This window comes from Sphingomonas astragali, from assembly GCF_051400615.1.
In the GTDB taxonomy this organism is placed as follows: Bacteria; Pseudomonadota; Alphaproteobacteria; order Sphingomonadales; family Sphingomonadaceae; genus Sphingomonas.
Map to the genome: position 1 here is coordinate 396,065 of NZ_JBLFFH010000002.1, position 55,866 is coordinate 451,930.

Sequence of the window (55,866 nt, forward strand, 5' to 3'; positions counted from 1 at the left end):
GATCCGGGCGGACGTGCGGATCGTCGCGGCGACCAATCGCGATCTTGCCGCGCTGGTGGCGGCAGGAGGATTCCGCGAGGATCTCTACTACCGGCTCAACGTGGTGCCGGTGACGCTGCCGGCCTTGCGCGAGCGGCGACAGGACATCGCGCTGCTCGCCCGCCACTTCCTCGATCGCGCCGCCGAGGACGGGCTGCCGCGCAAGCAGATCGGGCCGGACGGGATCGCCGCGCTGGAGGCGCACGACTGGCCGGGCAATGTGCGCGAGCTCGAGAACCTGATGCGCCGCCTCGCGGCGCTGAGCCGCGACGAGTGGATCGGCGCGGCGGAGATCGCCGCGATGCTGAACAGCGGACCGGTTGCCGGCGCCGCCATCGATCCGCAGATCGAGGCGGCGGTACGCGGGCGGCTGGCGGCGATCGCGCGCGAGGAACCGGCGCGGCTCGACGACGGCACGCTCTACGACCGCATCATCGCCGAGGTCGAGCGGCCGCTGATCGCGGCGATGCTGGAGCGGCACGGCGGCAACCAGCTCCGCGCGGCGCGGGCGCTCGGGATCAACCGGAACACGTTGCGCAAGCGGCTCACGGACCTGGGGCTGGCGGGCGACGTGCGATCAGGCGGATCGGACACGCGGTAATCATCACGATTCTGTGTTTTGCAGGCAACAGTGATGGTGTAGACGTGCAACGATGACTGCCGCTGAGCCGATTGCCGAAGCGTCCGCCGCCCCGCGGCGCTTCACGATCACGCCGGCAATCGAGCTCATGGTGTTCGGCGTCGCGGTGGCGGTGGCGATCGTGAGCTGGCTGGTGATCAGCGGCGACAGCGAGACGCCGCGCCTCCTGAGCCCGCCGCTGGTGGCGCTGCTGCTCGTCGCCAACCTCGTCCCCGGCGTCGCGCTGCTGGTACTGATCGGCCGGCGCATCGCCCGCAGCCGCGCGGCGCGTCTGCCGCTGGCGGGGGAGGGACGGCTGCACGTACGGCTGGTCGCGCTGTTCTCGGTGCTGGCCAGCGTGCCGATGATCCTGGTGACGATCTTCGCCTCGTTCCTGTTCCAGTTCGGCGTCGAATTCTGGTTCTCCGACCGCGCGCGCGGGATGCTGGAGAATGTCCAGAGCCTCGCCCAGCAATCCTATCAGGAGATGCTGCGCTACGTGGACAACGAGAACCTGGCGATGGCGAAGGATCTCTCGTCCTTCCTGCTCGTCGACAAATTGCCGATCGACAGCAGGGAGTTCCAGGGCAATTTCGCCACCCAGGTGCTTTATCGCAATCTTTCCGAGGCGGTCATCTTCTCGATCACGCCCAACGGGCAGCTGGACGCGCTGGCGCTGGTCAACCCCTATGACCGGCCGCTCGAGAAGGACATCGACGCTTCGGTCATCGCACAGCTCAAGGCCGGAAAGCCGAGCGTCGTGGGGACGAGCAGCGAGCGGACTCAATCGGTTACGCAGATTCCGGGAACCGACCTTTACGTCTATGCCGCACGCGTCTCGGGCGCGCAGGAGATGGCCGCCCGCATGAACCGCGCGAAGGCGGTGCTTGGCGACTATCAGGCGCTCCTCGCGCGATCGCGAAGCCTCCAGCTCCAGTTCAATGCCGCATTGCTGGCCATCTCCCTCCTCATCGTCGGCATCGCCGTGTTCGTGGCGCTGGCGGTCGCGGACCGGCTCGTCCGGCCGGTCGGTGAGCTGGTCGATGCGGCGCAGCGGGTGGCGGGCGGCGACCTTGCCGCGCGCGTGCCCGAACCCAAGTCGCGCGACGAGATCGGCGTGCTCGCCAACGCCTTCAACCGCATGACCGGGCGCCTCCAGGAGCAGACCGGCGCGCTGGTCGAGGCCAATGCCGAGGCGGAGAGCCGCCGCGCGCTGATCGAGGCGGTGCTGGCGGGCGTCACCGCCGGCGTGATCGCGATCGGCGAGGATCGCTCGATCCGCCTGTTCAACAGCTCGGCGCTGGAGCTGCTGCGGCCCGGCGCGATCCCGCTCGGCCGTCCGCTGGCCGAGGTCGCTCCCGATCTCGATGCCCTGCTCGACGGCGAGGCGCGCGAGGGGATCGTCCAGCTCACCGCCGGCGGGGAGGCGCGTACGCTCGCGGTCAAGATCACCCGCGACGAGGACGGGCACGTCCTCACCTTCGACGACATCACCCAGCAGCTCATCGACCAGCGCCGCGCCGCCTGGTCCGACGTCGCGCGCCGCATCGCGCATGAGATCAAGAACCCGCTGACCCCGATCCAGCTCGCCGCCGAGCGGCTGCAGCGGCGCTACGGCAAGGTGGCGGGGGAGGGCGATTCGACCTTCGCGCGCCTGACCGACACCATCGTCCGCCAGGTCAGCGACCTCAGGCGCATGGTCGACGAGTTCTCGTCCTTCGCGCGGATGCCGAAGCCGGTGTTCCGGCGCGAGTCGCTGCTCGATCTCGCCCGCCAGGCGGTGTTCCTGCACGAGGTGGCGCATCCCGCGATCCGCTTCGGCCTCGCCTACGACGATCCGCCGCCGAGCCTGGTGTGCGACCGGCGCCAGATCGGCCAGGCGCTCACCAACATCGTCAAGAACGCGGTCGAGGCGGTCGAGGCGCGCGAGGGCGACGACCTGTCGCAGGGGGAGGTATCGGTCAAAATCGCGAACGAGGGCGAGCGCTGCATCGCCATCCGCGTCACCGACAACGGCGTCGGTCTGCCCGCCGAACGCGATCGCATCGTCGAGCCTTACATGACCACGCGCAGCCGCGGCACCGGCCTTGGCCTCGCCATCGTCAAGAAGATCGTCGAGGAGCATTTCGGCACCATGACCTTCGCCGACCGGACAGAGGGCAGCGGGACCGTGGTCACGCTCACCTTCGACGCCGTGATGCTTTCCAGCCTCGCCGACGCGCAAGCCGAGGACGCCGATCCTTCCGATCCCAGCCCTGCAACCCTGACACGCCATCGGACCAACGCATGACCCTCGACATCCTCGTCGTCGACGACGAACTCGATATCCGCGAACTCGTTTCGGGCGTGCTCGAGGACGAAGGCTATGAGACGCGCACCGCCGCCGACAGCGACACGGCGCTGGAGGAGATCGCGGCCCGCCGGCCGAGCCTGGTGCTGCTCGACGTGTGGCTGCAGGGTTCGCGGCTCGACGGGCTCGAGCTGCTCGACGAGATCAAGCGGCGCGATCCCTCGATCCCGGTGCTGGTGATCTCCGGCCATGGCAATCTCGACACCGCGGTGGCGGCGATCCGGCGCGGCGCCAGCGACTTCATCGAGAAGCCGTTCGAGGCCGAGCGGCTGCTCCTCCTCGTCGAACGAGCGACGGAGACCGAGCGGCTGAAGCGTGAGGTGGCGAGCCTGCGCGCGACGGTGGGGCGCGAGACCGATCTCACCGGCAGCTCGACCGCGATCAACGCGGTGCGCGCGACGTTGAAGCGTGTCGCCTCGACCGGCAGCCGGGTGCTGATCATGGGCGGCGCGGGGGTCGGCAAGGAGGTGGCGGCGCGGCTGCTCCACGGCTGGAGCACGCGCGCCAACGGACCGTTCGTGGTGGTGAGCGCGGCGCGCATGACGCCCGAACGCGTCGAGGAGGAGCTGTTCGGCATCGAGGAGGCCGGCGACCTCGTGCGGCCCGGGCTGCTCGAGCAGGCGCATGGCGGCACGCTGTTCCTCGACGAGATCGCCGACATGCCGATCGCGACCCAGGCGCGGATCCTGCGCGTGCTGACCGACCAGAGCTTCACCCGTGTCCGCGGCACCCGCATCGTCAAGGTCGACGTGCGCGTGGTCTCCGCCACCTCGCGCGACCTGACCGTCGAGATTGCGGAGGGCCGGTTCCGCGAGGACCTCTACTATCGCCTCAACGTGGTGCCGGTGACGATCCCGACGCTGGCCGAGCGGCGCGAGGACATTCCGGCGCTGGTCGAGCATTTCGTCGCCCATTACGCGAACGAGCGCCGCGTGCCGACACCCGAGATCGCGGCCGACGCGATAGTGGCGCTGCAAAGCTACGAATGGCCGGGCAACGTCCGTCAGCTCCGCAACGTCGTCGAGCGCACGGTGATCCTGGCGCCGGGCAACCGCATCGGCCGCATCGACCTCGACCTGCTGCCGCCGGAGGTGCTGGGCGGCACGCCGGGCGGGGACGGGGGCATGACCGCGACTGTGATCATGGGGGCGCCGCTGCGCGAGGCCCGGGAGAGCTTCGAGCGCGAATATCTGCGCGTCCAGATCCGGCGCTTCTCGGGCAACATCTCGCGGACCGCGAGCTTCATCGGGATGGAGCGGTCGGCGCTGCACCGCAAGCTCAAGCTGCTTGGGATCACCGAGACGCGGGAGGAGTAGAAGCTGCAGGAGAGTTGTCGAGCGGCGGAGAATGAACTATATTCGGTCCGAATTAGGACCAGTGAGTAGTCATGCGATATTCCGCACAGATCAAGCCGATAAGCTATCTGAAAGCCAACGCTGCGGAGGTTCTGCTGAACCTGACCGAGAAGCGTGAGCCTATGGTCATCACCCAGAATGGCGAAGCCAAAGCGGTCATCCAAGACGTCGCATCCTTCGAACAGACGCAGGAGACGCTCGCGCTCCTGAAGCTGCTCGCGATAGGCAATCAGGACATTGAAGCGGGCAAGACCAAGCCGGCCCGCGCTGTTGTCGAGCGCTTGAGATCGAAGCCGCCCGCTCGCTGATGACCGAGGAGCGGTTTGAGGTCGAACTGACTCGAGGCGCGGAGGACGATCTCAAGGAGATCTATGGCTATCTGGTCGAGAACCGTTCGGTCGATGAAGCCGATGCGCTCCTCGAAGCATTCCTCGACAAGATCCTGACCCTGGAACGGTTTCCGTTGCGGGGTGCCATCCCCAAGGAATTGGACGCGCTCGGCATTCGCGAATTCCGGCAGGTTCTGCTCGAGCCTTATCGGCTGATCTACCGCGTCATTGCCGGCAGGGTCTTTATTCTTGTCATAGCGGACGGCCGCCGCGACATGCAGGCGCTACTGGAACGACGTCTTCTGGGCCGGTGACAAGCATCGAATCCTCCTACCCATTGCCGGTTGAGGACACAGGCCCTAGATTGCGTCCCAACAACAATCGCGGAAAAGCCGCCAAGACCAAGGAGCCAATCGTGGCCGACAAGCAGACCTCCCTCCAGGATCTCTTCCTCAACGCGCTTCGCAAATCGAAGACCCCGGTGACGATGTTCCTCGTCAAGGGCGTCAAGCTCCAGGGCATCGTCACCTGGTTCGACAATTTCTCGGTGCTGCTGCGCCGCGACGGACAGTCGCAGCTCATCTACAAGCACGCGATCTCGACGATCATGCCGTCGGGGCCGCTGGACGTCGCCAGCATCGTCGAAGCGGTGGGAGAAAATCAGCACAAGCAACCGCTTCTGCAGGAGATTTTCCTGAACGCAGTCCGCCGCCAGCAGGAAAATGTCACCATGTTCCTGGTCAACGGCGTGATGCTGCAGGGCTCGATCGCGGCGTTCGACCTGTTCTGTATGCTGCTCCAGCGCGAAGGCTTGTCGCAGCTCGTCTACAAGCACGCGGTGTCGACCATCCAGCCCGCCAATCCGCTCAACCTCGCCGACGAGCAGGCGAGCGACGCCGAATAGCGGCGTGTCGACCGGCTTCGATCGTGACGCGCAGGATTATGCGCGCGGCGCGCGCGCCGTGGTCGTGCTGCCCGATCAGGGCAGCGCGAGCCGCGACGCCGACGCGCGGCTGGAGGAGACCGCGGGCCTGGCGCTTGCGATCGGGATCGAAGTGCGCGCGAAGATCGCCTTCCGCGTGCGCGCGCCCAAGCCGGCGACGCTGATCGGCAGCGGGCAGGTCGACCAGCTCGCCGAGATGGTGGCGGCCGACGAGCTCGGCCTCGCCGTGTTCGACGCCGCGCTGACGCCGGTGCAGCAGCGCAACCTCGAGACCGCGCTCGGCTGCAAGGTGATCGACCGGACCGGGCTGATCCTCGAGATTTTCGGGGAGCGGGCGCGGACGGCCGAGGGCCGGCTCCAGGTCGAGCTGGCGCACCTCGACTATCAGGCGGGTCGGCTGGTGCGGAGCTGGACCCACCTCGAGCGCCAGCGCGGCGGCTTCGGCTTCCTCGGCGGCCCGGGCGAGACGCAGATCGAGGCCGACCGGCGGCTGATCCGCGACCGCATGGCGCGGCTCAGGCGCGAGCTCGACCAGGTGAGCCGCACGCGCGGGCTGCACCGCGAGCGGCGCCAGCGCGCGCCATGGCCGGTGATCGCGCTGGTCGGCTATACCAACGCCGGAAAATCGACGCTTTTCAATCGCCTGACCGGCGCCGACGTCATGGCGGAAAACCTGCTGTTCGCGACGCTCGACCCGACGCTGCGGCAAATTTCCTTGCCTGGGATCGACAAGGCGATCCTGTCCGACACGGTGGGGTTCGTCTCCGAGCTGCCGACCCAGCTCGTCGCGGCGTTCAAGGCGACGCTGGAGGAAGTGGTCTCCGCCGACCTCCTGATCCATGTCCGCGACATCGCGCATCCCGACAGCGAGGCGCAGCGTGCCGATGTCGAGAAGGTGCTGGGCGAGATCGGCGTCGCCGAGGCGACCCCCAGGATCGAGGCGTGGAACAAGCTCGACCTGCTTTCGTCCGAACGCCGGGCGGAGATCGCGGCCGAGGCGGCGCGGCGCGACGAGGTGGTGGCGGTGTCGGCGCTGAGCGGGGAAGGGGTCGACGCGCTGCTCGCCACCGTCGCCGAGCATCTGACCCGCGGGCATCGGCGCTACACGATCGCGCTCGACGCGAGCGACGGGGCGGGGGCGGCGTGGCTCCACCAGCACGGTGACGTGCTGGAGCATGAGATCGAGGGCGATCGGGCGGTGTACGAGGTGCGGATGGCGCCGCGCGATTACGAGCGTTTCTCTCTGCGGCACGGGTAAAATCCGGCGGGACAAGGGGAATCCGTACTCCTGCGAAGGCAGGAGCCCAGGATTACGGTCGCCTCGCTTGCCGCCAGGGCTCCTGCCTTCGCAGGAGCACCGATAGCGCTCTAGGATGTTTCCGGTTGAGAATGACGATCTAATCCGTGCCGGACAGACTCTAACGCACAGAAAACAGCGCCGCGCCGTGCGGCGGCACCGTCGTCTCGATGTGGCTGGTGACCGCCCCGAGCTCCTTGCCTGTCCACAGGTCGTGGAGCCGACCGCCATCGAGGCCGATCCGCCGCAGGGGGACGGTCATCCGTGCCGCCTCCGGCCCGTCGGACAGGTTGAACATCGCGACATAGGCCGTCCGGCGGTCGGGCGAGCGCGCGGTCCACAGGCACTGGTGATCGGCGAAGTACCAGGGCCGGTTCCCAATGCTGTGCTGGTTGACCGCGATCACCTCGCGGTTGGTCAGCAGGCTCAGGGTCCAGTCGTCGAGATGGCGCAGGTCGCCGCCCATGATGAGCGGCGAGCGGGCGATCGACCACAGCGTCATCAGCGTCCGCTGCTCGTCACGCGTGAACCTGGTGTCGCGCTCGCCCATCGCGAGCCGGCCGAGCGGCAGCATGTCGGCATCGGGCCAGGAGCCGGGGCCGCAATAGGGGCTCCAGTTCTCGAGCCGGGTGAACTGGGCCTTCAGCATCGGCCATTCGTCCCAGAAATCGTCGCTGATCCGCCACATCTGCGCGTGACGACGGACGTGCGGGCCGCGCACCACCGGCGTCTCGCCGGGCGAGAGGCTGAGGATGATCGGCCGGCCGCAGGCGAGGATCGCCTTGTGCGCCGCCTCGATCTCCGGCGCGTGCGCGTCATAGGGGCGGCTCATGTCGTCCATCTTGACGAAATCCACGCCCCAGCGCGCGAACAACGCGAAGACGCTGTCGTAATAGGCCTGGGCGCCCGGCCTGGTCATGTCGACGCCGAACATGTCGGGATTCCACGGGCAGACGCTGGAGCGGTCGGCGATGTCGCGGGCGCGGACACCTCCGCCGCCCAGCACCGGCAGGTTGCGCTCGACCGCGAGCCGCGGAATGCCGCGCATCAGGTGGACGCCGAACTTGAGGCCCAGCGCGTGGATCTTCGCCGCGAGAGGGGCGAAGCCGGCGCCGTTCGCGGTAGAGGGGAAGCGGTTCGGTGCCGGCACCAGCCGTCCATAGGCATCGAGCGCGGGAACGGGATTGTCATTGTAGCGGTAGCCCGTGGCGCCGGGTTCGTACCACTGGATATCGATCGTGAAGACGTCATAGCCGTGCGGCTTCAGCTTCGCCGCCATGATCGCGGCATTCTCCAGCGCCTGCGCCTCGGTGATGGTGGTGGCAAAGCTGTTCCAGCTGTTCCAGCCCATCGGCGGCGTCGGTGCCAGGGACGCCTTCGGCGATCTTGCCGCCGATCCGGCGCCCACGGCGGCCATGGCAAGCCCCGCGGGAGCAAGCAGCGCCGCACGGCGCGACAAACCGAAATCCGTCATTCATTCCCCCCTGATGCCGCCGCACCCGCTCAGCCGGCCTGTTTCACCTTCTGCCACAGCGCTTCCTGGCGATCGAGGCCGAGCGTCGGAAACGCCGCACCGGCCTCCGCCTCCATGGCGCGGAAGCGGCGCTCGAACTTGGCGTTGGCATAGCGAAGCGCGGCCTCGGGATCGATACCGAGCTTGCGCGCCCAGTTGACCACGGCGAACAGGAGGTCGCCGATCTCCTCCGCCTGGTCCTCGGGTGCGGTGGCTTCCACTTCGGCGAGCTCCTCGTCGATCTTGGCGCGGGCGCCGGCCGGGTCGGGCCAGTCGAAGCCGGTGCGGGCGGCGCGCTTCTGGAGCTTCTCGGCGCGGGCGAGGGCGGGGAGGCCGATCGCGATGCCGGCGAGCGCGCTCGCGTCGGGCTTGGCGGCGCGTTCCTCGGCCTTGATCGCTTCCCAGAGGTGATGGCCGCCCTCGGCCAAATCGCCGAAGATGTGAGGATGGCGGCGCTCCATCTTGTCGCTGATCGCCGTCACGACGTCCTGGAGGTCGAACAGACCGGCTTCCTCGGCGATGCGGCTGTGGAAGACGACCTGGAGCAGAAGATCGCCGAGCTCGTCCTTGAGGTCGGCCATGTCGGCGCGCGCGATCGCGTCGGCGACCTCATAGGCTTCCTCGATCGTATAGGGCGCGATCGTCGCGAAGGTCTGCGCCACGTCCCATTCGCAGCCATGCTCCGGGTCGCGCAGCCGCGCCATGATCGCCACCAGCCGCTCGATCATGCCCGTTTCCTCGAATTCGCCTATGGATCGCTCGTGCTCGGCGGGCTTTAGACCGCCGGAGAATGGTGTCCAGTCCATAAGGCCGGCGTTGGCAGGGACGTCATGGGATCAACTTCGCGCCGGCACGGTCCAGAAATAGATGGTGCGGCCGTCCACCTCCTGCGTCTTCTCGGGCTCCCAATCGCCCATGCGGAAGGCGTGGCTGACGATGCGGGTGCCGGGCTTGAGCTCGGCAAGCAGGCGGGGGCGGAGCTTCTCGTTCAGCGAATCGAGCAGATAGAGCGTCACCACCGTCGCCTCGCTGAAATCGGTGGTGAAGAGATCGGCCTGGCGAAAGCTCACTTCGTCGGTGACGCCGGCGGCTTTCGCGTTGGCATTGGCTTCGGCGATGCGTTGAGGATCGATATCGATGCCGACCGCCTTCACGTTGAACTTCCTCGCAGCAGCAATCGGAATACGGCCATCGCCCGAGCCGAGATCGTAGAGGACGTCGCCGTCTCTGACGCCGGCCATCGTCAGCATCGCGTCGACCACCTCAGGCGGGGTGGGGACGAAGACGACGTCGGGCAAGCGCGAGGTGGGCGCGGTCTGCCCGGACCGATCGGCGAGCGTGGTTCCGGCATAAATGGCGCTGCCGCCGACCAGCAGCGCCACGATCGGGATGACTATGGCTTTCATGGAAGATTCTCCATTGCGGGTTGAGGAACGGGACGCAGGAAGGCGAGCAGCACCGCGCCGGCGGCGAGCACGCCGACGCCGAGCAGCGCGCCCGCGCCGGTATGCGCGAGGCTCGCGTAGAACAGCCACGCACAGGTCAGGCAGAAGATCGCGGGTAGGACCGGATAGAGCGGCACGCGGAATGGCCGCTCGGCATCCGGCTCGCGGGCGCGCAGCACGAACAGCGCACACCCGACGAGCAGCAGGAACAGCCAGAAGACCGGGGCGGTATATTCGAGCGCGAGGGTGAAACCGTCGCGCGCAAAGGCGCCGCCTGCCACCAGCAACAGTGCGATCGCGCTCTGGGCGAGCAGTGCATTGGCGGGGGTCTCGCGCCCGGTGCTCCAGTGGCCGAGCCAGCCAAGGGCCGGGAAGCTGCGGCCGAGCGCACAGGCGGTTCGCGCGCCCGTGATCGCAGTGGCGTTCGCCGAGGTGAGCGCGGAGATCGCGACGATCAGGCTGACGAGGACGGCACCGGCATCGCCCAATCCGAGACGGAGGACGTCCGCGGCGACCGCATCCGACGCTGCCATGCCGTCGAGGCCAAGGGCGCGGAGATAAGCGGCATTGACGACGAGATAGAGGAGGGTGACGATGCCGAGCCCCAGCACCATCAGATGCCCCAGGCGGCGCGGCGGACCCTGGACTTCGGCGGAGACGTAGACGGCCTCGTTCCAGCCGCCGTAGGTGAGCAGCACGAAGACCATCATCAGGCCGATCGTGCCGCCGGAACCGGCAGCGGGCGGCGGTGGGCCGCGCGCCTCGGGCACGAGCATCAATCCCGCAATGACGACGAGGACGAGGCCCGACACCTCCAGGACGGTCAGCCAGAGCTGGACCTGCGCACCGGCCTGGACGCCCGCGAGGTTGACCGCCGTCACCAGAAGCACCGCGAGCACGGCATAGATCGCGGAGGACCACGGACCGAGATCGAGGATCTCGGTCATATAGTCGCCGAACACATAGGCGAGCAGCGCAATCGATCCGGTCTGGATCACCGACAGTCGCGCCCAGGCATAGAGGAAGGCGATGCGCGAGCCGAAGGCGCGGCCGAGATAGTGATAGTCGCCGCCGACATGGGGAAAGGCGGCGGCGAATTCGGCGTAGCAGAGCGCGCCGACGATCGAGAGCACTCCGCCCGCGATCCACGCAAGCATCATCACGGCCTCGGTCCCGGCGGCGCCGGCAACGAGCGACGGGGTGCGGAAGATGCCGGCGCCGACGACGATGCCGATGGTCAGGGCAAGGACATGGCGGCCGCGCAGCAGCCGGCGCGGCATGGCGAAGGCCGCAGCCCGGTCCTGAAAGGCGGTCGGGTCGTCGCGCATGAGCTCCTGACCGGGCGCGTCACGGCTTGGAGCGCGGCGCCACTGAGGCGAGAACCGCAGAAATGGGATCAGGTTCCGGAAGACCCGACGTCGGAAGCGCGACGCAGAGGCTTCGAACCGAGATCGATCGTTATCGAAATCCGCCCGGCAGAGGGGCCATCAGGCGCCAAGCAGACGATGTCCGCAGCGCGAACGTTAGATCGATAATATACATTATGTAAATCATGAGCCAGTTTCGATGCAGGGCGCTACTAGCGTCCGTTCCTGTCACGTTTCGGCTCGAGTACCAGCGTTCGCCCCTCCACGCGCCAAGATCCGAGCCGCGACAGGAAGTTCATGCCGAGCACGTCGGTGCTGCCGAACGCCGGCGATACCACGACGCCGAGATCGTGCGTTTCGAGGCCGCCGACGCTGACCCGCTCCGCGCGGCCGCGCTCGGCGGTGACGCTGCCGTTGGCGGTGTTGATCACCACGGGAAATCCGCCGCCGCCGACCTTGATCCCGGCGTTGCGCGCGGTTTCCTCCGACAAGGCCGTGATCGTGGCACCGCTGTCGACCAACATCCGCTTGGTATGATCGTTGAGCGTCACCCGCGCCCAGAAATGGCCGTCTTCGCTCATGGTGATGCGCACCGTGTCGCCGACCACTTCCTGATCGCCGAGCCCGAGCCGTTCGGCGGCGGCGGTCACCACCGTCTCGATCTGCTGGCGATACATCAGCGCGATCGCGATGAGCCCGATGATTGCACCCCAGGCGATCAGCGAGCGGACGATCGTGCCCAGCGAGGCGCGCTGCGCCATCAGTGCGCTCACCGCCAGCACCAGCGCGCCCAACGCCCAGATGTAATTGGCCGAATCGAGGCTCACAGCACGATCTCCAAGCCATCGTAGCCCGGCTCGACGCCCAGCGGCAGCTCGGCGGCCAGTGTCGCATAATCCATCGAATGGTCCATATGCGTCAGCACGGTACGCCTGGCCCCGAGCTCGGCCGCCCAGCCGACCGCCTGGTCGAGCGTCGGATGCGTGGGATGCGGGGCGCGGCGAAGCGCATCGACGACCCACAGGTCTAGGTTCTTGTAAAGACTTCGCATATCGGCAGTTAAGATATTGAAATCCGTTGCATAGCCTGTCGTCGACCGACCATCGGTGAACCGCAGGCCGGCCGAGACGATGTTGCCGTGCGGCTGATCGACGACGGTGATCTCGATGTCACCGATCCGGAGATTGTCCGGCAGCAGCTGGAGGTCGATCGTCGCGGGATAGCCATGTCGGCCGGCGACGACATAGGCGAAACGCTCCTGCAGCACCGCCGCCGTCGCGGCGCGCGCGTAGCCGGGCACCGGACTGCCGCGCACGTGGAAGATCTGGCGGACGTCGTCGATGCCGTGGGTGTGATCGGCGTGGTCGTGCGTCCAGATGACCGCGTCGACCGTGCTCACTTGTGCGGCCAGCAGCTGCTCACGCAGGTCGGGACCCGTGTCGATGAGGATGCGTGTGGTCGCGGTCTCGATCAGGATCGAGACGCGGGTGCGGCGGTTCCTGCGATCGGCGGGGTCGCAAGCGCCCCAGTCGTTGCCGATCCTCGGCACGCCGGACGAGGTGCCGCAGCCGAGGATGCGGACCTTCACGCGGCCGCCGTCTTTACGAACAGCTTGTGGAAGTTTGCGCGCGTAACCTCTGCCAGTTCCTCGGGATTTTCGCCGCGGAGGTCGGCGAGGAAGCGGCAGGTGTCGGCGACGAACGCCGGCTCGCCGGTCTTGCCCCGATGCGGCACGGGCGCGAGGAAGGGCGCATCGGTTTCGATCAGCAGCCGTTCGCGCGGCAGCCAGGCGGCGGTTTCCTGGAGGTCGCGGGCGTTCTTGAAGGTCACGATGCCCGAGATCGAGATGTAGAAGCCGAGGTCGAGCGCCTTGCGCGCGAAATCGCCGCTCGCCGTGAAGCAATGGATCACGCCGGGGAAGGCCCCCTTCCCCAGCTCGTCGGCCAGGATCGCGGCGGTGTCCACCTCGGCGTCGCGGGTGTGGACGACGATCGGCAGCCGCGTCTCGCGGCAGGCGGCAAGATGCGCGCGGAAGCTCGCCTGCTGCCGTTTGCGGTCGCTGTGGTCGTAGTAATAGTCGAGGCCGCTCTCGCCGATGCCGACCACGCGCGGATGGCGCGCGCGCTCGACCAGCTTGGCGGTGTCGACGTGGGCGTGCCGGTCGGCCTCGTGCGGGTGGATGCCGACGGTCGCCCATACGTCCGGCTCGCGCTCGGCGGTGGCGAGGACCGCGTCCCACTCGCTCTCGCGCGTCGCGATGTTGAGCATCGCGACCACCCCGGCGTCGCGGGCGCGCACGAGCACTTCGGGCTGCTGCTCGGCCAGTCCCTTGTAATTGAGGTGGCAATGGCTGTCGGCGAGCCTCATGCCGCCCCGCCGAGCTCGAGCCGCGGGAACACGCCGCTCGGCGGCGGTAGCGGCGTCCTCGCCGCGATCGGGCGCGCCAGCGCGGCGAAATCGCGCGCGTCCGCCCCTTGTCCCAGTAGATTCAGCAGCTTGTCGGCGCTTCCCGGGATCGCCCAGCGTGTCATCAGCGCGATGCGGCGGATCGCCTCGGCGGCATAGTAGAGGATGGTGTCGGCGCGCGCGGGATCGGTCTTGCGCACGCTCCACGGCGCCTGGTCGGCGAAATACTGGTTGGCGTCGCGCGCCGCCGCCCAGATCGCGTCGAGCGCGGCGTGGATGGCGAGATCGGCCATCGCGTCGTGCATCCCGCGCTCCGCCGCGGCGACGCTCTCGATCAGCGCCTCCTCGGCCGCGGTCGGCTCGCCCGGTTGCGGCACCTGCCCATCGCAGTTCTTGGCGATGATCGACAGGCAGCGCTGGGCGAGATTGCCGAGATTGTTGGCGAGATCGGCGTTGCAGCGGGTGACGATCGCCTCCTCCGAATAGCTGCCGTCCTGGCCGAAGCTGACCTCGCGCAGCAGGAAATAGCGCAAGGGGTCGACGCCGAAGCGGTCGGCGAGTTCCATCGGGTCGGTGACGTTGCCGAGCGACTTCGACATCTTCTCGCCGCGATTGAGCAGGAAGCCATGGCCGAACACCCGGCGCGGCAGCGGCAGCTTCGCGGACATCAGGAAGGCCGGCCAGTAAACGGCATGGAATCGCACGATATCCTTGCCGATCAGGTGCAGATCGGCCGGCCAGTATCTGGCGAGCGGATCGGCCGCGTTCGGATAGCCGATCCCGGTGAGGTAATTGGTGAGCGCGTCGACCCAGACGTACATGACGTGGCCGGGACTGCCCGGCACCGGCACGCCCCAGTCGAAGCTGGTGCGTGAGACCGACAGGTCCGAGAGCCCGCCTGAGACGAAGGCGACCATCTCGTTGCGGCGCGCCTCCGGTTGGACGAAATCCTTATTGTCTTCGTAGAGGCTTAGAAGTTGTTCCTGATATTTGCTGAGACGGAAGAACCAGGTTTCCTCGGCAGTCCATTCGACCGGCGTACCCTGGGGCGAGAGCTTCTGGCCGCCCTCCCCTCCGACCAGCTCATTCTCGTCGTAGAATGCCTCGTCGCGGACCGAGTACCAGCCCTCGTAGCGGTCGAGATAGAGGTCGCCGGCGGCCTCCATCGCGCGCCAGATCGCCTGGCTGGCGGCATGATGATCGGGCTCGACGGTGCGAATGAAGCGATCGTACGAGACATCCAGACGATCGCACATCGCCTTGAAATAAGCCGACATCTCGTCCGCAAGAGCGCGGGTCTCGATGCCGCGGGCGCGGGCCGTCTGGACCATCTTGAGGCCGTGCTCGTCGGTGCCGGTCTGGAAGCGCACGTCGCGGCCCGCCTGGCGGTGATAGCGGGCGATCGCGTCGGCGGCGATCGCCTCATAGGCATGGCCGATGTGCGGGCGGCCGTTGGGATAGCTGATGGCGGTGGTGATGTAATAGGGGTCGGCCATGCCGGGCATCTAGTGCAGCCCGCGGCCGGGGGGAAGAAGCAGCCGATGTGAAACAAGGTGTCGCCGATGTTGACACTCGGCGTGCCCGCATTTTCTCTATTCCAGGCGCAGAATGTCCAAAGGGGCTAGCGAGGAGCCAGTCTCGCGACGAGGCCGCCCATCTCGAAGCTCGTCGTCGCGGCGTCGAGCGATTGGGCGAGCGAGATGCGGGCGAGCTCGGTCGCGGCGGCATAGGCGTCGAGGGCGTCCTTGAGCGCCGGGCCGGCGAGAGTGCGGGCGCGCTCGGCGATGAAGGCGGGGACGCGTTCGAGGAAGGCTTCGTAGCGCGGCTGGGCCGACTTGAGGCCGAGCGTGCGGGCGAGGCGGACGCGGCGCGCGTTGGAAGGGTCCCCGTCCGCGGCGATCGCGGCGAGCTCCTTCTCCAGCCCGCCGAGGTCGAGCCCGGCGAAATGCAGCGCGCGGCCAGGGGAGCCCTGCCCTGCCCTGACCAGCGCCGTGATCTCGGCCGCGCTCGCCTCGGGAAGCTCGGCGCGGAGCACTCCCGCGACCTCTTCGTCGCTCAGCGGATCGAAGCGGAGCAGGCGGCAGCGCGAGCGGATCGTCGGGAGCAGGCGGCCCGGGGCGTGGCTGACGAGCAGGAAGATCGTGCCGGCGGGCGGCTCCTCGAGGTTCTTGAGCAGCGCGTTGGAGGCGCCGGGGCGCTCGAGGTCGTCGATCGCGTCGATCAGGATGACGCGGCGGCCGCTGAGCGCCGGCTTGGTCGCCAGCATCGGCTGGAGCGCGCGGACCTGCGCGATCGGGATCGAGCGGGCGATGTCCTGGTCGGGCTTGTCGGGGTCCTTGGGAAGGCGCGTCATCTCGCGATAGTCGGGATGCGCGCCCGCGGCGATCAGGGTGGCGGTGCGATTGTCCGCCGGCACGTCGAGGCCGGGCGGGAGCGTGCCCGGGGCAGCGGCCTCGGCAAGGAGGCGCGCGGCGGCAGCGCGGGCGAAGCGAGCCTTCCCCACCCCTTCCGGGCCGGCGATCAGCCAGGCGTGGTGGAGCTGGCCGCCGGCGAGCGAGGCGAGGAAGGCATCGATCGCGGCCTGGTTGCCGACGAAGGGGGTCACGGGTGCATCCGCCCACACCCCTCATGCCGGACTTGTTCCGGCATCCACGAAGCCGCTTGCTCCTCGGCTCGAGGCGCGGTGGACTCCGGCACAAGGCCGGGGTGACGGTGGAGTTGGGGTGAGCGCGGGAGCATCACGCCGGCAATAGGTCTGTCAGCTCTGCCAGCAGGCACGCGGTCACCGCCTCCGCATCGCCCGATGCGTCGACCAGCCGCACCCGTTCCGGCTCGCGCTCGGCGATGCGGCGGAAGCCGGCGGCGACGGCGGCATGGAAATCCGGCCCGCGCGACTGGAAGCGGTCGAGCGCGCCGGCGTCGCGGATCGCGGCGCGCGAAGCTCCCTCGTCCTGGCCGAGCTCCAGCACCAGCGTTCGGTCGGGCAACAATCCCTTCGAGCCGAAGCCGTGCAGCGCGAGGATCGCGGCGTCGTCGATGCCCTGTGCGCCCTGATAGGCACGGGTCGAATCGACGAAACGGTCGGAGATCACCCAGACGCCGGCCTCGATCGCCGGACGGATTGTCTTCTCGACATGATCGGCGCGCGCCGCCGCGAACAGCAAAGTCTCGCTGTGCGCGCTCCACCGCGCGACCTCGCCGCCGAGCAGTAGGGTACGCACCGCCTCGGCGCCCTCGCTGCCGCCGGGCTCGCGCGTCACCAGCACCTCGAGGCCGCGACGGCGGAGCGCGGCGGCGAGCCGTGCGGCCTGGGTCGACTTGCCGGCGCCCTCCCCGCCTTCGAGGCTGATGAAGCGCCCGGCGGTCACGCCCCGAACAGCGACTTGAGCCCGGCCCAGACGCGGCCGAAGAAGCCCGCTTCGCCGACGTCGCTCGCGGCGACCAGCGGGAGGGTCTGCAGGCCGCCATCGGGCGTCTGGACGACGAGGTCGGCGATGTGCTGGCCGGCCTTGATCGGCGCCTTGACCGGGCCGTTGTAGACGACCTTGGCGCTGACATTGGGCGAGGTGCCCGCGGGCACGGTGATGGCGAGGTTGCGCGGGGCGACGAGGCCGACCTCGCCCGCGTCGCCGAGCTGGACCTCGGCGGTCGACACCTGCCTACCCTTGGCGACGAGCGGCTTCGACGTCCAGGCGCGGAAGCCCCAGTTCATGAACTTGACCGATTCGTCGATGCGTCCGTTCGAGCTGGTGAGCCCGGCCAGCACCAGGATCAGGCGTCGCCCGTTCTGCTCGGCCGATCCGGTGAAGCCGTAGCCGGCCTCCTCGGTATGGCCGGTCTTGAGGCCGTCGGCGCCCTGGACGCGGCCCAGCAGCGGATCGCGGTTGGCCTGGGTGATGTCGGCGCCGCCGCCCATCGTCTTGCCCCAGGTGAAGCTCGGCAGCGAATAGAACCTCTTGTAGAGCTGGGGATGCTCCTCGATCGTCGCCTGGGCGACCCTGGCGAGGTCGCGCGCGGTCACATAGGTGACGCCGCCGTCGGGCCAGCCGTTCGAGGTGCCGAAGTGGCTGTTCCTGAGGCCGAGCCGGCGCGCGCGCTGGTTCATCAGGTTGACGAAGGCTTCCTCCGTGCCCGAGATCCCCTCGGCCAGCACCACGCAGGCGTCGTTGCCGGACAGGGTGACGATGCCCTTCAGCAGATTCTCGACGCTGACCTTCTCACCGGGTGAGAGAAACATGGTCGAACCAGCTGCCGGGCCATGCCATTTCTGCCAGGTTTCGGGCCGAACCTCCATGATCTGATCGAGCTTCAGATCGCCCTTCTTGATGAGATCGAAGGCGACCAGCACGGTCATCATCTTCGCCATCGATGCTGGCGGCATCCGGCGGTCGGCATCCTTCACGTAGAGTTCGGCGCCCGACGAGAGATCGATCATGTAGGCGACCGGCGCGGTCGTCTGGAACGGCGGCGCCGCGGCCACGGTCGGATAAGCGATCGCGACCGCGAGAACGGGAGCGATGGCGGCGGCGAGATAGTTGCGGGTCATGGCACTCACTAACATGCGGGGGTGGATCAATTCATGCGGACGATGCGCGCGTCGGGATAGCCCTGCCGCACGGCGGCGGCGCGACCGCGGCCGGCGGATGCGGCATCGGGGAACGGGCCGAGCCGGACGCGGAACAGCGCGCCGGCCGGCTCGACGGTGCCGCCGATGCTGCTCGCCAACGCGTTGGCACGGGCGCGGCTGGAGAGCGCGGCGACCTGGACATAATAGCCGGCGACGTGGCGCGGCGCGGGTGTGGAGGCCCTGGCCGGGACTTTCTTTGGAGGTGGTGCGGGCCTTGGCGATGGTGTGGGCGGGCTCGGCGAAGCAGCGGGCGGCACGGACGCGGTGGCGATGGGCGCCGTCGCACCCGACGGCGGACCGAGCCGCTTGCGCAGCGGGACCAGCAGCGCCTTCGGGGCATCGCTGCGGCCCGATGCGGCCTTGCCCGCGCTCAGCAGCGCCATGTCCTGCGGCGGCGGCGTCACGCGCCGCACGCGCACCGGCGCCCGCTCCCCGGCGATGCCGAGCGCCGACGCCGCACCGGGCGACAGCAGCGCGAGCCGGCCGGGGGAGCCGTTGCCGGTCACCACCGCGAGGATGGTCCTGCCGCTGTCGAGCGCCGTCACCTCAACATAGCTGCCGGACGGCAATGTCGAGCTCGCGATCGAGACACCGCCAAGCTCGGCGAGGCCGGCATAACCGACCTCGTCGTATCGGACTTCGCCGGGCTTAGCCTGCGACGAGCCGCGCGGGCCGTCGCCGGGCGGCTCCTGGAAGGCTGCCGCGTCCTGTGGCTGCACCTGGGCGGCCGCCTGGCCCGTCGCGAGAAGGAGAAGGCCGGCGCCGATCGCCATCAAGCCCCTCCCCTTCAGGGGAGGGGTTGGGAGCGCGGCAATGCCGCGGGCCGGCTCCCCTGCGGGCAGGTCCCACCCCAACCCCTCCCCTGAAGGGGAGGGGCTAAAGTGTTGCCCATCTATCCTAGCGCATGATCTCATCGGCGAGCAGCCCTACCGAAAGCGCATAGAAATTCGAGCAATTATAATCGAGGATCACGCGATAATTGCCGGTGAGGAGATAGGCGGTGCGCCCCGGCCCGTCGGGCTCGAGCAAGGTCGCCAGCACGTTATCCGCCGGCCATCCCCTCCCCTGCGGCACCAGGCCGAGCGCGCGCCATTCGCGCATCGTCTTCCAGCGGCTGTGGCGCTCGTGGACCCGCGGGCAGCGCGGACTGACCGTCGAGGTGCCGAGTGCGGCGCGGTTGAGGCTCCCCGGCACCGTCACCGCGAAGCCCCAGGGCTGGCCGGGACGCCAGCCGGCATTCACGAAATAATTGGCGATCGAGGCGAGCGTATCCGCCTCGCTGCTCCAGATGTCGGTGCGGCCGTCGCCGTCGCCGTCGCGGGCGAGGCGGAGATAGACCGACGGCAGGAACTGCGGGCCGCCGAACGCGCCGGCCCAGCTGCCGATCAGGCGCGAGCGCGGCACGCCGCGGTCGATCATCTTGAGCGCGGCGATGAACTCCTCGGTGAAGAGCTGGCGGCGGCGGCCCTCATAGGCGAGCGTCGCCAGGCTGCGCGGCAGGTCGAAGCCGCCCATCACCCGGCCGTAGTTGGTCTCGTGGCCCCAGATCGCGACCATGATCTGCTCGGGGACGCCGGTCTCCGCCTCGATGCGGGCGAGCCGGCTGCGCGAGCGCCGGTAGGCGGCGCGGCCGGCGGTGATGCGCGCGGCATCGACGTGCTGCGCCTTGTAGGGGGCGAAGGGCGGGATCGGCGCGTTGGGCGCAGCCTCGGGCTGGCCGCGGTCGAGCTGGATCACGCGCGGGTTGTAGGTCAGCGTCGGCGCCACCGAATCGAAGGTCGCCGGCGAGACACCCTCGGCGATCGCCCTCGACCGGATCGATCGTAGGAAGTCCTGGAGCCCGGCGCTATCGTCCTGCGCGCTGGCCGTTCCTCCGGCGAGCGCGGCACAGGCGAGCGCGATGGTGAGACCCAGATGACGCAGACGCACGCTAACCCCCGACATGCGGCATGTGTGCCACAGCCGGCGGGGCGCGCGAAACCCCCAATCTCCCGCGACTTGCACAAATGGCCGCAGGGCCGGTAAGCGGGCGCACCGCTTGCGCGGAGAAGTGGCCGGGTGGCAGCCCCGCATCGGGCGAGGAAGAGTGGCCGAGTGGTTTAAGGCACTGGTCTTGAAAACCAGCGACGGCGCAAGCCGTCCGTGGGTTCGAATCCCACCTCTTCCGCCATTCGCCGCCGTTGCCGTCGCTTCCTAATTTTAAGCCGCCCCCGCTACGCCGCTCAATCCCGGAATGACGACTTGTGAGACTTGGGCGCCGGTCAGCTTTCGTTCGCCGTACCCAGACCAGCACTCTCCGGCGAGCCCATCACTCGGGCCATTGACGATGCAGTATAACATATCATAGGCGCGCCCTTGAATGAGGGTGGAGCAACAAATTCATGCGTCTGACTAATAGTCGAAGCGCAGCCGCGCTGCTGGCAACAGCGGCGATGGCGCTTGGAGCTCCGGTGCCTGCTTTGGGTCAAGAAGTCTCCAGCGAGCCAAGAGAGCGCGAACGGGAAAAGCGCGAACGGGAACGTTCCGCTGACATCATCGTCACCGGCCGCTCGCTCGAGACCGAAGAGACTGTCTTGCCGGTGCAGGTGCTTGCCGGCGACGAGTTGGCGCATCGCCGCCAGGGCGGTCTGGGCGAAACGCTCGCCGGGCTGCCGGGCGTCCACCTCGACAATTTCGGTGGCGGCGCCTCGCGCCCGGTGATCCGCGGGCAGACGCTGCCGCGCATCGAAGTGCTGACCGATGGCGCCAATCTCTTCGACGTGTCGTCGATCTCGCCCGATCACGCCATCACTACCGATCCGCTGCTGCTCGATGCGATCGAGATCCAGCGCGGGCCGGCCGCTATCCGCTTTGGTGGGAACGCGACCAACGGCGCGATCAACCTGATCGACAGTAAGGTGCCCAAGGCGGTGCCGATCAGCAGGCTGACCGGCGCGACCGAGGTGCGCTACGGGACCGGCGACGAGGAGAAGACGGTCGTCGGCCGCGTCACCGCTGGCATCGGCCAGTTCGCAATCCATGCCGAGGGCGCGCGCCGCAAGGCCGAGGACTATGACGTTCCCAATGTCTATGGCTCGGACAAGCTGCGCGATTCCTTCGCCGAGAGCACGAGCTATTCCGTCGGCGCGTCGTGGATTACGTCCAAGGGCTATTTCGGCGCCGCCTATACGCGGATGGAAAGCGACTATGGGCTACCCGGCCATAGCCATCTGAACGGCGTCTGCCACACGCACGGCCTGGATCTGCATTGCGAGGCCCATGGTGGGTTCGACGACCCGTTCGGGGGTTCGGACGATCATACCGCCTATATCAAGCTGCGCAGCGACCGTGTCGACGTGCGTGCCGACTACGACGACCTGCTGCCGGGCTTCTCCCGCACGCGTCTGCGCCTTTCCTACACGGACTATGCGCATGACGAGGTCGACGGCGATCTGCTCTTCACCCGCTATACCAACGAAGTCTGGGACGGACGCCTGGAACTGACCCACAGGCCGGTGCTCGGCTTCACCGGCACGCTGGGCATCCAATATACCGACGCCACGTTCAGCGGCATCAACGTCGAAGACCTGCACGTGCCGTTCCCCGATAACGCCTATGGGACAGTCCCGCCTTATTATCACCTGACGGAGAACATCGGCGTGTTCCTGAGCGAGCGCCGCTCGTTCGGAGCGCTTGATGTCGAGATCGCCGCCCGCAAGGACTGGCGCACGATCCGGGTCGCGCGACCCACATTCTTATTCACCCTGACGCCCGAGATGGAGGCGATCTACGACGAGATCTTCGGGGATTATTACGGGCCCAACTGGAAGCAGGCGATCGAAGACGAAACGATCGAATCTTTCCTGAGCAGAAATCCTCCCGCCAGACATGATCCGTTCTCGGCGTCGATCGGTGCGACCTGGAACATCGGCGATGGCTTTGCCGCGGCGCTGTCGCTCGGTCATACCGAGCGCGCGCCAAGCGTCCGCGAACTCTATGCGCGTGGCAACAATCTCGCGACCAACAGCTACGAACTGGGCCTCGCCGTCGGCAATCCGGTTCTCGAGGAAGAGGGCGTTTCGGCCGAGGATGTTCTGGAGACCACCGATTCTATCAATCTGACCTTCCGCAAGACCGGCGGCCCGCTCGAATTCGAAGTCGGCCTGTTTTATCAGGATATCGGCGACTATGTGTTCGCGCGCTTGATCGAGACCGAGACCGAGACAGGCATCCCGCATAATTTCCTGATCTACACGGCGGCGGATGCGCGCTTCGCCGGCATCGACGGGCAGATCAGCTATCGGTTCACGCCAGCGTCGCGCATGACGGTATTCGGCGACTATGTCGATGCCAAGCTGAAGTCCGAGAATGATAACCTGCCCCGCATCCCACCGGGCCGGCTTGGCGCACGTTATGAACACAGCGCCGGTCCGCTGTCGGGTGATGTCGAATATTACCACACCCTCGCCCAGACCCAGTTCGCGTCCTACGAAACGCGCACGCCGGGCTACGAGATGGTCAATGCGACACTAAGCTACCGGTTCGATCTGGGTCAGGCCAAGGCCGTCGAATTCTATGTGCGCGGCACCAACCTGCTCAACGAACTGGCGTATGCCCATACGTCGTTCGTGAAGGACCAGTCACCGCTGCGCGGCCGCAGCGTAGCGATCGGCATGCGCCATACATTCTGACATTTTGTGGCGGCGAGCACCTGCTCGCCCGCCCCTTCGTCCACATCGCTCTCGAAATCCTGCGACATTGCCAAAATCGCTATGGCAGGCTCCGCGGCATCTCGCTCCTGCATGAGGACGGCATCCGAGCGGTGCTCCAATCGAAGCAGGCCGCTGCGATACTGGGCCTGTGCCTGATATTCTCAATGGCGGTGGTCGGTTTCAGCAGCCGGAAGCGGCCCTTCGGTTTCCGGAGTTTCCGCAATTTCGCGATCAGGGACGCGGTGGCCATCATCGCCTGCCTGCTCCTCGTGTGGGGCTTCAGCACGTTGGCCCGCGCGGGAACACTGGGCCCGATGGGAGCCTCGGAATGGATCGCCGTGGGGGTAGGCTCCTCCTCATCGTCGCTGTCCTCGGCATCCTCGCCACGACGAGTGCTCACACGCGCGCCGACCTCATCGACGACGATGTGGCTGCCGAAGACCTGCGCGAACGCGGCCGGTTGCTTCTTTACAGCTTCGTCTGGATGATTGCCTGCGGGCTGTTGTTGATCGTGCTGGGCCTTGCCGCTTCTACCTGATCCTCATGCTCGGTGGCGGCTGGGCGATGCTGGCCCATCTCGGCTTCGTGGCCGCGCCTGCACCGCTCGACTGGCTGACGATGATCTTCATGCAAATGTTTGTGGCGACCTTTATCGCGGCGGGGCGGAGGCAACTGCTCACGCGCTGAATGCGAGTGCTTACGGCAGCTATCGGCCAGAGGAGCCGCCGTCCATCGGCGTTCATGCGCACTGCAAGAACCGATTGCGATGTAAAATCAGTCGAGCTAGCTTATAACCGATTGCATAACACAATCAGAATCGCGCGCGTGCCGCGTGAGGAAAGGAAGCGGGATGGCTAAGCTCGTGTTTGGGATGAACCAGTCCCTGGACGGCTACGTCGACCATATGGCGTTTGCGCCAAGCCCTACGCTCTTCCGCCATTTCATCGAGGAGGCTCAGGAGCAGGCAGGCAGCGTGTACGGTCGCCGAATGTATGAGGTCATGCGTTATTGGGACGACGAGCATCCTGAGTGGGATGCAGAGGAACGCGCCTTCGCGGCGGCGTGGCGAAAGCAGCCGAAATGGGTCGTCTCGCGCTCGTTGAAGTCGGTCGGTCCTAACGCCACGCTTGTTGAGGATGATCTGGAGGGCGCAATCCGGGAGCTGAAGACCGCGCGCGCCGGGGAGATCGAAGTTGCCGGCCCAGCCTTGGCGCGAAGCCTCACCGAACTCGGCCTGATCGATGAGTACCGCATTTACCTGCACCCGGTTGTGCTCGGCCACGGCAAGCCGTACTTCGCAGGGCCCCGGCCGCCGCTCCGCCTTATGGCCAATGATCGGATTGGCGAGGACGTGATCAGGTTGACCTACGTCCCTGCCTGATCCGGTGTTTCGCCGGACGGAAATCGCCGCCGAAGTCCGGTTTGGTTATCGTGACGCTACAGCGCGGGAGTGACACTGCAGGAGCAGCGCTCATCTTCATCGGGCGCGGTCTGCCGTTCTGCTTCGCTCATCGCTCGATCACCCGATCGACCAGACCCGCGATGCCGCCGTTCACGCCGAGGTCGCTCGACGCGACGCCGCCTGCATCGCCGACCAGGCGCAGCGTCAGCCTGGTGTCGAGCGGGCCGCCGCCGCGGGCCTCGCGTGGGGGCGGGTCGAGGCGGAGGGCGCGCACGCTCGCACGCTCGATCGGCACGAAGGATCGCTCGAAGCGCTCACGCCGAACGGCGGAGCGAAGCGTCTGGGGACGTTTCGCCAAGTCCGGCATGTCGGCAGCGGCGACGGGGATGAAAGCCCTGCGCGTCGCGGCAGGACGTAACGCGGACGCGACCCTTGCCGGCGCTCGGGCGGTGAGATTGGGTACGGCGACCGTCCGGTTCTTCAGCGCAACGCCCTCGCCCTGCGGTGAAACCGGCGCCGCGAGCATGACCGCGATGATCCCTGACAGAGCGCAAACCAGCATCCACCGTTCCCTCTGGTGAACGGTATAATGCTGACGCAAGTCATTCGATCCCGCAAGTCCTTAAACGGCCGCGAGTTTTTGTCGCCGCCGCGAACCGGCCCCGGCTCGCGGCGGTATGGTCGGAAGCTTACTTCTTGCCGAGGCTGAGGCCGCCGAAGCGCTTGTTGAAGCGCGCGACCTGGCCGCCCGCGTCGAGCAGCTGCTTGTTGCCGCCCGTCCACGCCGGGTGCGCGAGCGGGTCGATGTCGAGCTGCATCGTGTCGCCTTCCTTGCCCCAGGTGGAGCGAGTCTCGAACACGGTGCCGTCGGTCATCTGCACCTTGATCATGTGGTAATCGGGGTGGGTATCTTTTTTCATGGTATTCAAGGCTCCTGTCGGCGGCTGGTTTCCGACCAGCCAAAAAGGAAGGCGCGCCCCTACAGTGACGCGCGCCCAATGGCAAGTTTCGTCAACAAGCCGCCATCCCGGCGAAAGCCGGGACCTCGGGCGGAGGCGCGACTCGCATGGAGATCCCGGCTTCCGCCGGGATGACGGATTGAGCGGGTGCGTCCCCGCCCCTCCCCGTCAGGCGCTCGGCGGATCGGCGATCATCGCGGTGAAGTTGGCCTGCGCCGCCACCTGGCTATCGATCAGCGCGCGGCCAGCGAACTTGCAGACGGTGGCGCGCTTCTGGACGAACTCGACCTCGAGGCGGAGCAGCACGCCGGGTTCGACTGGCTTCCTGAACTTCGCCTCGTCGATCGCCATGAAATAGACGAGCTTGCCCGAGCCGGCGAGACCGAGCGATTCGACCGCGAGTACCCCGGCGGCCTGCGCCAACGCCTCGACGATCAGCACGCCGGGCATGATCGGGCGGCCGGGAAAATGGCCCTGGAAGAAGCCCTCGTTGATTGTCACCGCCTTGATCGCGGCGATCGACCGGTCGGGGATCAGCTCCTCGACACGGTCGACCAGCAGCATCGGATAGCGGTGCGGCAACGCCGCCATCACCCGCGCGATGTCGAGCGGCCCGATGGAGGCGGTGCCGGCTGGAGCCGCTTCGCTCACCGGCCCTGCGGCTGCGGACGCGCCGGGGTCGTCGAAGCCGCCGGAGCCGCCGCGGCCGGGGCTCCCGCCGCCGCCTGCTGCTGGCCGGGCTGCCAGTTGGCCGGCGGGGTGATGCTGACCGACGGGACGAGGCGGTCGAGCTCGGCGGTGACGTCGGCGGTGATGTCGGTCGCCGGCTGGGCGAACAGCGCCGCGTCCGGGCGGAGCAGGAGCTGCACGTTCTTGCGGGTGGTCGCGGCGGTCACCGCGGGGGCGAGCTGCGCCTGGATCTGCTCGAGCGCATAGGCCTGGGCGCGTTGCGCCGGGGCGGTCAGGCGGGCGAGCTCCTGGTTGCCGGCGGTCTCCCTGGTCTGGATCGTCTGAGCCTGGGTCCGCAGCGTCGCCTGGGCGGCGTTCGCCTTACGATCCGCCTCGAACTTGGCGTAGAGCGGCTGCAGCTCGGCCTGGATCGCCTTGCGGCGGGCCTCGGCCTGGTCGATCTGCGCCTTGTAGGTGGTCTGGATCTGCTGCTGCGCAGCGGTCCACGCCCTGCTGCGCGCGACCGCAGCCTCCGGATTGGCGACCGCGATGCCAGCGACCTGGGCGGCGGCCGGCGCGACCAGCGCGACGGTGCCGGGAATCGCCGCCGCGGCGGCGAGCAGAATCATCTTGAACGTCTTCATCAGAACTGAGTCCCTACGTTGAAAGTGATGAGCTTGGGATCGTCGCCCTTCTGGGTAAGAAGGGCCCTGGCGATGTCGATACGCAACGGACCGAACGGCGAATTCCAGTTGACGCCGAAGCCGACCGATAGGCGCGGCTTCGCCGAATTGCCGAGGTATTCCTCGTAGAAAGGTTGGATCGTCGAGGTGAGGACCGTGTTCGCGCTGTCGCCCACGCACGGGCCGCCCGCCGTCGCCGACGAGCCGACGGCGCAGGTGGTGACGGTGCTCGTGCCGGGGATGGTGTAGAGCTGCCGGCCTTCCGAATCCCTGATGTAGTCGACGAGGGGCAGCAGCGTCGGCGAGCCGTCCTCGTTGTAGAGCAGGTTGCCGCTCGCGTCGCGCGCCTGCGGGAAGGAGGCGGTCGGCAGCGGCCGCTTGAGGCCGAACAGCGCGCCCGCCTGGAGATAGATCGACGGCCTGAGGCCCATCTCGCGCGCGCCGGCGCCGAGCGGGATCTCGAGCTCCGCACGGGCGAGATAATAGGCGCGGCCGCCGAGGGCGTCGTCGGTGATCTGGTCGCGGTCGGTGATCAACGCCTGATCGCCGGTCGCCGCCGAGCCGCTGTACTGATAGCGCAGCACCCGCGGGCCGACGCCGCGGATGTCGAAGCCGCGGAACTGCGGCTCGCCCAGGTAGAAGCGGTCGGTGATGCGGACGCTGTCGACTCCCGGACCCTTGTCGCCCTCCAGGCTGTGGATGTAGCCGCCCTCGCCCACGACCGAGAAGATGAAGCCGCGGCCGACGCTCCAGAACTTGGAGCCTTCGGCGCGGCCGCGGACGTAGCGCACGTCGCCGCCGAGGCCGGCGAAGTCGGCGCTCAGCGAGATGCGCTGGCCGGCGGTCGGTCGCAGGCGGCTGTTGAGGCTGTCGTAGGAGATCGACAGGCCGACCATCGACGTCATGCGGTTGCCGATCGCCTCGCAGAGATAGCGGCCGGCCTTGAGCGGATCGCAGACGCCGTTGGTGTAGAAGGTATCCCTGTCGAGGCCGACGTCGTCCTGGCTCAGCGTATAGCGGCCCGACAGCGTCCAATACTCGGTAAGCGGCACGCCGGTCGCGATCTGGAAGCCCGTCGAGACGTTCGAATAGGTCGTCTGACGATCGTCGCCGATGTAGTTGAAGGCATTGTAGTCGCGGCGGAAGATCGTGCCGCCGAGCGCAATGTTCTTGTCGAACAGATAGGGCTCGGTGAAGCCGAGCTCGACCGACTTCGAATAGCTCGAATAATTGACCGAGGCGCGAAGGTCCTGCCCCTTGCCGCGGAAGTTGCGCTGGCGGATCGAGGCCTGGAGGATGAAGCGTTCGAGGCTGGAGAAGCCCGCCGACAGGGTAAGCTCGCCGGTCGCCTTCTCCTCGACGTTGGCGCCGAGCACGATACGGTCGGGCGATGAGCCCGGCTGCTGCGTGATCTCGAACTTGTCCTGGAAATAGCCGAGCGAGTTGATGCGGTCGGTCGAGCGCTTGACCAGGAAGGTGTTGAAGGCGTCGCCCTCGGCGAGACGCATCTCGCGGCGGATCACCTTGTCCTGGGTTTGGGTGTTGCCGGTGATGTCGATCTTCTCGACATAGGTGCGGTTGGCTTCCTTGATGTGGAAGTTGAGGGTCATCGTCAGCGCTTCGCGGTCGCGCTGGAACTCGGGATCGACCTCGGCGAAGGCGTAGCCGAACGCGCCGGCCGTCTCGCTCAGCGAGTCGACGGTGTCCTCGACCTTCTTGGCATTGTACCAGTCGCCCTTCTTGAGCCCGAGCGACGCCGCCATGCGCTTGTCGTCGAAATCGCGGATGTCGCTGTCGACGGTGACGTCGCCGAACTTGTAGCGCGGCCCTTCCTCGACCACGTAGGTGATGATGAAGTCGCGCTTGTCGGGCGTCAGCTCGGCGACCGCGGAGATCACGCGGAAGTCGGCATAGCCCTCGGTCAGGTAGAATTGGCGGAGCTTCTGTTGGTCATAGGCCAGGCGGTCCTGGTCGTACGACGTGTTCGACGAGAAGATGGTGAGGAGGCGCGCCTCCTTGGTCGCCATCTGCTTGCGGAGCTCGCCGTCCGAGAATTTCTCGTTGCCGATGATGTTGATCTGGCGGACCTTGGACTTGGGGCCCTCGTGGATCTCGAAGATCACGTCGACGCGGTTCTGGTCGAGGCTGACCTGCTTGGGCTCGACGGAGGCGCCGAAGCGGCCCTGGCGGCGATAGAGCTCGATGATGCGCGCGACGTCGGCGCGGACCGCGGTGCGCGTGAAGATCTGGCGCGGCTTGAGCTTCAACTCCTTCTCGATCTTGTCGTTCTTGAGCCGCTTGTTGCCCTCGAGCACCACACGGTTGATGATCGGGTTCTCGCGGATGCGGATGACGATGTCGCCGGTGACGGCGCCGTCGATCTGGACATCGGCCAATAAGTCCGAGGCGAGCAGGTCCTTGATCGCCTGGTCGAGCGTCTCGTTGGTGTAAGGCTGGCCGACGCGCAGGCGGGTGTAGCTCAACACCGTCTCCGGCTCGACGCGCTGCGAACCTTCGACTCGCAGCGAGCGGATCACATGCTGCGGCGCAGGCGCCGGCGCGACGGTCGTGACGACCGGCGGCGGCGGGGTCTGCTGGGCGGGCTGCTGCTGTTGCGCGGCAGCCTGGGCATGGGCGGCAAGCGGCACGCCGGCCAGCATCGTGCCGGCGAGCAGCGCAACGGCACGCATGGAAGTCGTCGAAGCCAAGTTCGGTGTCACCTAATCCCACCCCAGAAGGAAATCTCTGCCCGCAGGCGCCGCGCCCCCGCGCGGCCCCTGCCCTAAGCGCCCCGGCCGATCAACCCGCCAATCCATGAACCAAGTCGTTGAAAGTGACCAGCAGCATCAGTGCAAGGATCATCGCCAGCCCGCCGCGAAAGGCCCATTCCTGGACCTGCGGCCCGACCGGCCGCCGCCTCACCGCCTCGACTGCATAGAGAAGCAGATGCCCCCCGTCGAGCACCGGAACTGGCAAGAGATTGATGAATCCCAGATTAATCGAGATGAGTGCGACCAGCCCGACGAACGGCTCCCAGCCGAGCGAGAGCTGCTGTCCGGCGACCTGGGCGATCTTAACCGGTCCGCCGAGCTCGGCCACCGAGCGGCGGCCGGTGATGATCTGACCGAGCGTATCGACCATCATCCGCACGATCTCGACGGTGCGCTCCACGCCCACCCGAGGCGCATCGAGCAGCGATACGGGCACCCGCACCGGCGGGCCGGAGAGGACGCCGAGCATCCCGATGCGATAATCCGTGCCGAAACGGTCGGTCTCGTGACGGACGGCGAAGGTCACCGGCAGCACGAGCGTCTCGCCCTGGCGGTCGACCGTCAGGACCGCGCCTTCGCCGGGACGGAGCGACACGTAGCGGGCGAGCTCGTCGAACCGCTCGATCGACCGACCGTCGACGGCGGTGATGCGGTCACCCGCCCGGAGGCCCGCGGCCGCCGCGGCGCTGCGCGCGGTCACTTCCTGCACCACCGGCGGCGTGCGGCTGTCGCCATAGGCATAGGCGAAGCCGGCGAGGATCAGGATCGCGACCAGGAAATTGGTGATCGGTCCCGCCGCCACCACGATCGCGCGCTGCCACACCGGCTTGGCCTGGAAGGTGCGCGCGCGCTCGGCGGGCGGGAGCTGGAGCCATTCGGCCGAGGGCTGGCCGGCCGGGTTCATGTCGCCGGCGAACTTGACGTAGCCGCCGAGCGGCAGCCATGCGAACTTCCAGCGGGTGCCGCGCCGGTCGGTCACTCCGAAAATCTCGCGCCCGAAGCCAATCGAGAAGACCTCCGCCTTCACCCCGAACAGGCGGCCGGCGAGATAATGCCCGAGCTCGTGCACGAACACGAGCGGACCCAGCACCAGCAGGAATGCGGCGATGGTCAGGAGAAAGCCGGGGGTCTCGGTCAAGCTACGAATATCCTCTACACGCCAATCTTTACACGGCCACCGGCTATTCTGCGCGCCTCTGCGTCGACGTTCAACACGGCATCGAGGCTGTCCGGCGCACCCGGATCGTAGCGACCGAGGGTATCCTCGACGATTGCGGCAATTTCGAGGAAGCCGATGCGGCGGTCAAGGAAGGCGGCGACGGCGACCTCGTTGGCGGCGTTGAGGATCGCCGGGCGGGCGCCGCCGGCTTCCAGCGCGGCGCGGGCGAGCCTCAGCGCGGGGAAACGCACCGGGTCCGGCGGCGCAAAATCGAGCCGGCCGATCGCGACGAGGTCGAGCGGCGCCATCGGGGTCGCCATCCGCTCGGGCCAGGCGAGCGTGTGCGCGATCGGCACGCGCATGTCCGAGGGGCCGAGCTGGGCGAGCAGCGAGCCGTCGCGATATTCGACCAGCGAATGGACCACCGACTGGCGGTGGACGATGATCTCGAGACGGTCGGAGGGCATGGCGAACAGATGATGCGCCTCGATCAGCTCGAGGCCTTTGTTCATCATCGTCGCCGAATCGACCGAGATCTTGGCACCCATCGACCAGTTGGGATGCGCGACCGCCTGTTCGGGCGTGATCGCGCGCATCGCCGTCAGGTCCCAGTCGCGGAACGGGCCGCCGCTCGCGGTGAGGATGATCCGGCGCACCGCGTCGCGGTTGCCGGGCTCCAGGCACTGGAAGATCGCATTGTGCTCCGAATCGACCGGGAGCAAAGTGGTGCCGCCGGCCGCGGCGGCGGCGGTCATCACCTCGCCGGCGGAGACCAGCGCCTCCTTGTTGGCGAGCGCGACCGCGCCCCCCGCTCTGATCGCGGTCATCACGGGCCTCAGGCCGGCGCAGCCGACGATCGCGGCCATCGTCCAGTCGGCGCCCATCGCTGCCGCCTCGCACACGGCATCGGCGCCACCGGCGGTGGCGATGCCGGTGCCGGCGAGCGCATCGCGGAGCGCGGGCAGGCAGCTCTCGTCGGCGACGACGGCAAGGCGGGCGTTGGTGCGGATCGCCGCCGCCGCCAGCCGCTCGACGTCGCAGTTGGCGGTGAGCGCGAGCACCTCGAACGCCTCCGGCGTGCGTTCGACGAGGTCGAGCGTCGAGCGGCCGACCGATCCGGTGGCACCGAGGACGGTGACGGTCTTCATCCGAACCACTTCGGCAGCCCTACCAGCAGCGCGGCAGCCGGCGCCACTGCGACCAGCCCGTCGAGGCGGTCGAGCAGCCCGCCATGACCAGGCAGGAGATTGCCCGAGTCCTTGACCCCGGCGCGGCGCTTGAGCCAGCTCTCGTAGAGGTCGCCGGCTTGGGCGAGCAGTGCCAGCATCGGCGTCGCCGCGGCGAGGTGGAACGGCAGGCCGGCCCAGACATGCAGCGCGAAGGCGAATAAGGCCGCGGCGATCACGCCGCCGATCAGGCCGGCCCAGGTCTTGTTGGGGCTCAGGATCGGCGCCAGGCGGGGACCGCCGATCATGCGGCCGGCGAAGAAGGCGCCGATGTCGGTCGCCCACACCAGCGCCATCGCCCAGAAGGCGAGCAGCAGCCCGTCGTCCTGCTCGCGCAGCAGCAGCAGCGCCAGCACCGGCACGCCGATGTAGAGGATGCCGCCGCCGATCGCGCTGCGCCGGGTCGCGGCGGCGGCGAAGAAGGCGGCGCCGGCGATCAGCCCCAGCACGAAGAAGCTCGGCCCGGCGGCGAGCGGCGCCGGCGCCATGATCGCGAGCGGCACCGACAGGCTGAACTGCGCGATCCGCCGCTCGCGCCGGGTGCCGCCGCGCAGCGCCGCCCACTCGACCGTCATCAGCAGCGCCATTACCACCAGCACCAGCCAGAAGGCGAAGCCGCCCGCCCACAGCGCCGCCATGGCGAGCGCGACCAGCACGAGGCCGACCACCGACCGGACGGCGAGATCGGACATGTCAGAGCCCGCCGAACCGCCGCTGCCGCCGCCCGAACGCCGCAACCGCCTCCGCCAGCGCGGCGTCGTCGAAATCAGGCCACAGCGTATCGACGAACAGCAGCTCGGCATAGGCGGCCTGCCAGAGCAGGAAGTTGGACAGCCGCTGCTCGCCCGAGGTGCGGATGAGAAGGTCGACCGGCGGCAGCGCGCCGCTCATCAGCTCGGCCTCGAATGCCGTCTCGTCGATCGCCTGCGGGTCGAGCTCGCCCGCGCGCGCCCTTTCCGCCAAGCGGCGGGCGGCGCCGGCGATCTCCGCCTGCGCGCCGTAGTTGAGCGCGATCACCACGGTGGGGCCAGGGTTGTTGGCGGTGCGGGCGAGCACGTCGTCGATCATCCGGACGAGATCGGGCGCCAGCGCGCGCCAGTCGCCGATGATCGCGAGGCGTACGCCTTCGCGCACGAACTCCTCGATGTCGGACTGGATGAAGCGGCGGAGCAGGCCCATCAGTTCGCCGACTTCCTCGGCCGGGCGGCGCCAGTTCTCCGAGGAGAAGGCGTAGAGCGTCAGATATTCGATGCCCATCTTGCGCGCGGCGCGCGCGACGCGGCGCACCGCCTCGACTCCCTTGCGGTGCCCGGCGATGCGCGGCAGATGCCGCGCCTTTGCCCAGCGGCCGTTGCCGTCCATGATGATCGCGACGTGGCGGGGTGCGGTCGCGCTGCCGGGCATGAGAGCAGTCGCCACTTCAGCCCCTCCCCTTCAGGGGAGCGGCTGGGGTGGGGGCTATCCGCGGGCGAGCCGGCTTGCGGCACTCCCCCACCCCCAACCCCTCCCCTGAAGGGGAGGGGCTTGAGAAAGGTACGTTCCTCACTTGCCGAGGATTTCCTTCTCCTTGGCGGCCGTGGCGGCGTCGATGTCGGCGATCGTCGCGTCGGTGAGCTTCTGCACCTCGGTCTCGTGGCGCTTGCGCTCGTCCTCCGAATAGACGCCCTTCTTCTCGTCGGTCTTTAGGCTGTCCATGCCGTCGCGGCGGACATTGCGCACCGCGATGCGCGCCTTCTCGGCATATTGGCCGGCGAGCTTGGCGAGCTCCTTGCGGCGCTCCTCGGTCAGGTCGGGGATCGGCAGGCGCAGCGTCTGGCCGTCGACGATCGGGTTGAGACCGAGACCGGCCGAGCGGATCGCCTTGTCGGCGGCACCGACGTTCGACTTGTCCCACACCTGCACCGACAGCATACGCGGCTCGGGCGCGGAGACGGTGGCGACCTGGCCCAGCGGCATGTTGCTGCCGTAGACCTCGACGGTGACCGGATCGAGCAGCGACGTGTTGGCGCGGCCGGTGCGCAGGCCCGCGAGGTCGTGCTTCAGCGCCTCGAGCGCACCGGCCATGCGGCGCTCAAGGTCGGACTTGTCATAGGCGGCCATGGGGATGTCCTCTCAAGGCTGGTTCCGGACGATGGTCGAGGTGCCCTCGCCGCGCAGCACGGCGGCGAGATTGCCTCCGTCCCGGATGTTGAACACGACGATCGGGATGTCGTTGTCGCGGCACAGCGCGACCGCGCTCGCGTCCATGACCTTGAGGTCGTCGGCGAGCACGCGGTTGAAGCTCAGCGTGTCGTAGCGCTTGGCGGTGGGCACCTTCTTCGGGTCGGCATCGTAGACGCCGTCGACGCTGGTGCCCTTGAACAGCGCGTCGCAGCCCATCTCGGCGGCACGGAGGGCGGCGGTGGTGTCGGTGGTGAAGAACGGCAGGCCCGTGCCCGCCGCGAACAGCACCACCCGCCCCTTCTCCATGTGCCGCATCGCGCGGCGGCGGATATAGGGCTCGCAGACCGAGGCCATCGGGATCGCCGACTGGACGCGCGTGTCGACGCCGATCTTCTCCAGCGCATTCTGCATCGCCAGCGCGTTCATCACCGTTGCCAACATGCCCATGTAATCGGCCGAGGCGCGGTCGAAACCCTGCGCGGCGCCGGCGAGCCCGCGGAAGATGTTGCCGCCGCCGACCACCATGCAAATCTCGAGCCCGGTTTCCTTCGCCGCCTTCACCTCGCCGGCGACGCGCTCGCACATGGCCGGGTCGATGCCGAACTGGCCGCTGCCCATCAGGACCTCGCCCGACAGCTTGAGGAGGATGCGGTTGAAGCGCGGGAGAGTCATGAAGCCCTTGTTTTTCCTGAGCGGCAGCGAAGCGGCGCGGACCTTAGAGGTGCCGCGTCGCGAAGGGAAGCGTGTCACAACATCCTCTCCCTTGACGGGAGAGGATAGCGAAGCTTGCCAGCTTGCTGGCTAGCGCAGCTTGGAGAGGGAGAGCGGCTGCAGCGCAGCCGCGCGGTCGCCATCGCGACCGCCCCCTCACCCTCCCACCGGCTACGCCAGCGGGCCCCTCCCTCTCCCACAAGGGGAGAGAGGGGAAGAGCAGGTTACTTCGTCTGCGGCACGCCCGAAGCCGCGGCGACCTCGGCGGCGAAGTCGCTGGCTTCCTTCTCGATGCCCTCGCCGAGCTGGAAGCGGACATAGTCCTTGAGCACGATCGACGCACCCGTATCCTTGCCTGCCTTGGCGACGACGTCGGCTACGGGCGTCTTGCCGTCCATCACGAACAGCTGGCTCAGCAGCGCGTTCTCCTTGGCGAACTTCTTGATCGAACCCTCGACCATCTTGGCGACGATGTCGGCCGGCTTGCCGCTCTCCGCCGCCTTTTCGGTGGCGATCGCGCGCTCGCGCTCGATCACATCCTGGTCGAGGCCGCTCTCGTCGAGCGCCAGCGGGAAGGCCGCGGCGATGTGCATCGCCAGCTGCTTGCCGAGCGGTTCGAGCACGTCGACGCCCGCGTCCGACTCCAGCGCGACCAGCACGCCGATCTTGCCGAGGCCCGGTGCGACCTGGTTGTGGACGTAGGGGATCACCGCGCCCCGTGACACCTCGAGGCGCCGGGCGCGGCGCACGGCCTGGTTCTCGCCGATCGTGGCGATGTTGTTGGTCAGCACTTCCTCGACGGTCTTGTCGCCGAGCGGCGCGGCCTTGATCGTCGCGAGATCGTCGCCGAGCTCGAGCGCGACCGCGGTCACGTCGCGCACGAACGTCTGGAACTGGTCGTTCTTGGCGACGAAGTCGGTCTCGGAGTTGACCTCGACGACCGCGCCCTTCGGTCCGGCGACGGCGACGCCGACCAGACCCTCGGCCGCCGTGCGGCTCGATTTCTTGGCGGCAGCGGCGAGGCCCTTGGTCTTGAGCCAGTCGAGCGCGGCGTCCATGTCGCCGTTCGTCTCGGTCAGCGCCTTCTTGCAATCCATCATGCCCGCGCCGCTCTTCTCGCGCAGGTCCTTCACGGCAGCGGCAGTGATCTCGGCCATGTTCGTTTTCCTCAAGTCTGAAAGTCAAATCCGTTCGCACTGAGCCTGTCGAAGTGCCGCCCTTCTTCCGCTCGCGTTGCAGAAGAAAGACAGTGCTTCGACAAGCTCAGCACGAACGGTGGAATGGGCTTGTCGAAGCGCCGTCTCAGGCGTCGATCTGGCGCTCGCCCTCGAGCGCGGTCTCGGGCTCGCTGGCCGCGGCCGGATGCTCCGGATCCGCGCCCGCGTCCTCGCCGCGCTCGGTGCCGACGTCGCCCAGCGCCTCCTCGGCCGGCGGCTCGTCGAGCGCGCCGAGGTCGCGGCCCGAGGCCACCTGCGCCTGCTGGCCGCCGCGGGTGGCAGCGATCGCCACCGCCTCGCAATAGAGGCGGATCGCGCGGCTCGCATCGTCATTGCCCGGCACCGGGAAGGCGATGCCGTCCGGCGACACGTTCGAATCGAGGATCGCGACGACCGGGATGCCGAGCGTGTTGGCCTCCTTGATCGCGAGCTCCTCCTTGTTGGCGTCGATCACGAACATGACGTCGGGCACGCCGCCCATGTCGCGGATGCCGCCGAGCGACAGCTCGAGCTTGTCACGCTCACGGGTGAGCTGCAGCACTTCCTTCTTGGTGAGGCCGTGCGTGTCGCCCGACAGCTGCTCCTCCAGGCTCTTGAGGCGCTTGATCGAGCCCGAGATCGTCTTCCAGTTGGTGAGCATACCGCCCAGCCAGCGGTGGTTGACGAAATGCTGGCCCGAACGGCGTGCCGCTTCGGCGATCGGCTCCTGCGCCTGGCGCTTGGTGCCGACGAACAGCACCTTGCCGCCTGCAGCGACGGTCGATGCCACGAACTCCAGCGCGCGCGCGAACAGCGGCACGGTCTGCGAAAGGTCGAGGATGTGGACGCCGTTGCGGTCGCCGAAGATGTAGGGCTTCATCTTCGGGTTCCAGCGATGCGTCTGGTGGCCGAAGTGCGCGCCCGATTCGAGCAGCTGCTGCATGGTGACGACAGGTGCCGCCATAGGGATAGACTCCTTCCGGTTGGTCCTCTGGGAAGCGATGACCTGACGAGCGCGAGCGCCGGCCGGGCACCGGGTTATGAGCTTCCCATGCGGGGTTGAGGCGGCGCCCTTAGTCCAAACGCCGTCTCGGTTCAAGCGAACATTATGGCTTGACCTGCGAACATCAAGAGAACATAACGTGACTCAGTTGAGAACGACGGCAGCGGCACGCCTGCAAGTGCAACCGATGCCGGCCTCAAGCGTCTGGAATCACTGGATTCCGGCGCGGAACAGATTTGGATGGGAGCCAAGGGTAAATGGCGGTCATTGCATTTCTCGTGTTCGCAGCCGCGTTCGTCGCGGCGTGCTGGACGATCTGGGCGACCGTGGCGCCCGAGGCGGGACGGATCGTCGACCTGCTCGTGCATGGCCCTGCCCTGCCCCCGCCCGTCCTGGCGCCGGTGCCGCCGCGCGGCGGACTGCGGCCGGCCGTCAGGGCGCAGGCGGCGGTACGGCCGGCGCCGCTGCGCGCAGCCGCCTGACGCGGCGATAGGACGCGACGCTGAACGGCAGCGAGGCGAGATAGAGCAGGCTGAGCACGCTCAGCGCCTGCCAAGGCGCCGACACCAGCGCGGCACCGATCGCGACCACCACCACGATCGCCTCGAAGCGGATGTTGCGCCTGAGGCGGAACGACGACCAGCTGTAGGTGGCGAGGCTCGACACCATCAGCAGCGCAACCAGCATGAGCCATGGCCCTGTCAGCCAAGGCGAACGGAGCATCGGCTCCTCGGTCCACAGCCACAGATAGATCGGAAGCAGCGCGAGGCCCGCGCCGGCCGGCGCCGGAACGCCGGTGAGGAAGCCGGCGGACTTGTGCGGCTGGTCGGTGAGGTCGATGCGTGCGTTGAACCGGGCGAGGCGGAGCGCGCAGAACACGGCGTAGAGCAGCGCGCCGATCCAGCCGAAGCGCGGCGCGTTGGTCAGCGACCAGAGGTAGAGGACGAGCGCGGGCGAGACGCCGAAGCTGATCGCGTCGGAGAGCGAATCGAGCTCGGCGCCGAACCGGCTCTCACCGCGCAGCAGCCGAGCGATCCGCCCGTCGATCCCGTCGAGGATCGCCGCGATCATGATCATCAGCACCGCCTGCTCCCATTGGCCGGCGATGGCGAAGCGAACGGCGGTGAGGCCGGCGCAGAGGGCAAGCGCGGTCACCGCATTGGGCGCGACCGAGCGCAGCGGGATGCCGCGTGCCTCGCGCCGGCGGCGCAATCGTCGGCGCGCTTCGGCGTCGGTCGCCATTATTGCGCGACGCCGAGGACCGGCTCGACGCCCTTGCGGCCGATCACCGTCTCCCCCGCCACCGCGCGCTGGCCGAGCGCGACCTGGCAGGCGACGTCCTCGGGCAGATAGACGTCGACGCGGCTGCCGAAACGGATCAGGCCGATACGCTGTCCGGCGACGACGATGTCGCCCGGCTTGGCGAAGGTGACGATGCGCCGCGCGACCAGCCCGGCGATCTGGGTGAAGCCGACACGCGTGCCGTAGCGGTCCTCGACCACGAAATGCTGGCGCTCGTTCTCCTCGCTCGCCTTGTCGAGGTCGGCGTTGAGGAACTTGCCTGAGATGTAGACGACCTGGCGGATCGTGCCGGCTACGGGCGTGCGGTTGATGTGGACGTCGAACACGCTCATGAAGATCGACACGCGCACGCGCGGCGCGTCGCCCAATCCGTTCTCCCCGGCCAATTCGGGCGGCGGCGGCACGCGCTCGATCATCGTGACGAGGCCGTCGGCGGGCGAGACGACCAACCCCTCCCCCTGCGGCGTCACCCGCACCGGGTCGCGGAAGAAGGCAGCGACCCAGATCGTCAGGCCGATGAACGGCCAGGTGAGGACGGGCAGGAACAGCCAGGCCACGAACGTGACCGCCGCGGTGATCAGCACATATTTGCGCCCCTCGGGATGGACCGAAGGGAAGCGCCACTTGACCGTCGTGGTACCGGCGGCGGGCTTGTCTAGGGAGGTCATCGCGCAAACCTAACCACATGGCGCATCGCATACAACGCCGCACCGCTTGATCGCTCCGATCCTTCTGCCTAGGGCGTTCGCCAATCCTCCCCCTCAAGACAGGAAGCGAGCATGGCGAAGATCAAGGTGAAGACGCCCGTCGTGGAGATCGACGGCGACGAGATGACGCGGATCATCTGGGAATGGATCCGCGAGCGCCTGATCAAGCCCTATCTCGACATCGATCTCGACTATTACGACCTCGGCATCCAGCACCGCGACCAGACCGACGACACGGTGACGGTCGACAGCGCGAAGGCGATCCAGAAGTATGGCGTGGGCGTCAAGTGCGCCACCATCACCCCGGACGAGGCGCGCGTCGAGGAGTTCGGGCTCAAGAAGATGTGGAAGTCGCCGAATGGCACTATCCGCAACATCCTGGGCGGCGTCGTCTTCCGCGAGCCGATCGTGATGCGCAATGTTCCGCGCCTGATCCCGGGCTGGACGCATCCGATCGTGGTCGGCCGCCACGCGTTCGGCGACCAGTACAAGGCGACCGACTTCAAGGTGCCTGGCGCAGGCAAGCTGACGATGAAATGGCAAGGCGCCGACGGCCAGGTGATCGAGGAGGAGGTGTTCGACTTCCCGGGTGCCGGGGTGGCGATGGGGATGTACAATCTGGACGAATCGATCCGTGACTTCGCCAGGGCCAGCCTCAACTACGGCCTCAACCGCAAGTGGCCGGTGTATCTTTCGACCAAGAACACCATCCTCAAAGCCTATGACGGGCGGTTCAAGGACATCTTCCAGGAGGTGTTCGAGAAGGAATTCAAGGCGCAGTTCGACGAACTTGGCATCGAGTATCAGCATCGCCTGATCGACGACATGGTCGCCTCGGCGCTCAAGTGGCACGGCGAGTTCGTGTGGGCGTGCAAGAACTACGACGGCGACGTCCAGTCGGACCAGGTGGCGCAGGGCTTCGGCTCGCTGGGGCTGATGACCTCGGTGCTGATGACGCCGGACGGCAAGACCATCGAGGCCGAGGCGGCGCACGGCACCGTCACCCGCCACTATCGCCAGCACCAGCAGGGCAAGGCGACCTCGACCAATCCGATCGCGTCGATCTTCGCCTGGACCGGCGGCCTCAAGTATCGCGGCAAGTTCGACGACACGCCGGACGTGACCCGCTTCGCCGAGACGCTGGAGAAGGTATGCGTCGAGACGGTCGAGAGCGGCCAGATGACCAAGGATCTGGCGATCCTGATCGGGCCGGAGCAGCCGTGGATGACCACCGAGCAGTTCTTCGAGGCGATCCGCGTCAACCTCGAGAAGGCGATGGGGGGCTGGGCCTGATTTTTGTTCGCGCAGAGGCGCAGAGAGCGCAGAGCGGGAGCTGCTCGTGACAGCGAGACTGCCTGCATCCGTGATGTGATGGCCGCCACGCGGCCGGTTGCACCTCTGCGTCGTCTGCGACTCTGCGCGAACAAAAACTCCGCGGCTCCGCGTGAATCTCTCTTCTTAAGGCGTCAGCCCCTTGCCAGCTCGATCATCCGGCGTGCGATCTCGCGCTCGCCCATGATGGTGTGGGTGGCGCCGTGCTCGCCCAAATGCGCGACCTCCTCGTCGCGGTGGGCGCGGGCGACGATGGTGAGGTCCGGATTGAGCCGCCGCGCCTGCTCGACGATCTGACCCGCCTCGAACGCATCCGGAATGGCGACCAGCAGCACCCGCGCTTCCTCGATGCCGGCACGAGCGAGGACGTCGGGGTCGGCCGCGTTGCCGACGATCATCTCGGCGTTAGCGCCTTCGAGCAAGGAGCCGATGTCGCTCTCGGCCTCGATCACCACCAGCCGTCCCTTGTCGATCCCGGCGCCGACCAGCGTGCCGACGCGGCCATAGCCGACCAGCACGACATGGCCCTTCTGCGGCGGCGCCGGCGATGCGGGTACGGTCTCCCGCTGCGGCGCGAGCCGATCGACCAGCACGAACAGGAGCGGGTTGAGCATGATCGACAGGATCGCGCCGGCAAGGATCAGGTCGCGCGCGTCGGCAGGCAGGATGCCGAGCGACGAGCCGAGCGCGGCGAGGATGAAGGAGAATTCGCCGATCTGCGCGAGGCTGGCGGCGATGGTGAGGCCGGTACGATTCGGCCGCCCGAAGGCGCGGACGATGGCATAGGCCGCGACCGACTTGCCGATGAGGATGATCGCCAGCGTCGCGAGCAGGGCGAGCGTGTCGGTGACGACGATCGCCGGGTTGAACAGCATCCCCACCGAGACGAAGAACAGCACCGCGAAGGCGTCGCGCAGCGGCAGCGTCTCCTCGGCGGCGCGCTGGCTGAGCGGCGATTCGGCAAGGATGATGCCGGCGAAGAAGGCGCCGAGCGCGAACGACACCCCGAACAGCAGCGCCGCCCCCGCCGCGAAGCCGAGCGCGACCGCCAGCACCGCCAGCCGGAACAGCTCGCGCGAGCCGCTGTGCGCGACCCAGTGCAGGATCCAGGGCACCACGCGGCGGCCGACGATCAGCATGAAGGCGATGAAGGCGGCGACCTTGCCTCCCGTCAGCAGCAGCGCCGGCCCGATCGCCTGCCCGCCCGAGGCCAGCGTCGGGATCAGCACCAGCGCGAACACCATCACCAGGTCCTCGACGATCAGCCAGCCGACCGCGATCCGCCCACGCTCGGTGTCGACGATCCGGCGCTCGTTCAGGGCGCGCAGCAGCACCACCGTGCTCGCCACCGACAGCGCGAGCCCGAACATCAGGCTGCCGCCGGTCGGCCAGCCGAGCAGATGGCCGAGGCCCCAGCCGAGCAGCACCGCACAGGCGATCTGCCCGATCGCGCCCGGCACCGCGATCCGGCGGACCGACAGCAGGTCCTTGACCGAGAAATGGAGGCCGACGCCGAACATCAGCAGGATGACGCCGAGCTCGGCCAGCTCGTTCGCCAGCCCCTGGTCGGCGACATAGCCGGGCGTGAACGGGCCGACGGCGATGCCGGCGAGCAGATAGCCGATCAGCGGCGACAGCCTCAGCCGCTGCGCGATCGCGCCGAAGACGAAGGCCAGGACGAGCCCGACGACGACGATCCCGATCAGCGGCGTGACATGGTGCATGGCCAAAAGGTTAGGCACGCGAAGCCGCGATTGCGAGCCGGCAGCAACTTTTTGTCATGCGGCACTGGCGCCATGGGCATTTCATCCGCAACAATGGGACATGCCGCTGCCGCTCAACTCCACCGCCTTCAGCGATTCCCTCGTCGTGCTGGGAGCGGCCGGCCTCGTCATCCCCGCTTTCGCGCGGTTCCGGATCAGCCCGGTGATCGGGTTCATCCTGGTCGGGATGCTGGTCGGCCCTGCCGGGCTGGGCCGCTTCGTTCCCGAGTTCCCCTGGCTCTACCACCTCACCATCACGCACCAGGAATCGATCGAGCCCTTCGCCGAGCTCGGCATCATCCTGCTGCTGTTCGCGATCGGGCTGGAGCTGTCGCTCAAGCGGCTGTGGGCGATGCGCGGCATGGTGTTCGGCGTCGGCGCCGCGGAGCTGTTCGCCTCCGCCGCGGTGATCGGTACTGCCCTCTATCTGTTCGGCGAGGGCGTGGACGGCGCGATCGGGCTCGGTCTGGCGCTGGCGCTGTCGTCGACCGCGCTGGTGCTGCCGCTGACCGGCACCGAGAGCCGCGTCGGACGCGCGGCGTTCGCGATGCTGCTGTTCGAGGATCTGGCGCTGGTGCCGATCATCTTCCTGCTCGGCGCGCTGGCGCCATCGGCCGGCGGCGAAGGCTGGGCGGGGCTCGCCCGGGTCGCGCTGCAGGGCGCGCTGGCGGTGGCGGCGCTGTTCGTCGTGGGACGGCTGGTGCTGCCCCGCCTGTTCGGCCAGGCGGCGCGGACCAAGAGTCCGGAGTTGTTCCTGGCGACCAGCCTGATCGTCGTCATCGCCGCGAGCCTGGTCACCGTGGCGGCCGGGCTGTCGCCGATCGTCGGCGCGCTGGTCGCGGGCATCCTGATCGCCGAGACCGAGTATCACAGCGAGGTCGAGGTGATGACCGCGCCCTTTCGGGGGCTGGCGCTCGGCGTGTTCCTGATCACGGTGGGGATGCGGCTGGACCTCGGCGTCGTCGCCGCCGAATGGAGCCGCTTCCTCGTCGCGATCGTCGCGGTGATGCTGGTGAAGGTGATCGTCACCGGCGCGCTGCTGCGTCTCTCCGGCAGCGGCGTCGGCACCGCGGCCGAGACCGCCGTGCTGATGGCGAGCCCGTCGGAGACCACGCTGATCGTGCTCGGTGTCGCGGGCGGCGCCGCGCTGATCCAGCCGGAGACCGCCGCCTTCTGGACCACCGTCACCGCGATCGGGCTCACCATCACGCCGCTGCTCGCCAAGGCCGGCCGCACGATCGCGCGGATGCTGGAGGACCGAGAGGAGATCGGCGAGCCCGAGGTGGCGGAGGCGCCGGGGACGGTGATCCTCGGCTTCGGCCGCGTCGGCCACACCGTCGCGGACATGCTGAAAGCCCACGGCAAGCCCTATCTTGCGATCGATGCCGACATCGATGGGGTGATGGCCGCGCGGCGGGAGGGGTACCATGTCATCTTCGGCGACGTCGCGCGCAGCGAGCTGGTCGACCGGCTGCGGCTCGGCCATGCCGACGCGCTGATCCTGACGATGGACGATCCGGTGCTGACGGTGGCGCTCACCCGTCGCGTGCGTGCCTGGGTGCCGCACCTGCCGATCGTCGCCCGCGCCCGTGATGCCGCGCACGCCGTCGAGCTCTACAAGGCCGGCGTCACCGATGCGGTGCCTGAGACGCTGGAAAGCTCGCTCCAGCTCGCCGAGGCGGTGCTGGTCGACATCGGGGTGGCGATGGGGCCGGTGATCGCCTCGATCCACGAGAAGCGGGACGAGATGCGCAAGAGCATCAAGGAAGCGGCCGGACTCGACCGCGAACCGCGCATCCGGCGGGTGCGATCGGATGCTTCAGGCTCGATTAATCCCGCCTGAGGCTGCATCCGTCGCACTTGGAGCGCGGGAACCGATTATGCGAAGCTATCGTTCCCTAGCCAAAGACTGGAGAATTCCTGAATGAAGATTCGTCGAATGAAAGCCCTGAGCTGTCTCTTCCTGGCGGGTATCGCCGCCACTCCGGCGGCGCTTGCCGCGCAGACCGCCCCTGCCCCCGCGCAGGCGGCCGCCGCCCCGGCGGTCGGCGAGACCGTCTATGATTCGACCGGCGCGGTGATGGGCACCGTCGAGGCGGTGTCGCCGCAGGCGGTGGTGATCAACACGGGCGCCGTGACAGTGCCGGTACCGCCGACCTCAGTCGGCAAGGATGCCAAGGGCTGGCACATGGCGATGACCAAGGCCGACCTGGAGGCCGCGGGCAAGCAGGCGCAGGCGCAGCAGCAGGCGCAGCTCAAGACCGCGCTCACCCCCGGCGCGCAGGTCCGTGCCAGCGACGGCACCACGGTGATCGGCACGGTCAAGGCGGCGGACGACCAGTTCGTCACGCTGACCAGCCAGGCCGGCGGCCGCGAGGTCAAGCTGCCGATCGCCGGCTTCGGCCTCGGCCCGAGCGGCGTCGTGGTCGGCATGACCGCGGAGCAGTTCAACGCCGCGGTCGGGGGCGCGGCGCCCGCCGGCGCCCCGGGCGCGGCCCCGGCTCCGGCGCCGAGCAACTGAGGGTGATGGAGGGGCGGTGCCTTGGGGTGCCGCCCTTTCAACCAGCCTCACTGCGCTCCTGCGAGGGCAGGAGCTCTGGATGTCTGGATGGTGAAGACGTCGCTCGCGGACAGAGCTCCTGCCTTCGCAGGAGTTCGGATGGACGCTATGCGTTACATCGGCATAGAGCGCGATGATCCGCCTTACGCCGCCGCCTTCTTGCCTCCTTCCAGCACCGCCTTCACCGCCGCAATCGCCTCGGCGCCCCTGTCCCCGTCGGGACCGCCGCCCTGGGCCATGTCGGGACGGCCGCCGCCGCCCTGCCCGCCCAGCGCCGTCACCGCCGCCTTGACCAGCTCGACCGCGTTCAGCCGGCCGACGAGATCATCGGTCACGCCGACCGCGACCGAAGCGCGGCCGTCGTTGACCGCGACCAGCGCCGCCACGCCCGAGCCGACGCGCGCCTTGGCCTCGTCGACCGCGCCGCGCAGGCCCTTCGGCTCCAATCCCTCGACCACCTGGCCGACGAAGTTGACGCCGCCGACCTGCTCCGGCCCGGCCGCGTCGGCCTTGCCGCCGCCGCCGAGGGCCAGCGCCTTCTTCGCCTCGGCGAGCTCGCGCTCCAGCCGGCGCCGCTCCTCCAGCAGCGAGACGACGCGCGCCGGCACCTCGTCGGGCGAGGTCTTGAGCGCGGCGGCCGCCTCCTTGAGCTTCTCGTCGCGGGCGGAGAGCCAGGCGCGCGCCGCCTCCCCCGTCAGCGCCTCGACACGGCGGATGCCCGAGGAGACCGCGCCTTCGCTCACGACCTTGAACAGGCCGATCTCGCCCAGCGCGTTGACGTGGGTGCCGCCGCACAGCTCGAGCGAATAGGTGCCGTCGGCATCCTCGCCCATGCTGACGACGCGGACCTCGTCGCCGTATTTCTCGCCGAACAGCGCCATCGCGCCCATCGCGATCGCGTCGTCCGGGGTCATCAGCCGCGTGGTGACGACGCCGTTGGAGCGGATCTGCGCATTCACGTCCGCCTCGACCTGGGCGAGCTCGGCCGGAAGCATCGCGGTCGGGTGGCTGACGTCGAAGCGCAGCCGGTCGGGCGCGACCAGCGAGCCCTTCTGCGCGACATGGGTGCCGAGGCGCTCGCGAAGGGCCGCGTGCAGCAGGTGCGTCGCCGAGTGATTCGCGCGGATGCGTGCGCGGCGGTCGAGGTCGATGACGAGCCTGACCGTATCGCCGACGCGAAGCTCGCCGCTCTCGATCGTGGCGAGATGGCCGTGGAGCTTGCCGACATGCTTCTGCGTGTCGCCGACCACGGCGTGCATCCCGTCGCCGTCGATCGTGCCGGCGTCGCCGACCTGGCCGCCGCTCTCGGCATAGAAGGGCGTCTGGTTGACGACGATCTCGACCGTGTCGCCCTGTCCGGCCCGCTCGACGCGCGCGCCGTCCTTGACCAGCGCGACCACCTCCGCCTCAGCGACGTCGCTGGCATAGCCGGTGAACTCGGTCGCGCCCTTGTCCTCGGCGATGTCGAACCAGATCTCCTCGCTCGCCTTGGCGCCCGAGCCCTTCCAGGCGGCGCGGGCGGCCGCCTTCTGCTCGGCCATGGCGGCGTCGAAACCGGCGCGGTCGACGGCGATGCCCTGGGTGCGCAGCGCGTCCTCGGTGAGGTCGTAGGGGAAACCGAAGGTATCGTAGAGCTTGAACGCGGTGGCGCCGGGCAGCGTGTCGCCTTCGCCCATGTCCTGCGTCGCCTCGTCGAGGAGGCGCAGGCCATTGGTCAGCGTCTGGCGGAAGCGCGTCTCCTCCTGGAGCAGCGTCGCCTCGATCAGCGGCTGGGCGCGGACGAGCTCGGGATAGGCGGCGCCCATCTCGGCGACCAGCGACGGCACCATGCGGTGCATCAGCGGCTCCCTGGCGCCGAGCAGGTGCGCGTGGCGCATCGCGCGGCGCATGATGCGGCGAAGGACGTAGCCACGACCCTCGTTGGCCGGCAGCACGCCGTCGGCGACGAGGAAGCCCGAGGAGCGCAGGTGATCGGCGATGACGCGGTGGCTCGCCTGGTTCTCGCCGGTCGTCGGCGTGCCGGTGAGCGCGCCGCTCTCGGCGATCAGCGCCTTGAAGGTGTCGGTATCGTAGTTGTCGTGGACGCCCTGCAGCACCGCGGCGATGCGCTCCAGGCCCATGCCGGTGTCGATCGAGGGGCGCGGCAGGTCGCCGACGATCTCCTCATTCTCCTGCACGAACTGCATGAAGACGAGGTTCCAGATCTCGACGAATCGGTCGCCGTCCTCGTCCGGCGATCCGGGCGGGCCGCCGGGGATGCGCTCGCCGTGGTCGTAGAAGATCTCCGAGCAGGGCCCGCACGGGCCGTCGGCGCCCATCGCCCAGAAATTGTCCTTGGTCGGGATGCGGATGATCCTGTGGTCGGGCAGGCCCGCGATCTTTTTCCACAGGTCGAACGCCTGGTCGTCGGTGTGGTAGACCGTCGCCGTCAGCTTCTCGGCCGGGATGCCCCAGGTCTTCGTCAGCAAGGTCCAGGCGTGAAGGATCGCCTGTTCCTTGAAATAGTCGCCGAACGAGAAATTGCCGAGCATCTCGAAAAAGGTGTGATGCCGGGCGGTGTAGCCGACATTGTCGAGGTCGTTGTGCTTGCCGCCGGCGCGGACGCACTTCTGAGAGCTGGTAGCGGTCGAATAGGGGCGCGTCTCGAGGCCGGTGAAGACGTTCTTGAACGGCACCATGCCGGCATTGACGAACATCAGCGTCGGATCGTTCTGCGGCACCAGCGGCGCCGAAGGCACGCGGGCATGGCCCTGGCTCTCGAAATAGTCGAGGAAGGATCGGCGGATGTCGTTCGTCGAGGTCATGGGCGCGACTTAGGGGAGGTTCGGCCTTCTCTCAACTCCTCACCGTCATTCCTTTTCCTAAGCGTCCTCCCGGCGAAAGCCGGGATCCAGAGCCGCGGGCCCTATCGCTTGTGACTCTGGATGCCGGGTCAAGCCCGGCATGACGAGATGGGGGCGCCGCTGCCTCACCCCAGCGGCGCGTCGATCGACCTCGGCGGCTCGCTGAACCATTTGGGGCCCGCCTCGGTCATGTGGAAGCAGTCCTCCAGCCGCACGCCGAACTTGCCGGGGAGGTAGATGCCGGGCTCGTTCGAGAAGCACATGCCAGGGGCAAGACGGGTCGTCTCACCATGGACGAGGTTGACCGGCTCGTGGCCGTCGAGGCCGATGCCGTGGCCGGTGCGATGCGACAGGCCCGGCAGCGCGTAGCGCGGGCCGTAGCCCCAGCGCTCGTACTGCGCGCGGACCGCGTCGTCGACGCTGCCGGCGGGCGCGCCGAGCTTCGCCGCGGCGAAGGCGACCTGCTGGCCCTGGCGGACCTGGTCCCACACCTTGCGCACCTCGGCCGAGGCGCTGCCCTTCACGAAGGTGCGCGAGACGTCTGACTGATAGCCATGGACGGTGCAGCCGCAGTCCATCAGCAGCACCGCGCCGTCGCTCATCCGCTGCGGCTTGCGGCTGCCGTGCGGATAGGCGGCCGATTCGCCGATCAGCGCCATCGAGAATTCCGGACTTCCGCCGAGCTTGCGCGTCGCGGCGCTCATCAATGCGGAGATGTCGGCCTGGCTCATGCCGGCCTCGACCCGCTCCCAGGTCCAGCGATAGGCGGCGATGGTGACGTCGGTCGCCTTCTGCATCAGCGCAATCTCGGCCGGCGACTTGATCATGCGGCAGCCGCGCACCACCGGGTTGGCGGAGACCGGCTTCGACGCCGGCAGATCGCGCGCCAGCGCGTCGGGGATGAAGAAGCGCACCGTCTCCTCGATCCCGACCGGGCGGCCGGCGAGCTTGCGGTCCCTGAGGACACCGGCGACGATGGCGAGCGGATCCTCGTCCTCCTGCCACACGCGGACCTCGGCCGGGACGGCGAGCGTCTCGCGCATCCGCGGTTCCTCGAAGAAAGGCGAGACGATGCACGGCTCCCCCTCGACCGGCAGCACGGCGAGCAGCGCCCGCTCGCTGCGACCCCAGCGGATGCCCGTGAAATAGACGAGGCTCGATCCCGGCTCGACCAGCACCGCGCCGATGCCGTGCGCCCGCATCAGCGCCTGCGCGCGGGCGAGGCGTCGGTCGCGCTCCTCGCGCCCGATCGGCACCGCATCGCCGGTGATGTCGCTGAGCGCCGAAAGGTCGGGATCGGCGGCGCGGAGCAGGCCCGGTGTCGCGAGCAGCGGCAGCGCGGCGACGGCCCGGACGAGGCGACGGCGGGTCAGGATCATGGGTGCAAGCGATAGGGCGCTTGACCGCGGCGCCGCAATCCCCTTCCTTCCGGCGAGGTTCCACGGGGGAGAAGCATTTTGGCCAAGCGCCTGACCACCTTCATTCTGATCGGCCTGGTGCTGGGTCTCGTCGTCGGATGGATCGTCAACGCGACGTTCGATGCCGGAACGCCCGAATCGGCGGCGACGCTCAAGGAGATCGCCAAATGGTTCGGCATCGTGACGCAGGTGTTCCTCCACCTCATCAAGATGATCATCGCGCCGCTGGTGTTCGGCACGCTGGTGGTCGGCATCGCGCACATGGGCGACACCGGGGCGCTGGGACGGGTGGGCCTGAAGTCGCTCGGGTGGTTCATCTGCGCGAGCCTGATGTCGCTGACTTTGGGCCTGATCATGGTCCACATCCTGCAGCCGGGGCTCGGCCTCAACCTGCCGCTGCCGCCCGCCGGCGCAGGCAGCGGGCTCGACAAGAGCAAGTTCGACGCCGCCGAGATCATCACTCACATCTTCCCGAGCTCGATCGTCGAGGCGATGGCGACCAACGACATCCTGCAGATCGTGGTCTTCTCGGTGTTCTTCGGCGTCGCGATCACCGCCGTCGGCGAGCGCGCCGCGCCGCTGGTCAAGGCGGCCGAGGCGCTGACGCAGGTGATGCTGCAGGTGACCGACTATGTCATGCGCTTCGCCCCCTTCGCGGTGTTCGCGGCGGTGGCGGCGACGCTGATCGAGCGCGGCCCGGGCGTGATCGGCAAGCTCGCCTATTTCATGGGGTCGGTGTATCTCGGCCTCGGCCTATTGTGGATCGCGTTGGGGGTGCTGGCGCTGCTGTTCGTCGGCAAGCGGACGCTGCAATTGTTCCGCTATATCCGCGAACCGGTGCTGGTCGCCTTCTCGACCGCCTCGTCCGAGGCCGCCTTTCCGCGCACGCTGGAAGCGCTCGACCGGTTCGGGGTGCCGCCGCGCATCGCCAGCTTCGTGCTGCCGCTCGGCTATTCGTTCAACCTCGACGGGTCGATGATGTACATGACCTTCGCGTCGCTGTTCATCGCCCAGGCCTATGGCATCCACCTCGACCTCGGCACGCAGATCGCGATGCTGCTGACGCTGATGATCACGTCGAAGGGCATCGCCGGCGTGCCGCGCGCCAGCCTGGTGGTAATCGCGGCGACGCTCAACCAGTTCAACCTGCCCGAGGCCGGGCTGCTGCTGGTGCTGGCGGTGGACCATTTCCTCGACATGGGACGATCGGCGACCAACGTCGTCGGCAACGCCGTCGCAGCGAGCGTGGTGGCGCGCTGGGAAGGCGGGCTCGATCCGGCCGAATCGCCGGTGATCGAGCCCAGGCCGGCGCCGACCGGCGGCGGGCCGGTGGAGGATAGCGACAGCTTTCGGCAGGGGTAAGCCGGTGTTCTCGTTCCCGCGAACGAAGCCTGCGACGGCTTAAGCATAGGCATAAGGCCCCCCGGCCTCGAGCGCGGACTGATAGGCCGGGCGTGCGTGGATCCTGTCCAGCCACGCGATCGTCGCCGGACGCGAGGCGTCGAGGCCGGCGCGGTCGCGGGCAGCCTCCAGGGGATAGCTCATCATCACGTCGGCGGCGGTGAAGTCGTCGCCGGCGAACCAGGGGCGGCCCGCGAGCTCGTTCTCGATCCAGTCGAGATGGACGTCGATCATCGGCTGGAAGCGTTTCGTCGCCGTCGCGCCCAGCAGCGGCACGCGGCTCAGCACCAGCTTGGCGAACAGCACCGGCATCAGCGATCCCTCGGCGTAATGGAGGAAATGGCGGTAGCGCAGCGCCGAGTCGCGATGCGCCGGCGCGCCGAGCCGGCCATCGGCGTGCTCGACCAGATATTCGACGATCGCCCCGGTCTCCGCGACCACCCGTCCTTCGTTCTCGATCACCGGGGACTTGCCGAGCGGGTGTACCTTCCTGAGCGCGAGCGGAGCGAGCAGCGTCGCCTTGTTCCGCTCGTAACGCTTGACCTCGTAGGGAAGCCCCAGTTCCTCGAGCAGCCACAGCACGCGCTGCGACCGCGAGTCTTCAAGATGATGGACGATGATCGCCATGGTGCTCCCCCCTTCTAGCGTGTCGCCGACCATATCCATGCGGCGGCGGGGAAGTCGACGACATTGCCATGACGATAGCGCGACACCGCTGCGGCGAGGCGATCGAGCAATGCCGGCTGCGCTTCGGGAGGCGCCTCGCGGATCAGCCGCGCTGCGGGGCCGATGCGGCGGAAGAAGGCGACCGCATCCGTAACCGGGTCTTCGCCCTCGCCGGCGAGATAGGCATAGTCGACCGGAGTCGCGATCGGGTTGCGCCATCCCGCCTCACGGAGGATCGCGGTGACCCGATCACGGTCCGCGAACGCAAATGGTCCGGGCCCGGCATCGAGCGGCGGCGGCGCATGGCCGAGCACGGCGGCAGGAATCTCCTCCGCCCAGGGATTGAATTTGCGGTCGCGAAAGCAGGAGAAGACGAGACGCGCGCCCGGCGACACCGCCGCGCGTAGCCGGGTGAAGGCTGCGACGGGATCGGCGAAGAACATCACGCCATGGCGGGAGACGATGAGATCGAAGGGCGCACGGCGCTCGGCCACGTCGAGCGCATCGCCGACGACGAAGGCGAGATTGGCGTGGCCCTGCGCACGAGCGGTCGCGGCTGCGATGAGCTCGGCGGACAGGTCGATGCCGAGCACTTCCGCATCGGGGCGGGCCGCCGATAGCGCGAGGCTGGTGCCGCCGGCACCGCAACCGATGTCGGCGGCGCGGAAACGGTCCGGCGGCACCGCGGCGAGGATCGCTGCGTCGAGATGCGGCGTGAACGCGGCGAAGCTGCGGTCGGTGCGGCGCCATTCCTCGGCCCAGGTCCGGCCGACGGTGCCGGTCCATTCGATTGCTTCGGTCATCCATTCTCTCCTCGGCGAGGTCGGCTACTCAAGGAGGCTGGCCCTTGAACTGCCCGTCAAGGCAGGCACTAGGGCAGGCTCAGGTCGCGATACAGGGATTGGAGGTGGGTACGCGCCTCAAGCCGGTTTGCCTGTGGAGAGCCCCCACCCCAACCCCTCCCCTGAAGGGGAGGGGCTTATTTGCTGAATGCCGACCCATCTTGGACAAGCTCGGAACGAACGGAAATGTGGAGCCGGCTTGAATTCCGAGGGTGTTTCGGCATTCGAAGGTTCCGAAAGTTCCGGGAAAACGACATATCACCGCCCCTTCCCCAAACGGAAAAGGCCCGCCGCGCGGGCGGGCCTTTCCGGGAGCTTGCGGCGCCGGCCTGCACGTCCGCAGGCTGACGTCGCGAAACTGCTGCCTCAGAGATCATCGTCCCCTGCGTCGTCGTCGGTGCCGCCGACCATCATCTCCTCGGCGACCTGCTCGGTCCGGCCGCGGATCGCGGCTTCGAGCCGGGCGGTGATCTCCGGATTCTCCTTGAGGAAGGTCTTGGCGTTCTCGCGACCCTGGCCGATGCGGACGCTGTCGTAGCTGAACCACGCGCCCGACTTCTCGACGAGGCCGGCCTTGACGCCGAGGTCGAGGATCTCGCCGATCTTCGAGATGCCCTCGCCGTACATGATGTCGAACTCGACCTGCTTGAACGGCGGCGCAACCTTGTTCTTCACCACCTTCACGCGCGTCGTGTTGCCGACGATATCGTCGCGATCCTTGATCTGGCCGGTGCGGCGGATGTCGAGGCGGACCGAGGCGTAAAATTTGAGCGCGTTGCCGCCGGTGGTCGTCTCCGGATTGCCGTACATCACGCCGATCTTCATGCGCAGCTGATTGATGAAGATCACCATGCAGCGCGAGCGGCTGATCGAGCCGGTGAGCTTGCGCAGCGACTGCGACATCAGCCGCGCCTGCAGGCCGACGTGGCTGTCGCCCATCTCGCCCTCGATCTCGGCCCTGGGCACCAGCGCCGCGACCGAATCGACCACCAGCACGTCGATCGCGTTCGAGCGCACCAGCGTATCGGTGATCTCCAGCGCCTGCTCGCCGGTGTCGGGCTGCGACACGATCAGCTCGTCGATGTCGACCCCGAGCTTCTTGGCATAGACCGGATCGAGCGCATGTTCGGCATCGACGAACGCGGCGGTGCCGCCATTCTTCTGGGCTTCCGCGATGACGTGGAGCGCGAGCGTGGTCTTGCCCGAGCTTTCGGGCCCGTAGACCTCGATCACGCGGCCGCGCGGCAATCCGCCGACGCCGAGCGCGATGTCGAGCCCGAGCGACCCCGTGGAGATCGCCTCGACCTGCATCGTCTCCTTCGAGCCGAGCCGCATCGCGCTGCCCTTGCCGAACGCGCGATCGATCTGCGCCAATGCGGCGTCGAGCGCCTTCTGACGATCGGAATTGATGGTTGCCATGCCGGTATCGATGACCTTCAGGTTCGCTGCCATTGGGAAGCTCCGTCGCTAGGGCATCCACGCGCCCGGTTCAATGTCTTGCGGGCTTCTGTATCGCATTTGTTCCAACGGAACAAGGGTGGAACAAACTTTTTCCGCAAGGGCCCGGCTCCTGCCCTGCGGTTGACCGGCCAGCCGCCGCTGCGACATCGCGATACCATGACGACATCGACCCAAACCACCGCCGTCCGCGCCGGACTGATCGGCTACGGCTATGCCGGCAGGACCTTCCACGCGCCGATGATGCTGGCGACGCGCGGCCTGACGCTGGCGGCGGTCGTATCCGGCGATCCGGCCAAGGTCGCGCGCGACCTGCCCGACGTCGAGGTGGTCGCCGACCCGCAGGCGCTGATCGCACGGAATGACATCGAACTGGTCGTCATCGCCTCTCCCAATGCGAGCCATGCTCCCCTCGCCGCCGCGGCGCTGGGTGCGGGCAAGCATGTGGTCGTCGACAAACCCTTCACGCTCGACCTCGCCGAAGCGCGGGAGGTGGTGGCGCTTGCCGAGGCTCAGGGGCGGCTGCTGTCGGTGTTCCATAACCGGCGCTGGGACAGCGATTTCCTCGGCGTGCGGCAGAGTATCGAGAGGGGGCTGCTCGGGCGCGTCACCCATTTCGAGTCGCATTTCGACCGCTTCCGGCCGCAGGTGCGCGAGCGCTGGCGCGAGGCGCCCGGACCGGGGAGCGGAATCTGGTTCGATCTCGGGCCGCATCTCATCGACCAGGCGCTCCAGCTGTTCGGCCCGCCGCAGCGCGTACAGGCGGACCTGGCGATGCAGCGCAGCGGCGCGCTGACCGACGACTGGGCGCATGTCGTGCTCGATTATGGCACGCTGCGGGTGATCCTCCACGCCGGGATGATGGTGGCGGGCGGCAGCAGCCGGTTCGTCGTGCACGGAGAGAAGGGCAGCCTGGTCAAGCGCAAGCCGGACCAGCAGGAGGCGCAGCTGCTCGCCGGGATGGCGCCGGGCAGCGCCGGATGGGGCGCGGACGAGGACGAGATGCTGTTCTACGACGGATCGAGCCGGGAGCGGCGGATCGCGGCGCCCGCTGGGAATCAGCTGCGCTTCTACGCGGGAATCGTCGATGCCGTGCGCGGGGCTGCACCGAACCCGGTGTCGCCGATCGAGGCATTGGCGGTGATGGCGACGATCGAGGCCGGTCTCGAGTCGTCAAGACAGGGACGCACGGTCCAATTGGCGCTGACGGAGAAGGAACGCGCGGAACTGACCTCCGGACATGAAATCTGACGGTCGCTAGTCGGCCCGCCCCCAGCGCGTCCAATCGAGCATGTCGGGCGTCACCCAGCCGTAGACATAGTTGAGGAGGAACAGTCCCCACAGGATCGTCGCGACGATCGTCACGCGGAGCGCGACGCGGCTGGGGCGGAAGACGTGGGGCGCGCTCTCGGCCTGGCCGGGGACCAGCTCGGCGCCTGCCTCGTGCGCGGTGCGGACGCCGAACGGGAGCACGAGGAACACCGAGAAGGCCCAGAACAGGAAATAGATGGCGAGCGCGGATTTCCAGTTCATCGCGCGCGTCCTTTACGCCTCGATCACCAGCACGTCGACGACCGGCTTCTTGCCCGTCCAGCGCGTCGCGACGCGGCGGACGGCGAGGCGCAGGGCTTCGCGGAGGTTGTCGAGGCCCTTGCCGCGGCTGCCCTTGACCGCCCCGCTGGCGGCGTCGACCGCCTCGTCGAGGAACGGATCCTGGTCCTCCTCTACCGGCACGCCCTGGAGCCGCACCTGGGGCTGGCCGATCAGCGAGCCGTCCTTGCGGACCGCGACCGCGACCGAGATCTGGCCATAGGCGGCGATGCGGCGGCGCTCGTTGATGGTGGCGCCGTCCGCCGGCAGGATCACGTCGCCGTCGAGCGCGAGGCGGCCGACCGGCGCCTCGCCGATCTTCTCGGGCGTGCCTGGGGCGAGGCGGATGATGTCGCCGTCCTTCTGCAGCACGGCGCCGGGGACGCCGTTCTCGATGGCGAAACGGGCGTGCTCGGCGAGGTGGCGCATCTCGCCATGGACCGGCATCACCAGCTGCGGGCGGATCCAGCGGTACATCGCCTGGAGCTCAGGGCGGCCGGGATGGCCGGAGACGTGGACGAAGGCCTGGCGATCGGTGACGATCTCCACCCCCGCGGCGGCGAGCTTGTTCTGGATCTCGCCGATCGCGCGCTCGTTGCCCGGGATCTGCTTGGAGGAGAAGACCACGGTATCGCCGCGATCGAGCCTGATCGGGTGGCTGCCGTCGGCGACGCGCGCGAGCGCGGCGCGCGGCTCGCCCTGGCCGCCGGTGGCGACGATCAGCACCTGGCTGCGCGGCAGGTCCATCGCCGTCTCCCAGTCGACCGTCTCGGGGAAGCCCTTGAGATAGCCGACCGAGCGGGCGACGCGCAGGATGCGGTCGAGCGAGCGGCCGGCGACGCACAGCGTGCGGCCGGTGTCCTTGGCGACCTCGCCCAGCGTGGCGAGGCGCGCGGCGTTGGAGGCGAAGGTGGTGACGAGCACGCGGCCCTTGGCGGCCGAGATCACCTCGTCGAGCCCGGCGCGGACCTCGGACTCGCTGCCCGACGCCTCGGGGTTGAAGACGTTGGTCGAATCGCAGACCAGCGCGAAGATGCCCTTGTCGCCGATCTGGGTCAGCT

The 55,866-nt window shown here is 68.2% G+C and carries 53 protein-coding genes and 1 tRNA gene (2 of these 54 only partly in view); 18 read left to right on the forward strand and 36 right to left on the reverse strand.

The window, feature by feature from the left end; all coding sequences use genetic code 11:
* From ntrC to hflX, 7 genes are all read left to right on the forward strand, one after another.
* Nucleotides 1–640: the final stretch of a nitrogen regulation protein NR(I) gene (gene ntrC, locus ACMGER_RS10185; protein WP_436812039.1), read on the forward strand. The gene continues 803 nt to the left of window position 1, outside the view; 640 of the gene's 1,443 nt are visible here — the last part of the coding sequence; the start codon falls outside the window, past its left edge; the stop codon is at nt 638–640.
* 52 nt (nt 641–692) lie between these two features.
* Nucleotides 693–2,948, forward strand: a complete 2,256-nt coding sequence (locus ACMGER_RS10190) for a sensor histidine kinase (RefSeq protein ID WP_436812040.1) — start codon at nt 693–695, stop codon at nt 2,946–2,948.
* Nucleotides 2,945–4,324, forward strand: coding sequence for a nitrogen assimilation response regulator NtrX (ntrX, locus tag ACMGER_RS10195; protein WP_436812041.1), 1,380 nt, complete (start codon nt 2,945–2,947; stop codon nt 4,322–4,324). Before ACMGER_RS10190 ends, ntrX begins: the two co-directional genes overlap by 4 nt.
* Nucleotides 4,325–4,395: 71 nt before the next feature.
* Entirely contained in the window at nt 4,396–4,671 is a 276-nt protein-coding gene (locus tag ACMGER_RS10200) for a type II toxin-antitoxin system Phd/YefM family antitoxin (RefSeq protein ID WP_436812042.1), read from the forward strand.
* Entirely contained in the window at nt 4,671–5,006 is a 336-nt protein-coding gene (locus ACMGER_RS10205) for a type II toxin-antitoxin system RelE/ParE family toxin (RefSeq protein ID WP_436812043.1), read from the forward strand. The genes ACMGER_RS10200 and ACMGER_RS10205 overlap by 1 nt, the downstream gene beginning before the upstream one ends.
* Before the next feature lie 50 nt (nt 5,007–5,056).
* Complete coding sequence (gene hfq, locus ACMGER_RS10210) at nt 5,057–5,596, forward strand: RNA chaperone Hfq (protein WP_436812044.1); 540 nt, start codon at nt 5,057–5,059, stop codon at nt 5,594–5,596.
* A gap of 4 nt (nt 5,597–5,600) precedes the next feature.
* Nucleotides 5,601–6,893 (forward strand): GTPase HflX, encoded by a 1,293-nt coding sequence (hflX, locus tag ACMGER_RS10215; protein WP_436812045.1) that lies wholly within the window; start codon nt 5,601–5,603, stop codon nt 6,891–6,893.
* A 160-nt stretch (nt 6,894–7,053) separates the two neighbouring features.
* Here hflX and ACMGER_RS10220 read toward each other — a convergent pair whose 3' ends face one another.
* The 13 genes from ACMGER_RS10220 to ACMGER_RS10280 all read right to left on the reverse strand — a co-directional run bounded on the left by ACMGER_RS10220 (nt 7,054) and on the right by ACMGER_RS10280 (nt 20,234).
* Nucleotides 7,054–8,406, reverse strand: a complete 1,353-nt coding sequence (locus ACMGER_RS10220; protein ID WP_436812046.1) for a glycoside hydrolase family 27 protein — start codon at nt 8,404–8,406, stop codon at nt 7,054–7,056.
* 29 nt (nt 8,407–8,435) lie between these two features.
* A complete protein-coding gene (gene mazG / locus ACMGER_RS10225; protein ID WP_436812047.1) occupies nt 8,436–9,173 on the reverse strand; it encodes a nucleoside triphosphate pyrophosphohydrolase in 738 nt (245 codons plus the stop codon).
* Between the two features lie 108 nt (nt 9,174–9,281).
* Complete coding sequence (locus ACMGER_RS10230) at nt 9,282–9,851, reverse strand: SAM-dependent methyltransferase (protein ID WP_436812048.1); 570 nt, start codon at nt 9,849–9,851, stop codon at nt 9,282–9,284.
* Nucleotides 9,848–11,218 carry an APC family permease gene (locus ACMGER_RS10235; protein ID WP_436812049.1) on the reverse strand — a complete coding sequence of 457 codons (1,371 nt, stop codon included), beginning with the start codon at nt 11,216–11,218 and terminating at the stop codon, nt 9,848–9,850. Before ACMGER_RS10235 ends, ACMGER_RS10230 begins: the two co-directional genes overlap by 4 nt.
* Before the next feature lie 251 nt (nt 11,219–11,469).
* On the reverse strand, nt 11,470–12,084 hold the full coding sequence (locus tag ACMGER_RS10240) for a retropepsin-like aspartic protease family protein (RefSeq protein ID WP_436812050.1): 615 nt from the start codon (nt 12,082–12,084) through the stop codon (nt 11,470–11,472).
* Nucleotides 12,081–12,845, reverse strand: a complete 765-nt coding sequence (locus tag ACMGER_RS10245; protein ID WP_436812051.1) for an MBL fold metallo-hydrolase — start codon at nt 12,843–12,845, stop codon at nt 12,081–12,083. Before ACMGER_RS10245 ends, ACMGER_RS10240 begins: the two co-directional genes overlap by 4 nt.
* Entirely contained in the window at nt 12,842–13,624 is a 783-nt protein-coding gene (locus ACMGER_RS10250) for a TatD family hydrolase (RefSeq protein ID WP_436812052.1), read from the reverse strand. Before ACMGER_RS10250 ends, ACMGER_RS10245 begins: the two co-directional genes overlap by 4 nt.
* Nucleotides 13,621–15,159 (reverse strand): methionine--tRNA ligase, encoded by a 1,539-nt coding sequence (gene metG / locus ACMGER_RS10255; protein WP_436812053.1) that lies wholly within the window; start codon nt 15,157–15,159, stop codon nt 13,621–13,623. The genes ACMGER_RS10250 and metG overlap by 4 nt, the downstream gene beginning before the upstream one ends.
* Before the next feature lie 125 nt (nt 15,160–15,284).
* Entirely contained in the window at nt 15,285–16,268 is a 984-nt protein-coding gene (locus ACMGER_RS10260; RefSeq protein WP_436812054.1) for a DNA polymerase III delta subunit-related protein, read from the reverse strand.
* Between the two features lie 133 nt (nt 16,269–16,401).
* A complete protein-coding gene (tmk, locus tag ACMGER_RS10265; protein ID WP_436812055.1) occupies nt 16,402–17,031 on the reverse strand; it encodes a dTMP kinase in 630 nt (209 codons plus the stop codon).
* Complete coding sequence (locus tag ACMGER_RS10270; RefSeq protein WP_436812056.1) at nt 17,028–18,209, reverse strand: D-alanyl-D-alanine carboxypeptidase family protein; 1,182 nt, start codon at nt 18,207–18,209, stop codon at nt 17,028–17,030. The genes tmk and ACMGER_RS10270 overlap by 4 nt, the downstream gene beginning before the upstream one ends.
* A 26-nt stretch (nt 18,210–18,235) precedes the next feature.
* Complete coding sequence (locus ACMGER_RS10275; RefSeq protein WP_436812057.1) at nt 18,236–19,063, reverse strand: SPOR domain-containing protein; 828 nt, start codon at nt 19,061–19,063, stop codon at nt 18,236–18,238.
* 124 nt (nt 19,064–19,187) lie between these two features.
* The gene (locus ACMGER_RS10280) at nt 19,188–20,234 is read right to left on the reverse strand and encodes a lytic murein transglycosylase (RefSeq protein WP_436812058.1); all 1,047 of its coding nucleotides are present in this window, start codon (nt 20,232–20,234) and stop codon (nt 19,188–19,190) included.
* A 136-nt stretch (nt 20,235–20,370) separates the two neighbouring features.
* Here ACMGER_RS10280 and ACMGER_RS10285 point away from each other — a divergent pair.
* The 5 genes from ACMGER_RS10285 (at nt 20,371) to ACMGER_RS10305 (ending at nt 24,362) form a co-directional block, all read left to right on the forward strand.
* Nucleotides 20,371–20,460 (forward strand) — tRNA-Ser (locus tag ACMGER_RS10285).
* Between the two features lie 211 nt (nt 20,461–20,671).
* Nucleotides 20,672–22,960 carry a TonB-dependent receptor domain-containing protein gene (locus ACMGER_RS10290; RefSeq protein WP_436812059.1) on the forward strand — a complete coding sequence of 763 codons (2,289 nt, stop codon included), beginning with the start codon at nt 20,672–20,674 and terminating at the stop codon, nt 22,958–22,960.
* A gap of 349 nt (nt 22,961–23,309) precedes the next feature.
* Entirely contained in the window at nt 23,310–23,519 is a 210-nt protein-coding gene (locus ACMGER_RS10295; RefSeq protein ID WP_436812060.1) for a hypothetical protein, read from the forward strand.
* A gap of 26 nt (nt 23,520–23,545) precedes the next feature.
* Nucleotides 23,546–23,668: a hypothetical protein gene (locus ACMGER_RS10300; protein ID WP_436812061.1), complete on the forward strand. Its 123-nt coding sequence runs from the start codon at nt 23,546–23,548 to the stop codon at nt 23,666–23,668.
* A gap of 163 nt (nt 23,669–23,831) precedes the next feature.
* Nucleotides 23,832–24,362 (forward strand): dihydrofolate reductase family protein, encoded by a 531-nt coding sequence (locus tag ACMGER_RS10305; RefSeq protein ID WP_436812062.1) that lies wholly within the window; start codon nt 23,832–23,834, stop codon nt 24,360–24,362.
* A gap of 127 nt (nt 24,363–24,489) precedes the next feature.
* Here ACMGER_RS10305 and ACMGER_RS10310 read toward each other — a convergent pair whose 3' ends face one another.
* The 13 genes from ACMGER_RS10310 to rpsB form a co-directional block, all read right to left on the reverse strand.
* The gene (locus ACMGER_RS10310) at nt 24,490–24,945 is read right to left on the reverse strand and encodes a hypothetical protein (protein WP_436812063.1); all 456 of its coding nucleotides are present in this window, start codon (nt 24,943–24,945) and stop codon (nt 24,490–24,492) included.
* Between the two features lie 127 nt (nt 24,946–25,072).
* Nucleotides 25,073–25,303, reverse strand: coding sequence for a 50S ribosomal protein L31 (gene rpmE, locus ACMGER_RS10315; RefSeq protein ID WP_436812064.1), 231 nt, complete (start codon nt 25,301–25,303; stop codon nt 25,073–25,075).
* Between the two features lie 207 nt (nt 25,304–25,510).
* Nucleotides 25,511–25,993: a 3-hydroxyacyl-ACP dehydratase FabZ gene (fabZ, locus tag ACMGER_RS10320; protein ID WP_436812065.1), complete on the reverse strand. Its 483-nt coding sequence runs from the start codon at nt 25,991–25,993 to the stop codon at nt 25,511–25,513.
* Nucleotides 25,990–26,655: an OmpH family outer membrane protein gene (locus ACMGER_RS10325; protein WP_436812066.1), complete on the reverse strand. Its 666-nt coding sequence runs from the start codon at nt 26,653–26,655 to the stop codon at nt 25,990–25,992. Before ACMGER_RS10325 ends, fabZ begins: the two co-directional genes overlap by 4 nt.
* Complete coding sequence (gene bamA / locus ACMGER_RS10330) at nt 26,655–29,384, reverse strand: outer membrane protein assembly factor BamA (RefSeq protein ID WP_436812067.1); 2,730 nt, start codon at nt 29,382–29,384, stop codon at nt 26,655–26,657. Before bamA ends, ACMGER_RS10325 begins: the two co-directional genes overlap by 1 nt.
* A gap of 109 nt (nt 29,385–29,493) precedes the next feature.
* Nucleotides 29,494–30,603, reverse strand: a complete 1,110-nt coding sequence (rseP, locus tag ACMGER_RS10335; RefSeq protein ID WP_436812068.1) for an RIP metalloprotease RseP — start codon at nt 30,601–30,603, stop codon at nt 29,494–29,496.
* Nucleotides 30,604–30,617: 14 nt separating this feature from the next.
* Entirely contained in the window at nt 30,618–31,772 is a 1,155-nt protein-coding gene (locus ACMGER_RS10340; protein ID WP_436812069.1) for a 1-deoxy-D-xylulose-5-phosphate reductoisomerase, read from the reverse strand.
* Nucleotides 31,769–32,542 carry a phosphatidate cytidylyltransferase gene (locus ACMGER_RS10345; protein WP_436812070.1) on the reverse strand — a complete coding sequence of 258 codons (774 nt, stop codon included), beginning with the start codon at nt 32,540–32,542 and terminating at the stop codon, nt 31,769–31,771. Before ACMGER_RS10345 ends, ACMGER_RS10340 begins: the two co-directional genes overlap by 4 nt.
* A gap of 1 nt (nt 32,543) precedes the next feature.
* Nucleotides 32,544–33,254, reverse strand: coding sequence for an isoprenyl transferase (locus ACMGER_RS10350; protein ID WP_436812856.1), 711 nt, complete (start codon nt 33,252–33,254; stop codon nt 32,544–32,546).
* Nucleotides 33,255–33,392: 138 nt separating this feature from the next.
* A complete protein-coding gene (gene frr, locus ACMGER_RS10355; RefSeq protein ID WP_436812071.1) occupies nt 33,393–33,950 on the reverse strand; it encodes a ribosome recycling factor in 558 nt (185 codons plus the stop codon).
* A 12-nt stretch (nt 33,951–33,962) separates the two neighbouring features.
* A complete protein-coding gene (gene pyrH, locus ACMGER_RS10360) occupies nt 33,963–34,685 on the reverse strand; it encodes a UMP kinase (RefSeq protein ID WP_436812072.1) in 723 nt (240 codons plus the stop codon).
* Between the two features lie 263 nt (nt 34,686–34,948).
* Nucleotides 34,949–35,881: a translation elongation factor Ts gene (gene tsf / locus ACMGER_RS10365; RefSeq protein WP_436812073.1), complete on the reverse strand. Its 933-nt coding sequence runs from the start codon at nt 35,879–35,881 to the stop codon at nt 34,949–34,951.
* 145 nt (nt 35,882–36,026) lie between these two features.
* Complete coding sequence (gene rpsB, locus ACMGER_RS10370; protein ID WP_436812074.1) at nt 36,027–36,884, reverse strand: 30S ribosomal protein S2; 858 nt, start codon at nt 36,882–36,884, stop codon at nt 36,027–36,029.
* 296 nt (nt 36,885–37,180) lie between these two features.
* Here rpsB and ACMGER_RS10375 point away from each other — a divergent pair, with 296 nt between their 5' ends.
* On the forward strand, nt 37,181–37,405 hold the full coding sequence (locus ACMGER_RS10375) for a hypothetical protein (protein WP_436812075.1): 225 nt from the start codon (nt 37,181–37,183) through the stop codon (nt 37,403–37,405).
* Here ACMGER_RS10375 and ACMGER_RS10380 read toward each other — a convergent pair.
* Both ACMGER_RS10380 and ACMGER_RS10385 read right to left on the reverse strand, forming a co-directional pair.
* Nucleotides 37,356–38,165, reverse strand: coding sequence for a CDP-alcohol phosphatidyltransferase family protein (locus ACMGER_RS10380; RefSeq protein WP_436812076.1), 810 nt, complete (start codon nt 38,163–38,165; stop codon nt 37,356–37,358). The genes ACMGER_RS10375 and ACMGER_RS10380 overlap by 50 nt on opposite strands.
* Complete coding sequence (locus ACMGER_RS10385; protein ID WP_436812077.1) at nt 38,165–38,893, reverse strand: phosphatidylserine decarboxylase; 729 nt, start codon at nt 38,891–38,893, stop codon at nt 38,165–38,167. The genes ACMGER_RS10380 and ACMGER_RS10385 overlap by 1 nt, the downstream gene beginning before the upstream one ends.
* 111 nt (nt 38,894–39,004) lie before the next feature.
* Between ACMGER_RS10385 and ACMGER_RS10390 the strand changes: the two genes are divergently transcribed.
* Nucleotides 39,005–40,225 (forward strand): NADP-dependent isocitrate dehydrogenase, encoded by a 1,221-nt coding sequence (locus ACMGER_RS10390; RefSeq protein ID WP_436812078.1) that lies wholly within the window; start codon nt 39,005–39,007, stop codon nt 40,223–40,225.
* Between the two features lie 173 nt (nt 40,226–40,398).
* On the opposite strand, the gene ACMGER_RS10395 is transcribed toward ACMGER_RS10390, so the two are convergent.
* Nucleotides 40,399–41,988 (reverse strand): cation:proton antiporter domain-containing protein, encoded by a 1,590-nt coding sequence (locus ACMGER_RS10395; protein ID WP_436812857.1) that lies wholly within the window; start codon nt 41,986–41,988, stop codon nt 40,399–40,401.
* A gap of 100 nt (nt 41,989–42,088) precedes the next feature.
* On the opposite strand from ACMGER_RS10395, the gene ACMGER_RS10400 reads away from it, so the two are divergent.
* Complete coding sequence (locus ACMGER_RS10400; protein WP_436812079.1) at nt 42,089–43,870, forward strand: cation:proton antiporter domain-containing protein; 1,782 nt, start codon at nt 42,089–42,091, stop codon at nt 43,868–43,870.
* A 96-nt stretch (nt 43,871–43,966) separates the two neighbouring features.
* The gene (locus ACMGER_RS10405) at nt 43,967–44,548 is read left to right on the forward strand and encodes a hypothetical protein (RefSeq protein ID WP_436812080.1); all 582 of its coding nucleotides are present in this window, start codon (nt 43,967–43,969) and stop codon (nt 44,546–44,548) included.
* Between the two features lie 182 nt (nt 44,549–44,730).
* On the opposite strand, the gene alaS is transcribed toward ACMGER_RS10405, so the two are convergent.
* Both alaS and ACMGER_RS10415 read right to left on the reverse strand, forming a co-directional pair.
* The gene (gene alaS / locus ACMGER_RS10410; RefSeq protein ID WP_436812081.1) at nt 44,731–47,391 is read right to left on the reverse strand and encodes an alanine--tRNA ligase; all 2,661 of its coding nucleotides are present in this window, start codon (nt 47,389–47,391) and stop codon (nt 44,731–44,733) included.
* Between the two features lie 164 nt (nt 47,392–47,555).
* The gene (locus ACMGER_RS10415) at nt 47,556–48,809 is read right to left on the reverse strand and encodes a M24 family metallopeptidase (RefSeq protein ID WP_436812082.1); all 1,254 of its coding nucleotides are present in this window, start codon (nt 48,807–48,809) and stop codon (nt 47,556–47,558) included.
* Nucleotides 48,810–48,887: 78 nt separating this feature from the next.
* Here ACMGER_RS10415 and ACMGER_RS10420 point away from each other — a divergent pair, with 78 nt between their 5' ends.
* Nucleotides 48,888–50,210 (forward strand): dicarboxylate/amino acid:cation symporter, encoded by a 1,323-nt coding sequence (locus ACMGER_RS10420; protein WP_436812083.1) that lies wholly within the window; start codon nt 48,888–48,890, stop codon nt 50,208–50,210.
* Between the two features lie 39 nt (nt 50,211–50,249).
* Here ACMGER_RS10420 and ACMGER_RS10425 read toward each other — a convergent pair whose 3' ends face one another.
* From ACMGER_RS10425 to recA, 3 genes are all read right to left on the reverse strand, one after another.
* The gene (locus ACMGER_RS10425; RefSeq protein ID WP_436812084.1) at nt 50,250–50,876 is read right to left on the reverse strand and encodes a glutathione S-transferase family protein; all 627 of its coding nucleotides are present in this window, start codon (nt 50,874–50,876) and stop codon (nt 50,250–50,252) included.
* 14 nt (nt 50,877–50,890) lie between these two features.
* Nucleotides 50,891–51,718, reverse strand: coding sequence for a class I SAM-dependent methyltransferase (locus ACMGER_RS10430; protein WP_436812085.1), 828 nt, complete (start codon nt 51,716–51,718; stop codon nt 50,891–50,893).
* Nucleotides 51,719–52,123: 405 nt separating this feature from the next.
* Nucleotides 52,124–53,209 carry a recombinase RecA gene (recA, locus tag ACMGER_RS10435; protein WP_436812086.1) on the reverse strand — a complete coding sequence of 362 codons (1,086 nt, stop codon included), beginning with the start codon at nt 53,207–53,209 and terminating at the stop codon, nt 52,124–52,126.
* Between the two features lie 165 nt (nt 53,210–53,374).
* Between recA and ACMGER_RS10440 the strand changes: the two genes are divergently transcribed.
* Nucleotides 53,375–54,466 (forward strand): oxidoreductase, encoded by a 1,092-nt coding sequence (locus ACMGER_RS10440; RefSeq protein ID WP_436812087.1) that lies wholly within the window; start codon nt 53,375–53,377, stop codon nt 54,464–54,466.
* Between the two features lie 6 nt (nt 54,467–54,472).
* Here ACMGER_RS10440 and ACMGER_RS10445 read toward each other — a convergent pair whose 3' ends face one another.
* A complete protein-coding gene (locus ACMGER_RS10445; RefSeq protein WP_436812088.1) occupies nt 54,473–54,748 on the reverse strand; it encodes a DUF1467 family protein in 276 nt (91 codons plus the stop codon).
* Nucleotides 54,749–54,760: 12 nt separating this feature from the next.
* Nucleotides 54,761–55,866, reverse strand: the 3' portion of a protein-coding gene (locus ACMGER_RS10450) for a ribonuclease J (protein WP_436812858.1). The gene runs 478 nt beyond the window's last position; the window shows 1,106 of its 1,584 coding nt (coding positions 479–1,584); its start codon lies off the right edge, out of view; it ends in the stop codon at nt 54,761–54,763.

Excerpts from the sequence above, each read along its gene's own strand:
- ACMGER_RS10310 (WP_436812063.1), bottom strand. The coding sequence starts at position 24,945 with ATGCTGGTTTGCGCTCTGTCAGGGATCATCGCGGTCATGCTCGCGGCG.
- rpsB (WP_436812074.1), bottom strand. The coding sequence starts at position 36,884 with ATGGCGGCACCTGTCGTCACCATGCAGCAGCTGCTCGAATCGGGCGCG.
- ACMGER_RS10295 (WP_436812060.1), top strand. The coding sequence starts at position 23,310 with ATGGATCGCCGTGGGGGTAGGCTCCTCCTCATCGTCGCTGTCCTCGGC.
- ACMGER_RS10440 (WP_436812087.1), top strand. The coding sequence starts at position 53,375 with ATGACGACATCGACCCAAACCACCGCCGTCCGCGCCGGACTGATCGGC.
- ACMGER_RS10270 (WP_436812056.1), bottom strand. The coding sequence starts at position 18,209 with ATGACCCGCAACTATCTCGCCGCCGCCATCGCTCCCGTTCTCGCGGTC.
- ACMGER_RS10375 (WP_436812075.1), top strand. The coding sequence starts at position 37,181 with ATGGCGGTCATTGCATTTCTCGTGTTCGCAGCCGCGTTCGTCGCGGCG.
- ACMGER_RS10345 (WP_436812070.1), bottom strand. The coding sequence starts at position 32,542 with ATGTCCGATCTCGCCGTCCGGTCGGTGGTCGGCCTCGTGCTGGTCGCG.
- metG (WP_436812053.1), bottom strand. The coding sequence starts at position 15,159 with ATGGCCGACCCCTATTACATCACCACCGCCATCAGCTATCCCAACGGC.
- ACMGER_RS10305 (WP_436812062.1), top strand. The coding sequence starts at position 23,832 with ATGGCTAAGCTCGTGTTTGGGATGAACCAGTCCCTGGACGGCTACGTC.
- ACMGER_RS10325 (WP_436812066.1), bottom strand. The coding sequence starts at position 26,655 with ATGAAGACGTTCAAGATGATTCTGCTCGCCGCCGCGGCGGCGATTCCC.
- ACMGER_RS10205 (WP_436812043.1), top strand. The coding sequence starts at position 4,671 with ATGACCGAGGAGCGGTTTGAGGTCGAACTGACTCGAGGCGCGGAGGAC.
- ACMGER_RS10400 (WP_436812079.1), top strand. The coding sequence starts at position 42,089 with ATGCCGCTGCCGCTCAACTCCACCGCCTTCAGCGATTCCCTCGTCGTG.
- ACMGER_RS10390 (WP_436812078.1), top strand. The coding sequence starts at position 39,005 with ATGGCGAAGATCAAGGTGAAGACGCCCGTCGTGGAGATCGACGGCGAC.
- ACMGER_RS10235 (WP_436812049.1), bottom strand. The coding sequence starts at position 11,218 with ATGCGCGACGACCCGACCGCCTTTCAGGACCGGGCTGCGGCCTTCGCC.
- ACMGER_RS10405 (WP_436812080.1), top strand. The coding sequence starts at position 43,967 with ATGAAAGCCCTGAGCTGTCTCTTCCTGGCGGGTATCGCCGCCACTCCG.
- frr (WP_436812071.1), bottom strand. The coding sequence starts at position 33,950 with ATGGCCGCCTATGACAAGTCCGACCTTGAGCGCCGCATGGCCGGTGCG.
- ACMGER_RS10425 (WP_436812084.1), bottom strand. The coding sequence starts at position 50,876 with ATGGCGATCATCGTCCATCATCTTGAAGACTCGCGGTCGCAGCGCGTG.
- rpmE (WP_436812064.1), bottom strand. The coding sequence starts at position 25,303 with ATGAAAAAAGATACCCACCCCGATTACCACATGATCAAGGTGCAGATG.
- ACMGER_RS10230 (WP_436812048.1), bottom strand. The coding sequence starts at position 9,851 with ATGAAAGCCATAGTCATCCCGATCGTGGCGCTGCTGGTCGGCGGCAGC.
- recA (WP_436812086.1), bottom strand. The coding sequence starts at position 53,209 with ATGGCAGCGAACCTGAAGGTCATCGATACCGGCATGGCAACCATCAAT.
- pyrH (WP_436812072.1), bottom strand. The coding sequence starts at position 34,685 with ATGACTCTCCCGCGCTTCAACCGCATCCTCCTCAAGCTGTCGGGCGAG.
- bamA (WP_436812067.1), bottom strand. The coding sequence starts at position 29,384 with ATGCGTGCCGTTGCGCTGCTCGCCGGCACGATGCTGGCCGGCGTGCCG.
- alaS (WP_436812081.1), bottom strand. The coding sequence starts at position 47,391 with ATGACCTCGACGAACGACATCCGCCGATCCTTCCTCGACTATTTCGAG.
- ACMGER_RS10280 (WP_436812058.1), bottom strand. The coding sequence starts at position 20,234 with ATGTCGGGGGTTAGCGTGCGTCTGCGTCATCTGGGTCTCACCATCGCG.
- ACMGER_RS10395 (WP_436812857.1), bottom strand. The coding sequence starts at position 41,988 with ATGCACCATGTCACGCCGCTGATCGGGATCGTCGTCGTCGGGCTCGTC.
- ACMGER_RS10430 (WP_436812085.1), bottom strand. The coding sequence starts at position 51,718 with ATGACCGAAGCAATCGAATGGACCGGCACCGTCGGCCGGACCTGGGCC.
- ACMGER_RS10300 (WP_436812061.1), top strand. The coding sequence starts at position 23,546 with ATGCTGGCCCATCTCGGCTTCGTGGCCGCGCCTGCACCGCTCGACTGG.
- ACMGER_RS10415 (WP_436812082.1), bottom strand. The coding sequence starts at position 48,809 with ATGATCCTGACCCGCCGTCGCCTCGTCCGGGCCGTCGCCGCGCTGCCG.
- ACMGER_RS10350 (WP_436812856.1), bottom strand. The coding sequence starts at position 33,254 with ATGCCCGGCAGCGCGACCGCACCCCGCCACGTCGCGATCATCATGGAC.
- ACMGER_RS10200 (WP_436812042.1), top strand. The coding sequence starts at position 4,396 with ATGCGATATTCCGCACAGATCAAGCCGATAAGCTATCTGAAAGCCAAC.
- ACMGER_RS10445 (WP_436812088.1), bottom strand. The coding sequence starts at position 54,748 with ATGAACTGGAAATCCGCGCTCGCCATCTATTTCCTGTTCTGGGCCTTC.
- ACMGER_RS10250 (WP_436812052.1), bottom strand. The coding sequence starts at position 13,624 with ATGAGGCTCGCCGACAGCCATTGCCACCTCAATTACAAGGGACTGGCC.
- tsf (WP_436812073.1), bottom strand. The coding sequence starts at position 35,881 with ATGGCCGAGATCACTGCCGCTGCCGTGAAGGACCTGCGCGAGAAGAGC.
- ACMGER_RS10380 (WP_436812076.1), bottom strand. The coding sequence starts at position 38,165 with ATGGCGACCGACGCCGAAGCGCGCCGACGATTGCGCCGCCGGCGCGAG.
- ACMGER_RS10220 (WP_436812046.1), bottom strand. The coding sequence starts at position 8,406 with ATGACGGATTTCGGTTTGTCGCGCCGTGCGGCGCTGCTTGCTCCCGCG.
- ACMGER_RS10190 (WP_436812040.1), top strand. The coding sequence starts at position 693 with ATGACTGCCGCTGAGCCGATTGCCGAAGCGTCCGCCGCCCCGCGGCGC.
- ACMGER_RS10340 (WP_436812069.1), bottom strand. The coding sequence starts at position 31,772 with ATGAAGACCGTCACCGTCCTCGGTGCCACCGGATCGGTCGGCCGCTCG.
- mazG (WP_436812047.1), bottom strand. The coding sequence starts at position 9,173 with ATGATCGAGCGGCTGGTGGCGATCATGGCGCGGCTGCGCGACCCGGAG.
- ACMGER_RS10385 (WP_436812077.1), bottom strand. The coding sequence starts at position 38,893 with ATGACCTCCCTAGACAAGCCCGCCGCCGGTACCACGACGGTCAAGTGG.
- ntrX (WP_436812041.1), top strand. The coding sequence starts at position 2,945 with ATGACCCTCGACATCCTCGTCGTCGACGACGAACTCGATATCCGCGAA.
- ACMGER_RS10275 (WP_436812057.1), bottom strand. The coding sequence starts at position 19,063 with ATGGCGATCGGCGCCGGCCTTCTCCTTCTCGCGACGGGCCAGGCGGCC.
- ACMGER_RS10290 (WP_436812059.1), top strand. The coding sequence starts at position 20,672 with ATGCGTCTGACTAATAGTCGAAGCGCAGCCGCGCTGCTGGCAACAGCG.